Below are 55,086 nucleotides of genomic sequence, written 5' to 3'. Positions count from 1 at the left end.
AGCTGGCGCAGGACCTGCTCGTAATGGGCAAGCTCCTCGCGCGCTTCGAGTTGCTGGTGCTGATCGTACTCGACAGGCCGGTCCAGTCCTTCGACCAGGGGGACCGAAATCTGCGCAAGGCGGGTCGATCCGTGCTGGGCCCGGTCGATGAGCAGATTGCTGGCGATCCGGCGCAGATAGGCCTGCGGCGTTGCCATGTGCGTCGAAGGGGCTGCGCGCAGGAACCGGGTGATGGCTTCCTGCGCGAGATCGTCCGCCTCATCGGGGCTAGCGAACCTTGCCTGCCTGCGGAAGAACCGGACGAGCCTTGGGCGTTCCGTGCAAAGCAGGTCGGTCAGTTGCCGTTCCCGCTCCACCGGGTTGATGGTGCCAGCATGGGAACCGCCGGTATCGACGTAACCGGACGCTTCGTCCAGGGCAGCGGACGAACGCGGTGACAGGTGCGGAGAGCGCATGGGCAACACAGCCTGCGCCGGCCAAATACGAAGCGTTCCCGGCAAGCGGGACATTCGAAGCTAAGGTGTGCCGTGAGCCGAAGTGCTCCAGCCGACCGGCCATTGCGGACGGGCGTGTTGATGCCTGGCAGGATGATCCTGAGGACGGTCGCCAGCATTTCCGTCTCATCACCGGAATATGGAACAAACCATGGACTCCGGCAAGCCCTGGCGTGAATGAGGGGAGGGAGGGGTGATTAAATTGTTGCAAGAAGGCGTAATTATTGTGTGCCGTCGCATGCAATTGGCGCTGGGCAATCTTGCGGTGTTGCGTTTAGGGTGACGGTCCATGCGTACGGGAATTGATCATCTTCCACCGGCCAGGCAGCGCGAGCTGGAGCGCGTCGTCGGCGTCATCTTCGAGGAATTTCGCGAGGCGACCGAGCATGCGACCGGTCCGCGTGCCCGTGCGCAAATCCTGAAGATCGTCCTGTTCGGCTCATACAGCCGTGGCGATTGGGTCGATGCGCCGCTCTCGGCCAACCAGTACAAGAGCGACTACGACATCCTCATTATCGTCAGCCAGAAGGAGCTGGCCGATCGGGCCAAGTACTGGGCCAAGTGCGAGGAGCGGCTGATCCGCGAGTACATGATCGAGAAGGCGCTGCGCACGCCGGTGAACTTCATTGTCCACTCGCTCCAGGAAGTGAACGACGGACTGGCCCACGGCCGCATTTTCTTCCTGGAAATGGCCAAGGAAGGCATCGCCCTTTACGAATCCGACGAGCGCGAACTTCATCAACCCAAGCCGAAGACGCCCAAGGAGGCGTTAGCTATGGCGAGGGAGTATTTCGAGGAGTGGTATCCCAGCGCCGGGGAGTTCTTCGACGATTTCCAATCAAATTGTGAGCGGGGACGCTTCAAGAAGGCCGCCTTTGAGCTGCACCAAGCAACCGAGCGGCTCTATTCCTGTATGCTGCTCGTCGTGCAGAACTATACGCCCTACAATCACAACATCGCATTCCTTCGCACCCAGGCGGAGCGCCTTGACGGGCGGATGGTCGGCATCTGGCCGGAAGGCTCACGCCGCGAGCGGGCGATGTTCCAGAAATTGAAGGAAGCCTACACCAAGGCCCGCTACTCCAGGCACTACCGGATCAGCGAGGAAGAGCTGACCTGGCTCGGTGAGCGCGTCGAGGAACTTGGGCGGGTGGTCCACCTGATTTGCAGCGACAAGATTGCCGAATTGGAAAAGGCCGCTGCGCCGGTCTGAACGGTGTTGCTGCTTGCACCAATGTACATGAACGATTAGATTTTAATCAAACTGATTGAAAGCAAATCGTATGGTGGCTGTTACCCGCGTTATCACCGCCCATGTGTCCGCCGACCTGGCGGACAAGGTCGATGTCCTGGCGGAACGGATGGACCGGTCGCGTGGCTGGATCATGAAGCAGGCCTTGACCGCATGGATCGACCAGGAAGAGGAGCGGCACCGGCTTACGCTTGAAGCGCTGCATGATGTCGATGCCGGCAATGTGATCGACCATCAGAGCATCGTCGCCTGGGCCGAGAGCCTTTCCACGAAAGATCCGCTGGCACCGCCCTTGGCATGAAAATCCAGTGGACCAGCAAGGCTTCTTCGGACCTTGTTCGCCTTCATGAACATCTGAAACCATTCGCGCCCGATGCCGCGGCGCGCGTTGTCCAGGAATTGGCCCGTGCGCCGGGTAGGTTGCTGGACTACCCTCGCCTCGGCGAGAGGCTGGATGCCTTCGATCCTCGCGAGGTACGGCGAATCATCGTTGGCAATTACGAAATACGCTACGAAATTTCGCAGGCTACGATTTTCATTCTGCGTCTCTGGCATTGCCGGGAAAATCGGGGCGCTGGTCCCGATAACTGAGTATCCTCGATCAGGCGGCGCTTAATCGCTGCTGGAATGCGCTCTGCCGCCCGAACCGCACTGGCAGCACGATGTCATGAGTATGCGCGTCAGCGTATCGAATAATTGATCCATCATTTCGCGAAACGGCGATGCCAACTGGATGCCGACGCGCCGCAGGTCACTTTCATCGATGGTGCGCTCCACGAAGCCCTTGTGCACCATGATGTCGATCTTGCGGTGCGCGCTGGAAATGGGAATGTTGGCCGAAACGCTGAGCTGCCAGATGCAGAGCAGTACGCCTTCCCGGTCGGCGACATAAAGTTCGAGCAACATGTCCCAGATCGGATTGGCGCACAGGCCGGCCCCGAGCAGCTCCTTTGCGAGCTTGCGCTCAAGGATCAACGTCCGGCACAGCGCGAGGCGCTTTCCGCCAGCGGGGCCGCTATCCATGGGATGCCTGCCCACCTGGGGACACGGTTGCGGCAAGCGTGGACTGGCCGGACCTGGCAACGGTGCGCTTGGGATCAATCATACCACTTCGCCATGCCCTGATAAGCTCTTCCTGTTCGGGCAGCAGCGCGTCCACTGCGCCGGGCGTGTCGAGCGTGCCGTCGAGCAGGAGGGACGGGCAGCGCCCCTCGTAAGTACCCAGGTTCGGACGATGCACCTGGTATCCGGCAAGGCGGGCAAGGCTTTTCGGAAATTGCCGCGCGACTTCTGGCGGGTAGGCAAGCCAGGGAAGCTCGTAGGGTTTTAGCCAACCAAGGCAGTAGCTGATGATAATGCCGCGCCGGGGAAGGGCGGTATGGTTCGCGCCGGCTGCGTGCAGGGTCGAGCCCAGGAATACGAGTGCCGAGCCCTGCGCCATTTCTGCAATGACCGCTTCCTCGGGGGCGATGAGCAATTCATCCTGCTGCCGGTGGCTCCCGGGCCAGACGAGCGTGGCACCGTTGTCCTGCGTAAAGTCCGACAGCGGCCACATCACATTAATCAGGAACTCGACACCGCGCTCCTGCGCAACCAGGCCGCTGCAGGGCCACATGTCCTGATCGCGATGGGGCACCTGTGAGGCTGCGCCCGGCGCGAGTTCGATCGCCTGGGTGAGATTGAGCGAGATATGATCGCACCATGGTCCCAGCATGTCTTCGCCAATCTTGAGGATTAACTCGTGCTCGACCAGGCTCGCCGCATGCGAAGATCGCTTGAGCAGGCCGGCAAAGCGCCGCGTCTCGGCACCGGAAAAGCTGCCTTCGGAAAATCCGGTGTTAGCAAATTGCGGGGCGAGATCGGCGCCCAGTGCCGTGATCAGATCGGCCGAGACCAGGTCCGTGATGATGGCGTAACCCTGTTCATGTAGATCGGCCATGCACCGGGCGTGCGGTGAGATAGCGGTCATGGTTTCGCCCATCATCACTGGCTCAGCGCCACAAGGGGTGCGAGTTTTTCAGACCAGATCCCGGCCGCTTCCAGTCGCCCGGGCGTTTCGTCGTCGATGTGGATCATCAGGGCGGCGATCATGCCGCAGGAAAGATCCTGCGGCAGGCCAAGAGGCTCGCAGCGCCATCCGAACGAGAGGATCTGGTTGTACCAGGGCATGTCGGCCACGCAGCAGTAAGCGCGAATGCCATTGTCCTGAGCAAAGCGGGTCAGGGCGGTCGCGAGTTGATTGCGAACATACAGCCGCTCGGCCGCCCGGATGCTGCGGGACAGGCATAGCCGCGAAATCTCCCACACGTCCGGTGCGCTCGGAGCCCCCCGATCGCACAGGCCCGGGAAGATATCTCCCAGTACATGGGGCTGGGTGGTCGGCAAGAGCCGCAGCGAGCCCAGATGCTTGCCGTCGGTGCCCGCGATGATGAGATAGATCGTCGAGGGCGTGTCGAACTGGTCGATTTCATAGCGCCCATCGAGCGCGGGCAGGTCCCAGCGCAGGAGGTCGATGAATACGTGTTTGCGTTCCTGGTACATCTGGGCAAGCAGCGCGCCTTGCGCTGCCGCCCATCCGCCTTGAATGATGTGGGCCATGTTCGCCATCTCCTGTTGTGATGACGACAGGATCAGTGAAACGGACCTTCGCGAAAATTCCTCTATTTAGAGGATGTCCGGCGCAGACTGTGAAAGCAGATGTGTCCATCGAACAAGGACCGGAATACCAGCGCAGTCCGCTTGAAAACGCCGCATTTGCGCATGGCGCCGGTGATGTGCTGATGGACTGTGGCTTCGGAGAGCCCAAGGGCGTGCGCGATCTGGGTATCTCCCATGCCGGATGCGACAAGGCCCACGCAGTCTACCTCGCGCGGGCTGAGCCGGGGCAGGGTAGGCATCGTCCGCTCAAGGCCTAGCCGCATGCGAACCAGTTTGCGCGCAGTCTCGAAACCAAAGCCTGCGACGATATGCGTAGCCCCCTGAATATGCGGGGTCATGGAAACAGGCTGCGAGGTCGCGAAGGAGCAGGTCCCACGGTATTCCCCCGGCGAATGGACCGGCACGGTGACGCCGTCCTGGAGCCCGAAACTGGCACCTTCCTTGAGGATGGTTCGTTGACGTCTGCTCTGAATCATCTCCGCGCCGATGGCATGCCAGGCGTAGGGCGTGTTGCGACCGATGCTGGCGGCATGTACCGGATCGTCGAGATAATAGCGCTCGGTCAGGATCCGCTCGACCCAGCCGTCAGGGTAGTTTGATATTGCGACCGCCTCGTGGGCCGCAGCAACAAGATCGACATGGCTGACGAAAGCAAATTGCTCGAAGCCCAGCCTGCGGGTCGTTTCCAGCATGAGGTCAAAGAAGTCCGCATCCGAGCGCACCTGGCCGAGGCAGAGAAAAAACTCGATAAGCTCTGAACCGATAAACATGCAGCACTTCCCCTGTTGAAGCGCAGGCATTCGGTTTGGCTGGCGACCAGTCTATTCTCGCTACTTCGAAGCGTTTCCATTCAGCCAGGCTGATCGCCTGCAGGTTGTAGATGTGGCCATGGACAACCAACGTGCGCGCGCCCTGACCAATATGACCGCAACCAGTCCCGATTTCGGACTCGCGATCAACGGCATGAATATACTACTGGCCGCAAATTGGATCATGACATTTTTGTTACGCAATCGAGGCGGTCTATTTCAACGGCTCATGTGCTTATAGCGGTGACGATCAGCGGGCTCGATTTGCTCATTCCATTGGCATCGAAATTCGTATAACATTTTAGATGCTTCATGACACCGCGCCGGGCAATCCGTGAGGAACCCGCGACTTGGATGTCATCCACTTCCAAGACACTGCTGGCCCTTGCAGCCGTCGACGTCATCGTTGGCGCAACGGTCATGCGCTGCGGTGTGTAGGGGGCACTGCCGCACCAGCGGGACCATTTCCTTTTAGAGATACGCTCGTCGCAACCAGTTCATCAGAAACGGTCCGGTTGGCAGGCGCGGCGTTCGCGAAATGCCAGGCGCGCTTTGCCAAACGCTTACGCTTGTCGCGCATCAAGCCCACGCGAAGCACTTGGTTCGATGTCGGCCATAAGAGCGAAGTTGGAAGGGGAGGGAGTGGCAGAGGTCTGAGCGGATGGAACGTGCCATTCGAACTGAGACCGGTTCGGCAATGACGCAACCATCCCGTTTCAAACAGTCAGACCTTACTCGCGCCATCAAGGCAGCCGAGGCCGCCGGCATGCATGTCGGCCGGATCGAAATTGATCCCAACGGGCGAATCATCCTTCATGCAGTTTCTGCCCCCGGCGCGGCGATGCCTCAGCGTGAGAACAGCTGGGACGATCTTTTGCGATGAGACGCCGATTTCTGCCCAAATACGTGACGGCGTTTATCGACCGCCACGGCAAGGAGCGCTTGCGTTTTCGGCGCACCGGATTCGAAAGCCACTATTTCAAATCCAAGTTGGGAACCGAGGAGTTTCGACAAGAATATCGGGCATGCCTCGATGGTCGGGAAGTCGCCGCACCAGTCAAAGTTAAGCGCAGTGCTCCGGGGACTATTGATGACCTCGTGGCACGCTATTGTTCTTTGCCGACACGGCTAGGTCCGACTGAAACGACACAGCGAAAAATTCGCGGCATCCTGGAGAAATTCAGGAAGGAGCATGGCCATCGCACAGTTGCTGATCTGGAATTCGAGCATGTTGAGGCCATCTTGCAGCGAAAAATGGAACGGCGGAAGGTCGGCTCGCGAATGGAAGGCGGCGTTGAGGCCGCCCGCAAGCTCCGCAAGGAATTGGTCCGCCTTTTCGATTTCGCCGTCAAATCCCGGATGATAGATCGCAACCCTGCAACTCTGGCCGATCGCATCAAGATCGCTCCCGGCGAACGTTCCAAAGGCTTTTACAGTTGGACCGAGGGCGACATTGAACAGTATCGCGAATGCCATCCTCTAGGATCTCGCGCTCGGCTTGCGATGGAATTGATGTTGTGGACTGGGCAGCGCCGGATCGATGCTATTCATCTTGGCCCCAGGCATGTGGCGACCGGGCGAATTGAACTCAGCCAATCCAAGGGCGGGAAGGTCCTGGGATTACCCGTCGCACCTCAGCTACTCGAAGCAATCGTCGCCATGCCCCCATTGCCCGAAGGAGCAGACTGCTTCCTTCTGAATGAACTCGGGCGTCCTTTCACCAATGCAGGATTTGGAAACTGGTTTCGAGATCGATGTGACGAGGCCGGATTGCATCAGTGCACGGCGCACGGCCTGCGAAAGGCGATGATGCGGCGTCTGGCTGACGTTGAGACGAGCCAGCAAGGCCTTAAGTCCGTATCTGGCCACAGCCGCGATGAAGAGGTGGCAATCTATGTCCGTGGCGCTGAGCAAAGACGTCTTGCAGCGGCCGCTATCGCCCGAGTCTCGGATTGGGAGAAACTGCCTGAAACCAAAAAGGAAGATGCACTGGCGGAGGCCGCAAAATCGGCTCTGTCGGCGTGGCAAATGTCTAACCTTGGAAAAAGTTAGACATCGGGTTAGACATTTTTCCTCGTAACTAATTCAAATTAAAAAGAAAAATGAAAGGGATGGAGGCCCGAGCCGGAATCGAACCGGCGTATACGGATTTGCAGTCCGCTGCGTCACCACTCCGCCATCGGGCCATCCGTGTGGAGGAATGCGCGCCTAGCAACGGATCGGGCGGGGTGCAACTCAGATTCGCGCGTTCTGCCGGAAATCGCGCGGGGGCGTTCGCGGATTGCGGGTGTGCTGCCCCAATGATGCAACCGGCTGATGGCTCGGGCCTTTCTTCCGGGGCCCTCCCGTGCGTATGATGCCGGGCATCTTTCCCTCAGACTGCGGAGCAATTTCCATGATCCTAGGAGCCGTTCTCGCCGGGGGAATGTCCAGCCGTTTCGGCAGCGACAAGGCGCTTGCCGAACTGGGGGGGCATACGCTGCTGGCGCTTGCCGTCGATTCCCTGTCCGGCTGGTGCGAGCATGTGATCGTGGTCGGTCGCGAACTGGCGCCGGCACCGACCCACCCCGACTGGCCTGGTCCGGGCATGGGGCCGCTCGGCGGGCTGGCGGCGGCGCTGCGCCATGCTGTCGATGAAGGCTACGAGACGGTGCTGACCTGCGGCGTGGACGCAGGAACCTTGCCGGATGACCTGCTGCAGCGACTGTCCCCGGCGCCGGCCTGTCTTGCGGCGCAGCCGGTGATCGGCCACTGGCTGGCGTCTGCCGCTTCCGTTCTGGAAGACCTGCTCCACAGCGCAGAGCGGCATTCGATGCTGAACTTTGCGGGCAAGATCGGCGCGCGCAGGGTCGAGATTCCGATGGACATTCCCAACATCAACACGCCCGCCGATCTCGCAGCGCTTTCAAAGCCGGGCTGACATCCGCTCTTCGTCGGCATCCGCAATGTCGTCCGATCGGAAATTGTTCGGCAGACCGAATTCATCTGCGATGCGCAGGCTGTAGCCGCCTTCCGAGGCAGTCTCGATCACGCCGGTAAGCCCGGCAAAGCCCAGCTTGCGGCGAAGGCGAGACATGTGCACCGCGATGCTGTTCGTTTCCGGAACGAAACCCATGCGCCACACGTCCTGGATCAGCGCCTGCTTGCTGACGGTTCGGTTCGGACTGTCGGTCAGACGCCAGAGCAGCGCGAATTCGCGAGGGTTTAGGTTGAGCGGGCGGCCATTGCCGTATCCCTCGCGCGCCAGCAGGTCGAGCTGGAGCGTCCCGATCCGGCGCATGCGCGGCAACCAGTTCATCGCATCGGCAACCCGTCCGGCCCGCGCGTCGAGTTCCTCGATAGCGAGAACCTCGGGCAGGGCGTCGCCGAAGCCGAGCTGCAACAGCGTGGCACGCTCGTGTGCCCGCTTGACCCCGGTCACAACGATGAACCGCCGGTCACGCGCCGAGTAGGACGAAAGCACGCCCATCCATGAAATGCTGTCGAGATCCCCGGCGTTTATCAGGCCGAGGCATCCGCACCTTGCGGTGCGGTCCAGATCCTGTGTCCACCCGCGGCGTCGCAGGTCGAGGGCTGAGGGAAGAGGGCCTTCCCCCAGCCAGCAAAATTGAAAGGGCGTCCTTCCAAAAGGTTCCGTCGAGCCCATTAATCCCCCACTTTTCAATCACGGTGTGGGAAAAAGGATCGGGCGCGCAGGCGCTTTGGACAACTCCTATTGTCTTACAGGTCGTGCATGTGGTTTTTCCACATTATATGGTAGTTTACCTCAGGAAACCGGGGCATTTACGCCCATGGAGGTCAAATACCGCTTCACGTTGCGGGCGGCTTGTCGCAGGCGCTGTTCGTTCTCGACCATGGCGATGCGGACATAGCCTTCTCCGTCCTCGCCGTATCCGACTCCGGGTGCGACAGCGACTTCGGCATGGGTCAGAAGCTGCTTGGAAAATTCCAGGCTGCCCATTTCCTTCAGCGCCGGGGGCAGCGGAGCCCATGCGAACATCGAGGCCTTGGGGCTGGGGATTTCCCACCCGGCTCGGCCGAAGGCTTCCACCATCACGTCGCGCCGCTTCTGGTAGAGCTGGCGGTTGCGCTCGACGATGTCCTGCGGTCCGTTGAGCGCGGCACAGGCTGCCGCCTGGATCGGGGTGAAAGCGCCATAGTCGAGGTAGGACTTCACGCGGGTCATCGCCGCGATCAGGCGCTGGTTACCCACCGCAAAGCCCATGCGCCAGCCGGCCATCGAATAGGTCTTGCTCATCGAGGTGAACTCGACCGCAACGTCCTTCGCGCCCGGCACCTCGAGGATCGAGCGGGTCGGATTGCCGTCGTAGTAGAGTTCGGAATAGGCGAGGTCGGACAGGATCCAGACCTTGTTCTCTTTCGCCCATGCGACGAGACGCTCGTAGAAGGCGAGATCCACGGTCTCGGCCGTCGGGTTCGACGGATAGTTGACCACGAGGATCGAGGGACGCGGCACAGTGAACGCCATCGCCCGGTCGAGAGAGTGCCAGTAGCGTTCGTCCGGCGTGGTCGGGACCGAGCGGATCGTCGCGCCGGCGATGATGAAGCCGAACGTGTGGATCGGGTAGCTGGGGTTGGGGGCCAGCACCACGTCGCCCGGCGCTGTGATTGCGGTTGCGAGGCTGGCGAGCCCTTCCTTCGAGCCCATCGTGACGACCACTTCGCTTTCGGGGTCGAGTTCGACGCCGAACCTGTTGGCGTAATAGTTCGCCTGGGCGCGGCGCAGGCCGGGGATGCCCTTGGACTGCGAATAGCCATGGGCGTCGGGCTTGCGCGCGACTTCGCAAAGCTTGTCGATCACGTGATCGGGCGGCGGCAGGTCGGGATTGCCCATGCCGAGGTCGATGATGTCCCTGCCCGCCTGGCGTGCCGCGTGACGCATCGCGTTGACTTCGGCGATGACATAGGGCGGCAGGCGCTTGATGCGGTAGAACTCGTCTTCCATGGCCTCTTTAAATCCATAAATAGCGCGGCATGAGCGCCGCCCCGCCCCTGTAGGGGATTACGCTCGTTGCGCAAATGCCCGATCGTTGCAAAGATTGTAACACGAAGTGCTGTCAAAGGTGCCTGTTAGGGACTCGACACGAGCGTTCCCAGCGGCCACATCGGCAAGGCACAGCAAGGAGTTCGATTGCCCATGGCGAGCGATGCCAGCGACCTTTTGAATAACGTCCTGAGCACCCAGACCGAAAGCCTCGCGACCCTGTTCGGAGCCATGGTTCCCGCCGAGGGGACGCAGGAAGCCGAAACCGCGGTGCAATGGGCCCAGATTGCCGCCCGCATGCAGTCGATCTGGACCGAGTTCCAGGTCGAACAGCTGGAAAAGGCCAAGGACAGTCCGCCGCACTATGTCGATCCGGTGAAATGGGTCGCCACGGCGGAGGCGGTGTTCCGGCAATTGCCGCTGGCCAATCCCGAGGTGCAGCAGAACCTCTGGGAAGAAGGCCTTGCGCTCACCAACGCGGTACTCGGACAGTATGGGCTCGGTCCGCAAGCGGCCGGAAACGCGGAGGAAGCACCCGAACTGCCGCGCAAGGACCGGCGTTTTGCCGATCCGGAATGGCGCAATCAGCCGTTCTTTGCGGTCCTTCACCAGCTCTATCTGCTTCTGAGCGACAACATCAAGGACATGGCCGCATCGGTTGAAGGGCTCGATCCCGCACGGAAGGCGCAGCTCGAGTTCGCGACGAATGCCATCGTCGATGCGCTGAGCCCCGCCAACTTTCCCTTCACCAACCCGGTCGCGCTGGGCAAGGCCAGCGAGACGAAGGGCGAAAGCCTGGTGCGCGGCCTGCAGAACATGCTCGACGACATGCGCAAGGGGCAGCTGACACACAGCCGTCCCGGCGCCTTCGTGCTAGGCGAGAACATTGCCGTCACGCCGGGCAAGGTCGTGTACGAAACGCCGCTGTTTCAGCTCATCCAGTACACCCCTACGACTGATAAGGTGCTCAAGACGCCGCTGGTGATCTTCCCGCCGTGGATCAATCGGTTCTACATCCTCGATCTCAACGCCAAGAAGAGCTTCGTGCGCTGGGCGGTGGAGCAGGGCGTAACCGTGTTCATGGTGTCGTGGAAGTCGGCCGATGCGTCGATGGCGGACATGGTCTGGGACGATTACATCAAGGCCCAGATCGAGGCGATCGACGTGGTGCGCGAGCGGCTCAAGGTGCCTGCGGTCCATACCGTCGGCTACTGCGTGGCGGGGACGACGCTGGCGGCGACGCTGGCCGTACTGGCGCGCAAGGGCGAAGCCGACAAGGTTGCCTGCGCGACGTTCTTCACCGCGCAGGTCGATTTCGAGGAGGCGGGCGACCTCAAGCATTTCGTGGATGACCAGCAGATCGAGACGGTCGGCAAGCTCTCGCCCGAGGGCTATCTCGACGGGCGCTATCTGGCCGCGACGTTCAATGCGCTGCGCGGGAACGACCTGATCTGGAGCTACGTCGAGAAGAACTACCTCAAGGGCGAGGAGCATCCGGCGTTCGACCTGCTGCACTGGAACGGCGACGTCACCAACCTGCCTGCACGCTGGCACCGCGACTACCTGCGCGATCTCTATCGCGACAACCGGCTCGTTGTGGCGGACTCGCTTCAGGCTTGCGGGGTTCCGGTCGATCTTCACCGCATTGCAACACCCGTCTATATCCAGGCCGGGCGCGAGGATCATATCGCGCCGCCGCAAAGCGTCTGGAAACTGACGCACTATCTGTCCGGCCCGTGGACTTTCCTGCTCGCCGGGTCGGGACACATCGCGGGGGTGGTCAACCCGCCGTCATCGGGCAAGTACCAGTACTGGACCAACGATGGATCGCCCGAAACCCTCGAAGACTTCGTCGCCGGGGCCAGCGAGCATCCGGGAAGCTGGTGGCCGCACTGGCGCGAGTGGATCGGCAAGCTGGATTCGACAGAGGTTTCGGCCCGAGGAAAACGCAGGCCAGGCGGCCGCGGCGATCGCGTTATCGAGGATGCGCCCGGTCGCTACGTTGCCGAGCGTTGAGAAAGCATAGGCCTGTCCGGCGAATTCGGAGCGCACTGTCGGAACTTTTGAAGGCCCGAAGTGTCATGACGTCGACGGCTTGCCCGACTGCATCGAGCCCGATTGCCGGCGCCAGCGCGCGCGGTCTTTTGTTGCACTGCAGCATTTGCGCTGCAGTGCAACAAAATTTAATTTGACTTCGCGCCCGCACAAACCTATTTTGCATTGCAGCAACGATGAGACGAATCGCTTTGGTTCGTACCGGCGCTGATGTGCGTCGAATTATGTTTTATGCCACTCGATTGCTGGGATTGTCTAATGGCCGACAATGAAGACCCGAAAGACGTAGCTTCAGCCGACAAGGCCTATCAGGCCGCTGTCGAGGCAACGCCTATCAAGTCGAAGGATGGCGCAGACGAGGCCAAGGCTAAGACAGAGCCTGAGTCCAAAGCTGCACCTGTCGAGGCGGCAGAGCCCAAGGCAGCAGAGGCCACGCCGGCCCCTGCGGCTGCGAAGGCAAAGCCCGCGGCGCGCAAGCCTGCGGCCAAGCCGAAGCCTGCGGCAAAGACTGCATCGAAGCCTGCCGCCAAATCGGCGGCAAAGGTCAAGCCGGCCGCGACGGCGAAGCCGGCAAAGAAAAGTGTTCCGGTGAAGGCTGCGGCGCCCACACCGGCTGTCAAGGTTGCCGGGACGAAGGGGAAGGCGGACACGTCTGTCAAAGGTCCCAAGGCAGCCACCCCAAAGGCGGCAAAGACCGCCTCCAAGCCCGCGTTCGCAGATTTTTTCACCAATTTCATGCTCGAGGATACGACAATGGACATGAGCGCTAATTTCACCGGTTTCCAGGATGCGATGACTGAAGCCCAGGCCAAGGCCAAGGACGTTTTTGAAAAGAGCACCAAGGCGTTCGGCGAAGCCGGCGATTTCGCCAAGGGCAACGTCGAGGCGGCAATGGAATCGAGCAAGATTCTCGCCGAAGGCATGCAGTCGCTCGGCTCGGAAATCGTCACCGAAAGCCGCAGCGCTTTCGAAACCATGAGCGGCGACATCAAGGAACTCGCTTCGGCCAAGTCGCCGACCGATTTCTTCAAGATCCAGGGCGACATGATGCGCAAGAGCTTCGACAGCGCCGTGGCCTACGGTTCGAAGAACAGCGAAGCCATGCTCAAGCTCGCCAGCGACGTGATGGCGCCGATTTCGGGCCGCGTCAGCATTGCCATGGAAAAGGCGCGTTCGGCCTCGCTTTGAGGTCGAAAGCCTGACCGGCCGGGCTCGAATGCCTGACCGAACCTGCTGCAAATCGATATTCTCGTCCGGGGCATCTTGAAGAAAGGTGCCCCGGTACGATATTCTGAACCCTATGATTTCCTCTATCGCCGATTCCGAGCGCTCGCGCCCATGGCCCGTGCATGCCGGGGATGACAACGATTCGGACAAGGACACGGGCGGCGACGAGCAGGTCGGTATCGCCACGAAGACGCGTGCGAAGCCGAAGAAACCCAGCCAGTTCAAAGTCCTGATGCTGAACGACGACTACACTCCGATGGAATTCGTGGTGCTGGTCCTCAAGCGCTTTTTTCACATGGACATGGAACAGGCGACCCGCGTGATGCTTCATGTTCATCAGAAGGGCGTCGGCGTCTGCGGTATTTTTCCTTATGAAATCGCGGAGACCAAGGTGAACCAGGTGATGGATTTCGCCCGGCAGAACCAGCATCCGCTGCAGTGCACCCTCGAAAAGGCCTGATTTCCGCAGGCATCTGACGCTTGTTTGCCGTGGCTTCGGAGCTGCGGGCTTTGTCGGTTCAGGATAAGGGGAACGGTGCCATGTCTCAGGAAATTCTCGTCTTGGCGTGGGGCGCTGTCCTCCTGATCGTCCAGATATTTCTGGCCGGTCACCTCAAGACCAAGCAGTACGGGGCGGACTGGAACATCGGCGCGCGCGACGAGCCGATGCCGCCGCTGGAGCCCGTGCCCGCACGCGCAAAGCGGGCGCAGGACAACATGATGGAGACCTTTCCGGTCGCCATCGTTGCCATGCTCGGCGTCGCGGTGGCCGGACGATCGAGCGACACCACCGTTGTCGGTGCCTGGCTGTGGCTGGCGATGCGTGTCGCCTACGTCCCGGTCTACCTGCTCGGAATCAAGGGTTTGCGCACGATCATCTTTCTGGTGAGCCTGATCGGGCTGCTCATGGTGCTGGTGCCGATGCTGGGGGGCTGAGACCCCTTTCGCAGGTGCCGGGATGCGGTTAAGGCAGACTTTGCCCAGTTCCAGAGTAGTCGCCGAGACACGTGAAATTCTTCACCGCCCTTGATCGTTATATCTTCCGGCTCGTGCTGATGCCGATGCTCGCGATCTTTCTGCTCGCCGCGTCGCTGCTGGTTCTGGACAAGATGTTGCGCCTGTTCGACTTCGTGGCGACCGAAGGCGGGCCGGTCGGCGTCGTCTTCAAGATGCTCGGCAACATGCTGCCCGAATATGCCAGCCTCGCCATTCCGCTGGGGCTGATGCTCGGTATCCTGCTGGCCTTCCGCAAGCTGGCCACGAGCAGTGAGCTCGACGTAATGCGCGCTGTCGGGCTGAGTTATACCCGCATGCTGCGCGTGCCCTACCTGATCACGCTGGTGATGGTGGCGATCAATTTCGCCAATGTCGGTTATCTGCAGCCGCTTGCGCGCTACGCCTACGAACAGCTCAATTACGAACTGAAGTCCGGCGCGCTGGGTGCATCGATCAAGGTCGGTGAGTTCACCTCGCTCAAGGACCGCATCGCGCTGCGCATCGATGAAAGCCAGGACGATGGCCGGCGGCTGATGGGCATTTTCGCCCGTGTCGCCAACAGCAAGGGGCAGGTGCTCTCGATCTCGGCCCGCGAAGGCCGTTTCCTTGCGTTGAAGGGATCGCCCGACACCATCATCCTGCGGCTGGAGCAGGGCCAGATCATCCAGGACGAACCTGGGCAGGATTCGCGTGTGCTGGCCTTTACCCGGCACGACCTGCCCATCGACCTTCCCGAGATCGAGAAGTTCCGCCAGCGCGGCGGCGCGGCGCGCGAGTATCTGCTGCCCGAACTCATGAAACTTGGCTGGAACGACAACCAGCCCCAGGAAGGCCGCGTGTCGAGCCAGGCGAATTTCAGCTATCGCATGGTCGAAGTGGTGATGATGCTGCTGCTGCCGTTGCTGGCAGTGGCGCTGGCTATCCCGCCCAAACGGTCGACGTCGGCGCTGGGCCTGTTCGTTTCGATCGTGATGATTGTCGCCTACCACAAGGTCAATCAGTACGCGAACGACGTGGCCTCGCTTGGCCGCATCAATCCGATCCTGGGGCTTTGGGGGCCCTTCATCGTGTTCGCGGCGATCATCCTGTGGATGTACTGGCGGGTGGCCTATGTGCCGGGCGGGCAGGCGATCGGATGGCTGGAGAAGGCGGCAGACAGTATTTCCAAGCGGTTCAAGTCGCTGCTGCGCCGCCAGCGCCGTGGCCCCATGCTGCCCAAACCGGCGGACCATTCCTGACATGCAGCTCGAATTCTTTCCCTCGCGCACCCTGACGTTCTATCTCGCGCGCCTGTTCATCACCCGCATTCTGGCCGTGCTGCTGATGCTGGTGATGGTGCTGCAGGTGCTCGACCTGCTGGGTGAGAGTGGCGACATCCTTGCCTATTCGGGCAACGGGCAGATGCAGCTGCTCTATTACGTTTCACTGCGCGTGCCGCAACTCGTCGCCCGCTTCCTGCCCTATTCGGTGCTGCTGGCGACGATCATCACGCTCGCCACGCTCAATCAGAACAGCGAAGTCATCTCGATGAAGGCCGCGGGACTTTCGGCGCATCAGGTGCTGGCGCCGCTGATGCTCGCGGCCTTCGCGATCTCCTCCATCAGTTTCGCTTTCAACGAGCGGGTGGTCACGCGCGCCACAGCGGCGCTCGATGCCTGGCATGCCGTCGACTATGGCCCGCTTCCCAGGGATTCCGGCGTACGAAGTAATCTCTACCTGTCCGACGGGCGCGACCTGATGATGGCCAAGACGCTGACAGGTACGGGCGCGGACATGGTGATGACGGGCGTCACCTTCTATCGGCGCGATGCCAACGACATGATCGTCGAGCAGCTGCGCAGCCCGCGGGCGACTTACGCCAATCCCGGCTGGACGCTGGAAAACCCGGTCCGGTTCGAAGTGGAGGGCACGAGGACGACTGAGATACCCTCGGCCACGGTTGCTCCGGGCATCACGCCGAGCAAGGTCACGCTGTCAAAGGTCGATGCGGATTCGGAGAACATCTTCAAGCTGGCCGGGTCGATCAAGGCCATGAAGGTGGCCGGGCAACGCACCAGCACGCTCGAAGCGGCCTGGTGGCACAAGATTTCCGGCCCGCTGTCCTCAACGCTGATGCCGCTGCTCGGAGCGGTCGCCGCTTTCGGTCTCGCGCGTTCGGGGCAGCTGCTCATCCGTGCCGTGATCGGCATGGCGCTGGGCTTTGCCTACTTCGTGTTCGACAATGCGGCGCTGGCGATGGGCAACTTCGGCGGCTACCCGCCGCTCGTTGCGGCATGGGCACCCTTCGTGCTGTTCGCCCTGATCGGCGAGACGGTGCTGGTCAGGACCGAGGAATAGCCCCTCAGCGCGCGCGCATCGTGCTGCCCGCCAATCGCCGGAGAAGCGGCGCAAGGCCCTTGTAGCTGGCGCGGGCGTAAGTCGTGTCTTCGCCGAGATGGGCCGAGAGACGCCGGTGGCACTCGTTGAGCGAGTGATAGGGCATCGACGGCAGCAGGTGGTGCAGTGCGTGATAACGCAGGCCCACAGGCGCCCACAGCGGTGAAAACAGCGCGGGCGGCGGGACGTTGACCGAATCGAGATACTGCGCGGTGACCGTCATCGCCTCACCGTCGTTTTCCCACAGGTGCGCGACGAGCGTCCGGACCTGATTGAGGAAAGCCGTGAACGAGACGACGCACAGCGCGATGAGCAACGGGCGCCAGCCATAGAGGTAGCTCGCGGTCAGCACGCTGATCGCCCAGACCGAACAGCCCAGTTCCTGCCAGAAGACCATACGGGCAAATTCACCCTCCGGCCGGCGGCGGCGGTATTGCGGGTTGATCGAAAGCGCCGAGGCACGCTCCCAGACGAGCTGGCGCAGCGGCGGGATCGCCACGCCGAGTGGCACCAACACGGCCGACCGGATGAGCAGGGCAATCGGCAAGAGGATCGCGGTGAGGGCGAAGACGGGCAGGCTCCACGGCTTCATCAGCGCGAGCGGCATGTACTCCGGGTCCTCGATCGTGCCGTAACGCGTACGGGCATGGTGCTGCGTATGCACGCCCTCGTACATGAACGAGGGGATCAGCATCGGAATGCCGACGAGCAGGTTCCAGGCGAACCGGAACCCGGGCAGCGCCTCCTTGTGGATGTGCGTCAGCTCATGGATGAACAGCAGCGCCCGATAGAGCGCGAGCGAGGCCAGCAGACCGCAGGCGACGGCAGCGAAGGTGTTGTCGAGCAGGATCGCGCCGGCCAGCGCAGCATAGCCCAGCGCAGCGGAAGCCAGCATGTCCGGCCAGTAGATTGCCGGGCGCGCCGTCGAGATGTCGCGCGTCAGCTCGACCGCCGCGCGCAGCATCTCCTTGTCGTCGGGGATCTGCGAGTGCCACGTTCCGGCCACCTTTCCAGAGGCGTCGGGCTTCGGGGAAGGCCGGGGCTCTTGCGCTAGGTCCTGGGCAATCATGCTTTCAAATTCCAAAAAACGTCCGGGTACGGCAACGCCCGGGGCAGGGGTGTGGAAATGGTACGTCCGCTCTTGCTTGACAAGATGCGGTATGGCGCCGCACTTCGCGTTTCCAAGCGCCCCATAATATCGAACAAAGGCAGCATCGTGGCCAACTCCGAACTAGTCATCACGCCCGTTTCCAGCAAGGCCGACCGCGCCGCTTTCGTGGACTGCGCATACCGGCTCAATGCGGCAGATCAAAACTGGGTGCCCAACCTGCGTTCGGAAGAGATCTCCAAGTTCACACCCGGTAAGAACCCCTTTTTCGAACATGCCCGCTGCCAGCTGTTTCTGGCCCGGCGGGGTGGTGGTCGGATCGTCGGCCGCATATCGGCGCATATCGATGAACTGGCGCTGAAACAGCCTGCCGAGCAGGGCATGGGGCCCGGTACCGGCAATTGGGGCGCTATCGAGGCGGAAGACGAGGAAACGGCCAAGGCGCTGATCAGCACGGCGGAAGCGTGGCTGCGCGAGCAGGGCATGACGCGCGTTCTGGCGCCGATGAACCTTTCCGTCTGGGAAGAGCCAGGTCTTCAAGTCTATGGCCACGATCATCCGCCGATGGTGATGATGGCGCATCACAACGCCGCCTATCAGGCCTGGATCGAAGGCGCAGGCTACGACCGCGTGAAGACGCTGCGGACCTACGATCTGGACGTGACCAGGGAATATCCGCCGCTTATCCAGCGTATCATCACGTCAGGCGAGAAGAACGCGAAGATCCGGATTCGCAACGCCGAGTTGAAGCATTTCGACCGTGATGCCGCGATCATCTGCGACATTCTCAACGATGCCTGGGCGGAAAACTGGGGCTTTGTACCTTTCACCGACGAGGAAATCGCGTACGTCGGCAAGGCCCTGAAGCCGCTGGTCCATCCCGAACTGATTCGCATTGCCGAATACGAAGGCGAGCCGGTCGCTTTCATGATGACGCTGCCCGATCTCAACAAGCCGCAAATGCGGCTCAACGGGCGGAACGGGAAGCCGTCGATCTTCGGGCTGCTCAAATTGTTGTTGTGGCTGCGCAAGCCGCGCAATGCCGACATGCGCGTGCCGTTGATGGGCGTGCGCAAGAAGCTGCAGTCGTCGCGGCTCGCCAGCCAGCTCGCTTTTATGATGATCGAGTACATCCGCCGTGCAGCGACGGCCAAGTTCGGCGCGAAGCGAGGCGAGATCGGCTGGGTGCTCGAGGACAATCAGGGCATGGTCGCGATTGCCGATGCCATTGAGAGCAAGGTGAACCGCGAATACGCGATCTACGACAAGGCGCTTTAGGAAATCCGGGAGCCCGGCCGATATCTCCAGACTTTCTTAACGTCCGGTCGCTAGCTTTCCGGCACGTAGTGAAGAAGGCAAGGCGGGCTGGCGATGAAATTCCGCTCCTGGCTGATCGTACCCGGTAATAACGAGGACGCACTTGGCTCTGCCTTCGGCAGCGGTGCCGATGCCGTGGTGGTCGATCTCGAAGATAGCGTTCCGTACGAGAGCAAGGCGCAGGCCCGGGCGCTCGGCGCCGAATGGCTGGCCGTGCACCGCACCAACCTTCTTGAACACCGGCAGATGAGCCGCTGGGTGCGTATCAATTCGCTCGATTCCGGTCATGCGCAAAGCGATCTCGCGGCGGTGATGCCCGCGGCGCCCGATGGGATCATCCTGCCCAAATCGGCCGGTCCGGAAGCCGTCCGGCACCTTGCCAGCGACATCTATGAACTGGAGCAGCGCCACCGCCTTCCTGCCAATTCGACGCGGATCATGCCTGTTGTCGGAGAAACCCCGATTTCCGCACTGCGGATCGCCGATTATCTCGGAACGGCGCACCAGCGCCTGTGCGCGCTGAGCTGGAACGCCAACGGTCTTGCCGCCGCGCTCGGCGCCATAGGTGCGACGCGCGAAGACGGATCGTGGACCGATAGCTGCGGGTTCGTGCGGGCGCAGACGCTGCTGACGGCACATGCCGCGACAATCGTCGCCATCGATGCGCCCTTGTCCGATCCGGAAGACATGGCCGGACTGGTCCGCGCCGCCAATCAGGCGCGCCGCGACGGGTTTGCCGGCATGTTCGCTACCGACGCATCACAAGTGGCGACCATCAAAGAGGCCTTCACGCCCAGCGATGACGAAGTGGAGGATGCACGGGCCATAATGGCGGCCTTCGAAAGCATGCCGCATGCCTCGTCCCTGCCGTTTGGAGGCCGAACGGTGGATCGTTCGCATCTGGCCATGGCAGAAAGGACGCTGGAACTGGCGGCCTATGAGACGGACGCCGGCCATGGGCGCACCGGCGGCGCTATTCTGCGTCCGGCGTAGCTGCTGCTTCGCTGTCTTCCTGCGGCTCGGGCGCGGCTTCTTCTGTAGCAGCCTCTTCCTCCTGCGCGGTGGCAGGCTTCGTCACGTCTCCGCTGCCGCCTTCCTCGGGATTTGCGAGCGGAGCTTGCGAACGCACGGTATCGTAGGGCGGCATGTCGTCGCTGACCGAACGCGGGAGGATCTCGCCCCCGGCGGCATCAGCCTGTTCCGGCGCCTTGTCCTTCTTGCAGCCCGCGAGCGCCAGAACGGCGGCCATCGCGACGGGAAGGGCGGTATGGGCTTTCATTCAGGCGGTCTCCGGAGGAGAGGGTTGAGGGCACGGACGTTCCAGCGAAGCGAGGAAGCCGTCCGCACGTGCGAGCAGCGCCTTGTCCCAGGTCGCGAAATCGATCTCGCGGCCCAGGCGATCGAGGCTTGTCACGCCGAACTCCTCGATACCGCAAGGAACGATGCCCGCAAAGTGCGACAGGTCCGGCCGGATGTTCACGGCGAAGCCGTGCATCGTCACCCACTTGCGGATGCGCACGCCGATGGCGCCGATCTTGGCTTCCTGTCCATCGACGTCGGTGGTCCAGATACCGATGCGGCCATCACGCCGGAAGCTCTCCACGCCGAAGTCGCGCAAGGTGTCGATCACCCAGCCTTCCAGGCCATGGACGAAACCACGCGCGTCGCGGGCGCGCTTCTTGAGGTCGAGCAGCACGTAGCACACCCGTTGACCGGGGCCGTGATAGGTATAGCGCCCGCCCCGCCCGGCTTCGACGACTTCGAAGCGCGGATCGAGCAGTTCGGCCGAAGCGGCGCTGGTGCCGGCGGTATAGACCGGCGGATGCTCGAGCAGCCAGATCAGTTCCCGCGCTTCGCCCGCGGCAATAGCGGCATTGCGTGCGACCATCTCATCCAGCGCCTCGCGATAGGGTACGGGGCTTGGCGAGATACGCAGTTCGATATCGCCGGGCAGCGTCTGCTCGCTGGCTTCCTGCAATTCACTGGATTGTTTCGCGGGAATCGTCATGGCGCGTTGCGTGGCGTCATTCCCTGCGGTTATCAAGTGCCTTTAGACAGCCTGCGCGTCAGGACGATCGGGAGTTTGTGATGAAGTTCGACAGTAACGGGGCCTGGCTCGATGCGATGGCAGCCGTTCGCGCCAACCGGCAGGTCCTGCTTGCGGTTGCCGGCGTGTTCTTCCTGCTGCCGACCCTGCTGTCGACGGTGTTCCTCACCGATGTGCAGACGCAGATCCTCGAAGCCATGAACAAGCCCGAGACGGTGGAAAGCATCTTTTCCGCCAATCTGGGGCTCTTCCTGATCTTCGGCCTTGGCGGCATGCTGGTTCAGGTGATCGGATACCTGACGGTCATGACGCTGCTCAGCGATCGCGGACGGCCCACGGTGGGCGAAGCGATCGTCGTCGCCCTGCGCGCACTGCCCACGATGATCGGCATATTCGTGCTGACAATGGCGGCAACGCTTCTGGCGTCGATGGTCTTCGGGTTGGTGCTGGGCGGCCTGTTCGGCATCATTCTGGGCACTAGCGTGGCATCGGCAATCGTCGCCGTGGCCCTGATCATCGCGGTGGTCTATGCCTCGATCAAGCTTTCGTTGGTCGTCCCCGTCGTCGTCAACGAAGGGCTAAGGAACCCTGTCGCGGCGATGGTCCGTTCATGGCAGCTGACGCGCCACAACAGCCTGCGGCTCTTCGGCTTCTTCGTGCTGCTGACGATCGGCTATATCGCTGTCGCCTTCATGACGACGGTCGTGCTGGTCGGGCCAGTGGCGCTGATTCTCGGGCAGGGAGACGCGTTGACGTTCTACACCGGCGTGATTTCAGGTGTGATCAGCGCGGTAACCAGCGTGATCTTCATCGCCGTACTGGCCTTCACGCATAGGCAGTTGGCCGGCCCGTCGCCGGAGACGATCTCGGAAACCTTCGAATAAGGGAGAGAGTTGAGGCGCCGCGCTGCTCAGGCAGCGGCGGCGTCTTCGTTCTCTTCGTCTTTCCAGCCCCACCACATGAAGCACGGCGGCACGTTCAGCGGCTCCAGACCGTTGTCGATGCGCTTGAAGTGCTTGGCCATGTAAGAGCGGGCCTTGGGGGTGAACTGGTAGACGAGGAAAGCGCCGCCCTTGCGGATCACCCGATGCGTGGCCGCGGCGATGGCCGGACCGACGCCATCGGGCAGCGTCGAAAACGGCAGGCCGGACAGCACGTAGTCGGCCTTTTCATGGCCGTGCGCGCGCACGATATCCTCGACGTCCGCAGCTGAACCGTGAACCGCCACGAAGCGGCTGTCCTTGATGGTGCGGCGCAGATACTCGATGAACTGCGGGTTCGTGTCGATCACCAGCAGCATGCCGTCACGGCGCATGCGGTTGAGCACGGGGCGGCAGAACGTGCCGACACCCGGGCCGTATTCGACGAAAAGCTTGCAGTTGTCCCAGTCCACGCGCGACAGCATGCGATTGATGGTGAAGCGCGAGGACGGTACGATCGAGCCAACCATCACCGGGTTGCGCAGGAAGCCCTCGAAGAAGACGCCCCAAGGTCCCAACCCTTGCTTAATCTTCCGCTTGATCCTCTGGGGCAGCGCCTCTCGGGCAAGCTCTGTACTATTCATGCTGGCGGAAGCTCTCGCACTGTTACCGGGTAACGAATGAGCAGTGCGGTGGCAGATTAGCTTCCGCATTGCAAGGTGGGTGGGACAGGCTGTCCGTATAAACTATCGGACTGTCACAGAATTTCCTGAACCTTATCTTGCGGCCGGCAGAGCCGCGCGCCCTTGTCGGTCTCCACGAGGGGGCGTTCGATGAGAATCGGTTCGGCGGCCATCGCGGCGAGAACGGTGGCGTCGTCTGCTTCCGGCAGCCCGCGATCGGCGGCATCGGTGCCCTTCATGCGCAGGCCCTGCTGCGGGGTGATGCCGGCATCCTTGTAGAGTTGCGCGAGCTTCTCGGCGCTCGGCGGCGTCTTGAGATACTCGACGACTTCCACGTCCACGCCGGGGGTTTCTTCGAGGATGGCCAGCGTCTTGCGCGAGGTGCCGCACTTCGGATTGTGCCAGATCGTGGCTTTCATGATCGTCTCCTTATTGTCCTGTGGGGGCGGGCTCTGGGGCCGGCGCCGGTGAAGGCTGCGTTGCCGGGGCAAGGGCCGGGACGGCTTTCGCCGCGTCCTCGCGGGTGATACCGGGGGCAGGGGCGGCGCTGATCGTGTCCTCGCGGCGCTGCACGGCGCCTGCGCGCTGGATCGCGCGGACCAGCCGGGGATAGACGCCGCAGCGGCAGAGGTTGGGAATGGCTTCGAGGATCTGCGTCTCGCCAGGATTGGAATTGCGCGCCAGCAAGGCGGCGGCACTGATGGCGATGCCCGGCGTACAGAAGCCGCACTGGATAGCTTGCTCGGCGACAAGCGCCTGCTGCACCGGATGCGAGCGGTCGCGCGAAAGCCCTTCGATTGTGACGACGAAGCGGCCTTCGCATTCGGCCAGGGTGATGAGGCAGGATCGCAGCGCGGTGCCGTCCACCATGACCATGCAGGCACCGCAGTCGCCGACGCCGCAGCCGAACTTCGTTCCCGTCAGATTGGCAGCGTCGCGCAGCGCCCAGAGCAGGGGCGTCTGCGGGTCCATATCGAATTCGACCGGGCGGTCGTTGACGGTAAGGCGCGACATTGCCCGGTTCTTAGGCCTTCGTTTCGCGAACTGCCAGAGGGCTTATAGACCGACCTGAATGCCGGCCCAGAGGGTGCGCGGCAGGCCGTAGTCCATCGAGCCGGCCTGATTGCGCGTCACAATAGTTTCGTCGGTCAGGTTCTCCCCGCGCAGGATCAGCGAGAAGGTGCCGCCGAGCGGTACAAGCGCATAGGCATCGAGCGTGGTTACTGCGGGCAGGACGTCGGTTTCCTGATCGTCTTCGTACTGCTTGCCGACATGACGCACCGTGGCGGCGAGCCGCCAGCCCGGACGCGGAGCCCAGGCGAGGGTCGCGCTGGCGGCGAGCTTGGGCACCTGCGGCGGGCGCTTGCCGTCGAGCGCGGCCTGCGTGCCGCTCGCGTCCATCTTCGAGTCGGTCCAGGCCAGCGAACCGTTGAAACTCACTTCCCCCAGCGAGGCATTGGCCGAGGCTTCCAGTCCGCGTGCGCGGATGGCATCGACATTCTGGCGCTGGCGCAGGTTCGTATCGAGCGTGACGTTGGCCACCGCGTCCTTCAGCTTGTTGTCGAAGGCGGTAAGCGAAAGCGAGACGGCGTCCGAAGGATGGACTTCGATCCCGGCCTCGTAGCCGCGCAGCCGCTCGGGTTTCAACGCGGCATTGGCCTGGGTCACCACAGGGAAGACCACGAAGGGGCGGTAGAGTTCATTGAGCGTCGGCAGGCGAATGCCGGTGTACGCGGCAGCGCGCAGCGACAGCAGATTGCTGGCATTCCAGACCACACCGCTCCTGGCGTTTACGCTCCAGTCCGAGCGGTCGGCGAAAGTCGTGTTTTCGGCCACGGCGCCGGTTGCGTCGAGTTCGCGATAGAAACCGTTGCGGATGGTCCAGCGGTCGGCGCGGACACCGGCAGTAAGGACGAACGATCCCATGGTCCAGTCGTCCTCGGCATAGAGACCGAAGTCGGACTGGTCGCCCCCGGCGCGGCGGAAGGCGGTCGGCTGGCCGCTCACCGTGGAGTAGGGCAATTCGACCAGATGTCCCTCGGTTACGCGCAGATCGGCGCCGAGCCGCAGGACGTGCGCATCCCCCACGGGTGGGCGCACTTCGGCCTTGCCTCCGACAGCCAGCGTCGGCGTCTTCGCCTGATCGAGCACCTTCTTGAAGCGGGACGAGCTTATGACGACGTTCGAGAAGTTCTGCGCCTGCGCATACCCCAGAATGTCGAACTGCCAATCGCCGCGCCCCACTAGGCGCAGGCTGGCCTGCTGGCCCGAACTAGAGGAGTCGGCGCCTTCGAAGCGCAGCGTGCGGTTATCGTCGTAGGCGAGGCCCGATGCCTGAACCTCGACGGTATCGGTTAGCGGCGCGACGGCGCGCAGGGCCGTCGACCAGCTATCGTACGCTGCCCGGGCTGAAGCCGGGACGCGCTCGTCGCGCGGCGTCGTCCAGAAGCCCTTGCCCCTGTCCCACTGCACGCTGGCCATCACGAACCCGTCACCGAGGCGCGGCGCGGTGGTGGCCGAAACCTGGGTCTCGCCGCGCTGGCCCACCAGTGCCGAGGCCTGCAGCGAGCCGATCTCGTCGGGGCCGGCGCTCGTAAGGTCGATGGTTCCGGAAACCGCGCCGGTCCCGAAAGCGCCCATGCCGCCGCCGCGCGTCACGCGGATGGATGACAGCCGCTGGGGATTGAGGGCCGAAAGCGGAATGTGGCCGAAGAAGGGGTTCCCCACCGGTACGCCGTCGAGCAGGACGAGGGCGCGGCTTGATGCATTGCCGCCTAGAGCGCGCAAGGTCACGCCTTGGGCCGTCGGGTTCGAGGAGCGGCTGTCGGAACGCCGGAATTGCTGGAAGCCCGCAACCGAAGTCAGGACATCCTCGATCCGGCCCGAAGCGCTCGAAGTGATCTGTTCGCGGTCGAGCACCGTCACGTCGTAGGCCGGCTCGGCCGGACCTTCTGCCAGCCCGTGCCCGGTAACGACAATCGCTTCCGCATCGGCGCTTTCGTCGGCCACAGCCGGCGAAGCGAGGAGGCAGGAAAGAAGGGCAAAGGTGGAGACGGGAAGGGCGGAAACCGAGCGCGACATTCTCATCGCGCCTCCATAAGCAACCGCTCAAACCATACAAGCGCCAGATTTTGTAACATCCGGGCGGATTGCGCCACTGAACATGATGAACATATGTTCAGTAAGAATGATACACGTGTTGATATTCGTGCGAAAGAAAATTAGAAAAGTCGCGGGAAGAGGATCAAAGACCAAAGAACCAGTGCATGGATGGGCATCCTCCTCCCGGCGCCACGTGAAGCTTTCCGCCTCGCGTGGGCCTGAGAAACATGGAGGAGGGAAGTGATGAAGGCATCGAAGGCATGGCTGTGCGCCTGCACCGCACTGGCAGTTGTACTGCCCGCGGCACCCGCGCTGGCGCAGAACGCATCGACAGATGAGAGGGCAGGGCAAAACGACGTCTACGGGGGCGACATCATCGTGACGGCGCGCCGCCGTGTGGAAACGGCGCAGGACACGCCGGTGCCCATGACCGTGCTCAGCGACACCCTGCTCGATCGCTACGGTGTGACCGGCATCGATTCGATTGCCCAGTTCACGCCGGGCCTGCTCACGGGCGAGTCCTCCGGCGCTATGGGCGGGTCGATCTCGCTGCGCGGCATCGGTTCGGGTGAATCGATGGCGTTCATCGACCAGGCCGTTTCGGTCAACGTCGACGGCGTGCCGATTTCGAGCGCGCAGATCCTGCGTGCCGCGCAGATGGATCTTCAGCAGATCGAGATCCTGCGCGGCCCGCAGTCGCTGTTCTTCGGCAAGAACAGCCCCGGCGGCATTATCTCGATCATTACGGCGGACCCGGGCGACACCTCCGAGTTGATGGTGCGCACCGGCTATGAGTTCAAGGCGCGCGACAAGTACGTCGACATCACCGCCTCCGCGCCGCTGACCGACAGTATCGGCGTACGCCTCGCCACGCACTGGTCAAAGCAGAAGGGCTATATCCGGCTGGTCACTCCCAATGCGCCGGGCACCAGTTCGCCGCCGCCCGGGGTAATTCCCACCGAGCTGCACCGCTTCCCCAAGCAGGACGAGATCTTCGTGCGCGGAACGGTGGCCATCGATCCGACCGAGAGGCTCAAGATCCGGCTCAAGGGGACGTACACCGACACCGAGATCGTTGGCGGCTCCTCGTTCTTCTCGGACATCGTGGCCTGCCCTTACGGCTCGGCGCAGCGCCCGTATGAGGATGCCAGCAACTGCGAAAACGACGGCACGGTCTATACTTCGCAGCTCGATCCATCGTTCCTGGCGCTCAGCCCCTTGTTCTACGGGCCCTACGGTGGCCGCGTGAACAAGCAGTATCTGGTCAGCGGCCAGATCGACTGGGACATGACCGATGCGCTGACGTTGACCAGTGTCTCGGGGTACTACGGCGTCCGGGAAGCGCTGACGTCCAACGGCGGCTATGGTCCGACGAGCAACAACGGCTTTGCCGTGCGCTTCACCAACGACCAGTATTCGCAGGAACTGCGGCTTGCCTCCGACTTCGGCGGCATGTTCGATTTCGTGCTCGGCGGCTTCTACGAGGATCGCAAGCTCTACACGCTGACCTTCATCGCGGTGCCGGTCATCAACTTCCCGCTGCCTACCGAATCCACCAACCAGAATCAGAAGTCGACCTCTGCCTTCGGTCAGCTCCTGTTCAATCCCACCGATCAAATTCAGATCACGGCGGGCGGGCGCTACACGCACGAAACAAAGAAGCTGCTCGATTTCACCGTCACACCCTATGGCGGCACGCCCTTCGATGTGACGACCGATCCGCGCTATCCATCGACGAAGCTGACCTTCAACGACTTCTCGCCCGAGCTGACGATCAACTACAAGCCGAGTGACGACGTCATGCTCTTCGCCTCCTACAAGGAGGGCTTCAAGTCGGGCGGCTTCGACGCCGGGTTCACCAATGGTGCCATCGCCGCCGATCCCACACGCGGGCAGAGCTTCGATCCCGAGGAAGTGAGCGGGTTCGAAGTGGGCCTGAAGTCGCGGTTTGCCGACCGGCAGGTTACGTTCAACCTCACCGGCTACTGGTACGATTATTCGGGCCTGCAGGTTTCGGTGTTCGATACGACCAGCCGCGCTTTCCGTCTGCAGAATGCGGCCAAGGCGCGGATCCGCGGCATCGAAATGGAAACGAGCTTCAGCCCCTTCGCCGTGCCCGGGCTGAGCCTGCATGCGGCGGCGGCTTTCAACGATTCCAAGTTCCGCGACTATCTGGCCGATTGCTACGCGGGCCAGACCGTCTCGCTCGGCTGCAACCAGCAGTACGACGCAGTGCTGATGCGCTATACGGCGCAGGACCTTTCGGGACGGCGTCTGCGCAAGGCGCCGGTCTTTACCGGACAGCTTGGCGGCTACTACGAGTTCGGCCTTGGCGAGTCGCTGATGATGAGCCTGTCGGCCGATGCCAGCTATTCGAGCAAGTACAACGTCGGCACGCAATTGCAGCCGCTCGCCGTTCAGGATGCCTTTGCCAAGCTCGATGCGACGTTCCGCCTGTTCACGCCGGACCGGAAGTGGGAGCTGGCGGTGATCGGGCGCAACCTCACCAACAAGCGTAACCTGATCAACGGCATCGACCGTACCGGCACAGGCGGTGCCAAGGGTACGGACGGAGTGAGTTGCACCTCCATCGGCACGCCTACAGGCTGCGTCCCGCTGGCGGATATCATCGGGACACCGGCAATGCCGCGCACAGTCGCGATCCAGTTGACCTACAACTACTGACCGGGACGGAATCCGGACCGTCCTCCGGCGGCTTCGGAGCACCGGCTCTCCCCCGCCAAGGAGGGCCGGTGTCTGTTCTGGGGCTCAGCCCGGCAGGCTGACGTGGACCTTGGTGTCCTCGTTCGGACCGCGCAATTCGGCCATCACTGCCGGCAGTGCGTCGAGGGGGACGGTGCGCGTCAGGATCGTGGCCGGATCGACGTGCCCCTTGTCGAATTCGTCGGCGATGTAGCGGAATTCCTCCGGCGTATAGCCGACGAGGAACTGCACGGTGACGCACTTGTACGAGGCCATCGCCGGCAGCACCGGGTCGGGATGCGTGCAGAAGCCCAGCGAGATGACCCGGCCATAGGGCCGTGCATGGAGCACGGCCTTGTCGAGCATGCCTTCCACGCCAACAGCCTCGATCACCACATCGGGAAGACCACCCAGCGCATCCATCGCTTCGGCCATTTCATCGTCGCCGAAGGTGACGAAAGCATCGGCGCCCATCTGCAGGCACAAGTCGCGGCGGCGGTTGGACCGGGAGGCGGCAACGATCCGGCGCGCGCCCATGCGCCGGGCCCAGTAGATGGCATAGAGCGCCACTGTCCCGCCACCGAGCACCAGCACGGTTTCGCCCTTTGCCAGTCCCGACCTGCGCATACTGTAGAGGCCGACAGCCAGCGGCTCGATCAGCGCGCCGTCGCTCACCGACAGGGTCTCCGGCAGCGGGAAGGCCACCGCTTCGGGAATGGCGACATATTCGGAAAATCCGCCTAGCGCGGCATGCGGGCTGGCGCAGATGATCGGATTGTCGCCGGCGTCGCAGGCGGGACAGTGTCCGCAGCCGAGGGCCGGTATCACCGCTGCACGGGCGCCCACTTTCAGTCGCTCCACGCCCTTGCCGAGCGCGACGACCTCTCCGGCATATTCGTGGCCGAACTGGCCGGGCGCGTAGTCCCAGGTCTGGCCTTTGGTCATCGAGACGTCGGTTCCGCAGATGCCGCAGCGTTCGACACGCAGCAGCACTTCGCCGGGGCCCGGTTCGGGATCGGCCAGCGTTTCGATGGTGATCGGTTTGCCGCCGCCCGGATAGATCGCTGCCCGCATCGTGGGGTTACTCCGCCGGGCCGATGGTCAGGCGAACCGGCTCCAGGCCTTCGACCGCACCTTCCAGTTCGTCACCGGGCGCGACTGCCCCAACGCCCGCTGGCGTACCCGTATAAATGAGATCGCCGGGCGTGAGGTGATACATGCGCGAGAGATCGGCGATCAGCTCGGGCAGCGACCAGATCAGTTCGGCCAGGGTCGCGTTCTGCTTGAGGGTGCCGTTCTGGGAGAGGGTGATGCGCTGTTTGGCAACGGTCCCGAAATCGGCCGCAGGCGTGATCGCCGCCATGACGGCGGCGTTTTCGAAGTCCTTGCCGGTATCCCAGGGGCAGCTCTTGTCCTTGGCGATGTTCTGGAGATCGCGCCGGGTCATATCGAGGCCGCTGGCATAGCCGAACACCAGCTCCATGGCGTCGTCCGTTGAGACGCGAAAGCCGGAAGCGCCGATCGCGACGACCAGTTCCATCTCGTAGTGGCAATTGCTGGTGCCGGGAGGATAAGGGATCGTCGCGCCGCTTGGACACACCGCAGCCGATGCCTTCGTGAACCAGATCGGTGCCTCGCGGTCGACCGCGCTGCCCATCTCGCGGGCGTGGGCCTCGTAATTGCGGCCCACGCAGAAGATGCGCCGTACCGGGAAGCGGGCCTCCGTGCCGAGGACAGGAATGCTGGGCGTTTCGGGAAGCTCGAAAAGCAGGCTCACGGGTCGGTCTCTCCTTTGGTCGCACCCTGCATAGGAGGCCCTGCCGCGTGGGAAAAGTGCCCTGTCCCGTTGAGCGGTAACATCGCCTTGTGCTTGCCGCGCGAGCGCCTACATTCGGTAGGGTGACAGCGGAGCAATACCTTTCCGGACGAATCCTGCTGGCCATGCCCGGCATGTTCGATCCGCGCTTCGAGCGCTCGGTCAATGTCATGTGCGTGCACGACGAGCATGGCGCGCTCGGCATTGGCATCGGCCATGTCCGCGAAGGCGTGACCTTCCACGAAGTCCTTGAAGAGCTGGAAATCGATCCTGGCGTCGCGCCCGATTGTCCGGTCATGCACGGCGGTCCGGTCGAGCCGGGGCGCGGTTTCATCCTGCATTCGACCGATTGGGGCGGGGCCGACACTGTCGAGGTGCAACCGCTCTGTGCGCTTTCCGCATCGATGGATGTGCTGCGCGCCATTGCCGAAGGACGAGGGCCGCGCCACTGGCTGATGGCGCTAGGCTATGCCGGTTGGGGCGCCGGGCAGCTCGAAGGCGAAATGCGCCATCACGGCTGGTATGCCGCCGAAGGGCATCCCGAGATCCTGTTCGACACGCCGGTGGAAGCCCGCTGGATGGCGACCTGGCGGGCTGAGGGTATCGATCCCGCGCTGCTTTCCACTGAAACCGGGCAGGCCTGAGCGATCAGGCCACCTTGTCGTGGATGCGGATGTCGATGTCCGCGATCATCGGCATGAGCCCAGCCAGCGATTGCTGCAGGCTTTCGCTGCCGATGTGCTGGTCCATGGCGTCCTGATCGGCATAGGCTTCGATCACCCGGTAGGTGTCCGCCTCATCGCGGCTCCTGGCGGCATGGTAGAAGAGAATGCCCGGGTTTGCCTCGCGCACCCGCGGCATGATCTCCGTCACTGCCGTTTCGTAATCGGCCGCGCGCCCCGGGTTCAGGCGCACGGTCGCCACTACCAGGATCACGCGATCAGTACGTGCGCTCGAGGATCTTGTTGTCGTTCGAGGCGCCCCCCTCGAAGTAGCCGAGACCGTAGTCGCCCTTGATCGTCGTGCGCTGCATCCGGCGCTGGTACTGCGGATGATGGCCGCTCACCGCGTGGAGCACTCGCCAGTTGTCCCAGATCAGCATGTCGGTCGGCTTCCAGTGATGCCAGTAGGACAGCTCCTTGGCGCGGTCGAAGATGTCATGGCTGACGGCATCGAGCAGGGCATTGCCTTCGGGAGTCTCGTCGTTCTCGATCCCCTCGGCCATCCATGGCGAGACGTGGAGCACCTTTTCGCCCGTGTCGCGGGTCCAGACTGCCGGATGGACCGAGCGGGGCACGTCCTTGGCCGCTTCCATCACCGAATCCGCCGTGGGGTTCTCGGCGATGCAGCGGTAGTCGTCGGGCGCGCCGAAGTGGAAGTCCTTCATGATCACGTTCATGCGATAGAGGATGTTGTGCCCCTCGATCTTCTCGCGCAGCTCGGGCGAGATCGCATCGTAGAGCTCGATTCCGTCGACGAAGCCCGTCAGCCCGTCCTCGGGCGGAATGTCGATGGCGCGCAGCACGCCGGCGCGGTTCAGCTCGTTGTTGTAGGCATGGTCGAAGTGCCAGGGCAGCCACTGCGTGACTTCTTGGCCGTCGACATGGATGCGACCTTCGGGCCAGGGCGGACAGGTCATGTCTATGACGCCGGGCATCGCGTCCTGATCGACGCGGGGGACCGCCTTGCTCGGGTGATCCTTGAGCGGGCCGAAGATATCGGAGAGGGCGATCTGCATCTTGCCCGAGGGCTCGACATCTTCGAACACGATCATGCCGTGACGTTCGAACAGGTCGTTGACCTGCTGGCGCACTTCGGGATCGTTGGTCTGTTCGCGCGTGATGCCGCTAATGCGGACGCCGAAATTACGTCCTTCGATCAGCGGGCGGACATTGAGCTTCGCCATGGTCTCTCTCCTCAAACTTGCGGGCCGGTTGGGGCCTCGTCAGGTCGTCACCAGCCTTGCACCTTCGGGATTGGCTTCCGGAGTGCCGTGCTGGGCATGCCAGTCGTCTGCCGCATCATAACATGCCTCGACAATTCCCGAATAGGTACGCCTGAACTCGGCGCGCTGCTCGGGATGATCGAAGACGAACTGTCGATTGTTCCGGACGGCATCGAGCACCATCGGCGCCACCGCGTCCGGGGAATAGAAGGCCATCGACTTCGCGTTGGTCGAGGCATCGCTGACGTGCAGTTCCGCTTCGCCCGGGCCGCCGAAACGCGCCGGGCGATAGCGGGCGTTGTTATCTTTCATACCCGTGGCAACGCCGCCCGGACAGTAGCTGGTGGTGAATATGTTGTGCTCGGCCAGTTCGAGGCCGAGGTTCATCATCAGTCCGATGATCCCGGCCTTGGCGGCGGAGTAGGGGGCGTGCACGGGAATCCAGCCCGGCAGCAGCCCGGCCATCGAAGCGGTGGCGCAGACATGGCCGCCCTTCGCCGCGATCATGTCGGGCAGGAAGGCGCGTGTGGTGTTCATCACGCCGTGCAGATTGACCTGCAGGATCCAGTCTACATCGTAGTCGCTCATTTCCATCAGCGGTTCAAACGACGTCGCGCCCGCATTGGCGAAGAGTAGGGTCACCGGTCCGAACGTCTCGTGTACGGCGTTCTTCATGGCGTCGATCGAGCCGCGTTCGCAGACGTCGCAGGTCACAGCCATGGCCTCGCCGCCGGCGTCGCGAATGGCGGCGGCGACCTTTTCCGCGTTCTCGGGAATGATGTCGGCCACGGCGACTTTCGCGCCCTGACGTGCCAGCTCCTTTGCCATTCCCATGCCGATGCCGTTGCCGCCTCCGGTAACGACGGCGGTGCGTCCTGTGATGTCAGTCATTCTCTACCCTTCTCCCGGTTCTTGCACATCGATCCCGGATGCGTGCGGCACCCGGGATCGTATCATGGCTTTGCCTTTTGCCCCGCAGGGCATGGCAAGCTTATGCCATGACAGGCTCCTCCTCCTTGAGTTTCGGCATGACCTTGTCGGCAAAGGTCTTCATCTGCTCGTACACATCCTCGTAAGGCATGCCGCCGAACGAGAAATTGGCGATAATCTCGTAGTCGCCCACCATCGCCTTGCGCTGCAGGTGCTTCTCGTAAAGCTCCTCGGGCGTGCCGATGAGGTTTCCGCCGATGTAGTCCTTGTAGGCGTTGTGCGCACCGCCGCGGGCCTCGGCTGCCTCGCCCATGTAGGCGTAGGTGGCATAGCTCGGCAGCGACTTGAAGTGGTCCGACATGAACTCATAGTGGTTCGCGACCTGCAGGAACTGCGCGGCGAAGTACTTGTCGGTATATTCGGTTACCTTGTCCTTGTCGTCGAAGCAGACCATGAAGTCCGAGATGACGAAGGGCGGTGCGGCCTTGCCGTGCTTCGCTTTGAAGGTGTCGCGGTAGTTGTTGATCTCCGGCAGCGCCTTGGACCAGTCGCCCTGGCTGAAGCGCAGGGCCTTCAGGCCGTAGTCCGCCGCCACTTCGGCGGAAGACGGCGACATGGAGACCATGACCGCGCGATCGCGGCTCCAGCCTTCGGGGCGCGGTCGGATTTCGGTTTCGGGAATCTGGAACCACTTGCCGTCTGCCTTGACGACCCCGGTCTCCAGACCGTCGAGGATGATCATCGCGGCTTCGTCGAAGATCTCGCGGCTGTCGGCCAGATCGCGTCCGAAGGACTTGAACTCGCGGCGGGCGGCGCCGCGGCCCATGCCCAGGACGGCGCGGCCTTCGCTCAGGCTGTCGAGCATGGCCATCTTCTCGACCACGCGCAGCGGATCGTTCCACGGCAGGATGATCGCGGCAGGCATCAGCTTGATGGTCTTGGTCTTCGCCGCTACGTAGCTCAGCGCCTGAACCGGGTCGGGGCAGGCCGCGTAGTCGGTGAAGTGATGCTCCACGCATGCCGCGAAATCGAAGCCCATGGCTTCCGCCTCGACCATCAATTGCGTTTCGCGCCGGAAGAACTCCATGTCGCTTTCGCCGCGAAGGTTCTGGTATCCCAGGTGTACGCCTACCTTCATCGATCTCTCTCCTTGAACTTCGGTTTGTCTCGTTGGGGCAGCTTCAGGCCGCTGCTTCCGCCATCTCGCCCGGTGCCGTCACCGGTTCCTCGCCGTTGAGTGTGCAGCGGTGGAATTCGCGTTTGCTGCCCGCCTCGAAGGGCATGGCGCGGTGCATGGCGCCGGTGTTGTCCCAGATCGCTAGGTCGCCCAGTTGCCACTTGTGGCGATAGACGTACTTTTCCTGCGTCGCGTGGATCATCAGCCGTTGCAGCAGGTCGTGGCTCTCGGCCGGGTGCATGCCTTCGACGTAGGCGCCCGAGGTGCTCAGGACGAGCGACTTGCGGCCCGACTTGTGCTGCCAGACGAGCGGATGCGAGCGTTGGGGGTAGCTGCACCAGAGGGCGAATTCCTCGGGCGTGCAGTCGCGCTTTGCGGGGAACAGCGCTGCCTGCATCGTGTGCACGACGCGCAGCGTTTCAAGCCAGGACTGCTCTTCGTCCGGCAGGTCTTCATAGGCCGCATACGTGCTGGTGAACATCGTGTCGCCGCCGTGTTCGGAAAGGCGATAGGGGGTGAACAGCGTCGCGAAGGGCGGCACTTCCTCGTAGGTGCCGTCCATGTGCCAGAGATGATTTCCGAACAGGAAGCGCGCGTAGTCCGGGTTCACTTTCGGATCGAGGCTGACCTTGAGGATGCCTTCGTCGCCTTCGTTGAGCGTCTTGCCGTCCGCGCCGCGCTTCACGCCGCCGATGCGCAGGTCTCCCAGGGTGCGCGCGACGGTCCGCAGTTCTGCATCGTTGAGGTGCAGGCTGCGCACGACGATCGCACCGCGATCAACCAGCAGCTTGCGGATTTCGCCGGAAAGATCGCCGCTCAGCAGTGCGGCCTTGTCCAGCTTGAGTTCCGATCCGATCCTGGGTGTCAAATCGACGGATGGTATCGCCATGTGTCTCCACTCCCGGGCAGGTGGCGGGATCTTCTGTCCGCTCTCACCTGATTGTTACCTATGACGTTTCAATAACACTGATTCGATGCGTCGTCACGAGGGTATTTTGCACTTTAAGCGTATTTTGAAACCTTATGCGTTTTATATTGATTTGCCGCAGGTGCGAGGACGCGATAGGGTGACACGACTGGGGGATGCCCGGCAAACAAGAAGGACGTGCGAGTGGCGGAAATCGAGCCGGCCGGAATGCCGAAGGTAAAGAGGAAGCCTGGGCGTCCGTCGCTTAGCAATGAGGAACTGCTCGACAAGGCGCTGGATCTGTTTCTCGAAAAGGGCTTCGCAGGGACGAGCATAGACGCCATCTGCGCGGCGGCCGGGATGGCCAAGCGGACCGTCTATTCGCGCTATGGCGACAAGGAGGCGCTGTTCAAGGCCGCGCTCAGCCGCGCGATCGACGAATGGATCGTGCCGATTGACCGTTTGCGCGAGCAGGAGGGCGAGGATTTCGAAGCCAGCCTGATGCGCATCGGCGAAATCCTCGTCAGCAATGTGTTGGGGCCCGCCGGTCTTCGGCTCTTGCGCCTCACGAATTCCGAGTCCGTCACGATGCCGGAAATCTCGCTCGAAAACGTGCGGCGCGGCACCGAGCCGACACTGCAGTATCTCGCGGACCTGTTCCGGCGCCGGCTCGGCAACAACAAGGGCGATTTCCCGGAGGCAGAGAATGCGGCGCAGGCTTTCCTCAGCATCGTCGTCGGCGGCACTGCAAGCAATGCTGCCTGGGGCATGCGCATGGAAATGGCATCCGTGGAACGCCATACGCGCTATTGCGTGCGGCTGTTTCTGCACGGCCTGCTGGCTGAAACCGCACAGCCGGCCGAGAGCGAGGCAGGGCAGCTCCACAGCCTCCTGCGCGACGCCGAAGACCGCCTCTGCGAGGCCCGCGCGCGCATCGAGGAGGCGACCCGCCTCGTACGCGACTGACAGCTATTCGGTAACGTGCGCCATCAATGCTTCGTCCAGCGCCTTGGGTGAAAACGGCTTGAGGGCGTCCATCCGGCCCGCCTGAACCAGTTTCGGCCAGTCGGGCTCGGCAATCATCGAGCGACCGACCGCGACGAGATCGAAATCGCCACGGTCGAAGCGGCGCATCAGGTCGTCCAGCCGGGGCAGGTCGAGCCCCGAGGTCTTGCCTTCGCCAAGGTTCGAGAAGAAGTCGCTGTCGAGACCGATGGAGCCAATCGTACAGGTGGGAACGCCTGTCACCTTCTTGACCCATCCGGCAAGGTTGAGATCCGAGCCATCATCGAAGGCCGGTTCCCAAAAACGGCGCTGCGAGCAATCGATCAGATCGACGCCTGCTTCCACCACGAGGCTCAGCAGTTCTTCCAGTTCCTGCGGCGTTTCAGCCAGCCGCGCGGTATAATCGACCATCTTCCATTGCGAGAGCCGCAGGATCAGCGGCATGCCGGGCTCCAGCTCGGCGCGGCATGCGCGGATCACTTCTGCCACGAATTGCCCGCGCGCGCGGGCGGAGCCGCCATAGCGGTCGGTCCGGCGGTTGAGGGCCTTCCACAGGAACTGGTCGATCAGATAGCCATGCGCGCCGTGCAGCTCGATCCCGTCGAAGCCAAGCTCCACGGCCTTGCGCGTACCGCGGGCATAGGCGGCGATGACATCGTCGATCTCGGCCTGTGTCATGCCCTCGCAGACCTTGCTTTCCGGATCGATGTAACCCGAGGGGCTCACCTGCCCGAGTTCGGGCCTGTAGGCCAGAGGGCCCCCGGTCAGGACGTCCGGGCCTTTGTAGATCAGCCCGACGTGCCACAGTTCCGGCACGCAGATGCCGCCTTTCGCATGCACCTTGGCTGCGACGTTGCGCCATCCTGCAAAGGCGTCCTCGCCATGGAAGCGACCGAGCAGCGGGTTGTCGCCGGACGAGGGGTGATCGATGTAGACGCCCTCGGTGATCACCAGGCTCGCGCCGCCTTGGGCGCGGCGGGCATAGTAATCGGCAGCTTCCTCGCCCGGTACGCCGCCTTCGCAGACCTGCAGGCCCATGGGCGGGAAGACGATGCGGTTGGGCAGGGTGAACTTGCCAAGCTCGAACGGCGTGAACAGGGGGCTGAAATCGGTCAAGGACGCTCTCCCAAGCGTTTGGCCGCGAGGTCCCTGGCGCGCGGCGTTTCAGTTCTTGTCGGCCCGGTCCCTGCTCGCCAGCCACCCGAGGTCTTCGGGACGGTCCACGTCGAAATGTATGGCCGGATCTGTACAGTCGTCAAATACTACATCATCGCGCGTGCGCAGAAGGCGCCCGGCGCCTTGGTCGCCGCTAAGGTCAGCGATGTCCGGAAAGGCGGCGGAAGAGAGCAGGACAGGGTGTCCGGGGCGCCCGTCGTGCCGGGGCATGGCGGCATAGGCGGGACCGATCACTGCCGCGAGCCGGGCTGCCTCTGCATGCGGAACGCACGGCATGTCGCCCAGGAAGATGAAGGCCCCGTCGGCATCCGCCGCTGCGGCTATCCCGGCTTTCAGCGAATCGGACATTGCATCGCTGTTAATACGCAGGATCTCGACCGTGGGCTCGCCCGTCCACGTGCCAGTGTCGAGGCCGGGGCGAGCGACGACGATCACACGCTCCACGGGCGCGGCTCGGGCGGCGCGGATGGCGTGGAACAGCAGCGGTTCACCGTGGAGGGTGGCGCTGAGCTTGTCACTGCCGAAGCGCGTGGCATGGCCTGCCGCCAGTACCACCGCGACATGGCTCATGCCCGTTCGTGCGCCGGATTGAGCGCCTGCATGATCTCGGCGACGATGCCGGTGGCGACTTCCCAGGGTGACTTGCCGAGGCCGGGAATGCCCGGGGACAGGTGCAGGCGGTCAAGCTCTTCCTTGGTCGCGCCGAGTGCTTCCAGTGCTTTCAGGCGACCCTGAGCGCGCGACTTGGCACCGATCATCCCGACATAGCCCGCGCCGCCGCGAAGCGCTGTGAGGCAGCCGCCGAGATCGTGTTCGTCTTCGTGCGTGGCGCCGAGGTAGCCGGTCCAGCGGTCGACGCCGAGGTCCTGCAGCGCAGAAGCGGGGGCGGACCGCAGATACTGCGCGACGGCAAAGGGCGGCGGGGCCTGGGGGCCTTGCGGGCGGACCAGAATGGTCTCGAACTGACCCAGCGCGCCGAGTTGGGCAGCGGCCAATGCGCCGGGGTCGCCGCCCGAGACGATGAGGCGGCGCGGCGGATCGTAGCGCCGGGCAATCTGGAGAGGGTCTTCCGAGTACGTCAGCAGCGGCCCTGAAGCATCGCGAACCGCGCGCGTCTTGCCATCGCTTTCCCAGATGCAGGGGCGCCGTTCGCGGGCATGGCGCAGCAGCTCCGCGACTGCCGCATCATCGGATTCTACGCGCTCGAGAAGAATGTAGAGCGCGCCGCCGCAGCGCAGGCGGATGTCGATCCACGGACTGCCCAGGCCGTAGTGCAACCGGCGCGGTTCCCCGTCGGCAACGACCTGCGCGGCGTGATGGGCAACATCGCCTTCGATGCAGTCTCCGGAGAAGTAGCCCGTTGCCCTTACGTCGCCATCGTCACGAAGCGTGAACAGCATCTGCGCGCCGGGACCGCGCGGGGCACTGCCTTCGACACGGTAGAGCGTGGCGAACGCGGCGGGTTTCCCGTTCGCGACGGCCTCGGCCAGCGCCGGACGGATGTCGTCGACCCAGCCGAAGGTCGGCCAGTCGCCGTTTTCGATTTCTCCGCTCACAGGCTTTCACCCGAATGCCGCGACCGCATCGTGAGGCTTTCCAGTCTTATCAATGATACAGGGTGTTTCGTGACTATTGTGCAGGCGCGCGCTTTTCAACCTTGTCGCCGATGAGCGGGGCGATGACCAGACGGTGCAGGATGGTTGCCACGTCCTTTGCGTCGAGGTCGTTTTCCTGCCCCAGCCACCAGGCGAGAATGTCGAAGGTCGAGCCGGTTCCGTGGACCACACCCAGATCGGAGGGGAGCCACTCCGGCGTCGTGCGGGCTTCCTCCACCAGCGCGCGGGCCTGGCGGATGAACTCCACGCGCACGATGGCGGCGGCGCCGCCGGTCAGCAGCGCCGACCACAGCCGCGAATGTTCGGCGACGTAACGGCACAGCGCCAGCGTCGATTCATAGCTGTTGGATTCGTAGAGTACCGGGACTGTCATCGCTAAAAGGTTGCCGATCTCGTCGGTGGCGATGTCGCTGAGCAGCGCTTCCTTGTCGGGATAGTGCCGGAAGAAGGTGGCATAGCCGGTGCCGGCCCGCGCGGTGATTTCGCGAATGGTGAGCTGGTCGAACGACCGTTCTTCCAGCAGCGCGAGCAAGGCCGAATTCAAGGCCTTGCGCGACCGGATCTGGCGCGCGTCGGTCGGCATGGCGCGCTTTGGCGATGTCAGGGTGCCCTCCATGGCAGTTTGGTAACACTGCGTTGCATGAGTGTCGATGCCCGTGCGGGCAGGGCGAAGCGCTGCGATCAGGCCTCGCCGATGCGGTCGGCGAAGAGCAGCCGGCCGCCGGACAAGTGCCAGAGCGCCTCGTTGAAGCTCTCGTTGCTCATGGCGAAGCAGCCTTCGCTACGGCCGAGCTTGCCCCATTTTTCGATCATCGCCTGATCGACGTACCACGCAGGGTGCATCACGATCGCGCGTTCGAGCGCGGTGGAATTGTCGGAGTCCAGTCCCACGAGGCGAATGGAGGTGCCGTACTTGCCCTTGTACCACTCGCAGGTGAGATAGGCACCGCGCGAGGTCGCCTCGGAGCCGGGGACTTTGGAGAATGACTGCAGCCAGCCGCTGTGCTGCGGATCGGAGCCCTTGCCGTGCGCCAGCAGGAAGGAGCGGACCGTGCCCGCCTCAAGATTGGCGAAGTGCAGCCGGGGCTTCCATGAGGGCTGGGCAAAGTCGGCGATACCGACCAGATCCGAACGCCAGACCTTGTCCCCCACTCGCTGCACCTGCGCGGCTGCGACATCGAGGACGCGCCGTTCGTAAGGCGTCAGCGGAGAGGCCGATGCACCGGTCGCTACGGCATCTTGCGCCAGCGCGCGAACTGGGAGCGTCAGGCCAAGGCCTGCTGCCAATCCACCCTTGAGAACTGTTCTGCGTGCAAACGCGCGATCCATGCGGGTGGAAATACCACAAGCCGAGATGGCACGCCAGCCGGCCCCGACCGAAGACGGTCGCAGGCCGGTGTCGTATTGGCGCAGATCAGGCGACGATTTTCAGGGGTTTTTTCTGGTGCCGTCGGATCCAGTCCTCGAGCACCGGTGCAATCAGATTGCGCCACTTGCTGCCGTTGAAAATGCCGTAGTGACCGACGCCTTCGGCCAGGAAGTACTTCTTCTGCTCGTCAGGCAGCTTGGGGGCGAGATGCAGGGCCGCCCTGGTTTGGCCGATGCCCGAGATGTCGTCCTTTTCACCCTCGACGGCGAGCAGGGCCGTGTCGCGGATGCCGGCAAGGTCGATCACTTCGCCGCGGTGGACGAATTCGCCCTTGGGAAGCGAGTGGCGCTGGAAGACATGCTCGACCGTCTGGAGATAGAATTCGGCAGTCAGGTCGCAGACCGAGCGATACTCGTCGTAGAACGCCTTGGTCGCTGCCGCACCGTCCTCGTCGCCTTCGACGAGGTGCTTGAACATGCCGTAGTGGCTGATCATGTGGTTGCCGAGGTTCATCGCCATGAAGCCGGCAAGCTGCAGGAAGCCCGGATAGACCCGGCGCCCGGCGCCGGGATAAGTGAGCGGCACGGTGGCGATGACGTTGTTTTCGAACCAGGACAACGGCTGGTTCATGGCCACGTCGTTCACGCTGGTCGGTGCCTCGCGCGTGTCGATCGGGCCGCCCATCATCGTCAGCGTGGCGGGACGGCACGGATCCTCGTGCTTGCCCATCACGGCGGCTGCGGCAAAGGCGGGAACCGAAGGCTGGCAGACCGCGAGCATGTGCGTGCCCGGGCCGATGTGCCGCAGGAAGTCGATAAGATAGTCGATGTAGTCGTCGAGATCGAAACGGCCCGAGGCGGTCGGCACGATCTTAGCATCGGCCCAGTCGGTGATGTAGACCTCGCACGACTGAAGCATGCGCGTAACCGTGCCGCGCAGCAGCGTCGCGAAGTGGCCGCTCATGGGGGCCACGATCAGCAGCTTGGGCGCATTGGCAGGCAGACCGTCATGGTCGAAACGCACCAGGTTGCCGAAGGGACGATGCAGGATGATCGATTCGGTAACGCTGTGCTTCTTGCCGTCGATCTCGATTTCCTCGATGTCGAAATCGGGCTTGCCGCGCGCCATCGTGGCATGGGCGAAGACATCCAGGGCCGAGGCCATGATAGGTCCAAATCCGAAATAACCCATTGGCATGGCGGGGTTTGTCAGCATTTCCGCGCCGACCGAGGCCCATGCTGCGGCGCCATTCAGCATGGTGCGCTGCAACTCATAAGCATTGTAAAGCAAGATACGTCTCCTGGCCGAACGGGCGGCCCTGTAATCGGAATATGCCATAATTTGGGCTCTGCCCACCTTTTGTGCAATGCGGCATTTCCGAATAATCCGGCCAGTTGACAGACCGGATCGGGGCATCGGCGCGAGTTGTGACGGTTTTCCGGGCAACCCTTTCCCTTGGCGGTTCGAGGCTGTAAGGGCCGCGCATGGACGCCAATTCGGGTACGGCCGCACCGTCATCGAGCGAAGCCACCGGTAACGAGGCTCCTGCGCCGCGCCGCAGGAGCCTGGGCCCTCTGCGTCTCGTGTGGGGGCAGTTGTTCAACTACCCGAGCCGGGCGCTTGTCGCGTTATGCGCGCTGGTCGTCACGGCCACTTCGACCCTTGCCATTCCCTGGGGTTTCCGCCGGATCGTGGATCGGGGCTTTGCACAGGGTGCGGATCCGTCCGCGATCGGCAAATGGTTCCTGATCCTGATTGCGATCGTCTTCGTTCTGGCAATCGGAACGGCCATACGCTTCTATACGGTCTCCTGGCTGGGCGAACGCATCGTTGCCGACATTCGTCTGCAGGTGCAGCGCCATCTGTTGACCCTTTCTCCGAGCTTTTTCGAGTCGAACAGCCCCAAGGAAATCTCCTCGCGAATGACTGCGGACACCGCAGTCATCGAGCAGATCGTGGGCACGAGCGTTTCCGTGGCCCTTCGCAATGCGATCATGGCGGTTGGCGGGACCATCTACCTCCTGATTCTGGCACCCTGGCTGACAGCCGGGTTGCTGGGAACGATTGTCATCGTGCTGCCGCCGATCATCCTGTTCAGCCGGCGCCTGCGTTCGGTATCGCGGAGTAGTCAGGACCGGATCGCCGATATTGGTGCGATGACCACCGAAGTCCTCGGCGCGTTGCGGGTGGTGCAGGCGTTCAATCAGGAAAAGCGCGAATACGAGCGCTTCAGTGGCGGCGTCGAGCGGACGTTCGAGACGGCCAAGCGGCGTATCACGATCCGGGCGATCATGACCGCCGTCATCATGGTGCTGATCTTCGGGTCGATCACGCTGCTGATGTGGCGCGGTGCCGTTGGTGTGGCCGAAGGCACGATCACGGGCGGGACCATTGCCGCATTCGTCATTACCGGGGGCCTCGTGGCCGGGGCATTCAGTTCGCTGTCTGAAGTCTATGGCGATCTGGTGCGCGGCGCCGGCGCGGCGAGCCGCCTGGCCGAGCTGCTGAACGAGCGGCCGCTGATTTCGCCGCCTGCGCGCCCGCAGGCGCTGCCCGAACCAGCGCGCGGCAAGCTCGCTTTCGAGCGTGTGACCTTCCGCTATCCCTCGCGGCCCGATGCCGCCGCGCTTGACGCGTTCAGCCTCACAGTAGAGCCGGGCGAGACGGTGGCAATCGTCGGTCCGTCGGGCGCGGGCAAGTCGACGCTGTTCCAGCTCGCAGAGCGCTTCTACGATCCGCAAAGCGGCGTCATCAAGGTCGATGGCGTGCCGCTGACTTCCGCCGATCCCGAAGCCGTCCGCAAGCGTATCGCCCTCGTCCCGCAGGAAGGCGTGCTCTTTGCCGCCAGCGCGCGGGACAACCTGCGCTACGGCAACTGGCAAGCCGACGACGAAGCGATTTGGGAAGCGGCACGAGCGGCCAATGCCGAACAGTTCCTGCGCGACCTGCCCGAGGGGCTGGATACTTTCCTGGGTGAAGACGGCGCGCGCCTGTCGGGTGGTCAGCGCCAGCGCATTGCCATTGCCCGCGCGCTGCTGCGCGATGCGCCTATCCTGCTGCTCGACGAGGCGACCAGCGCGCTCGACGCCGAAAGCGAGAGGCTGGTCCAGAACGCGCTCGAACATCTGATGGCGCATCGCACGACGCTGGTGATCGCCCACCGACTGGCGACAGTGCGCAAGGCGGACCGCATCGTCGTCATGGAAAATGGCCGGATCGTCGAGGATGGCACGCATGACAGCCTGACGGCAGCCGGCGGCCTTTATGCGCGTCTGGCCTCCCTGCAGTTCGACGAAGGGCTGATTCCCCTCGGCTAACGACATTTAGGGACTGGCGTTGCGCGCGCCGGCAATTATATTTCGTGATTGTGATCGGTTTCCGGGCCGGTACTTTTGCTTTCAATCCCGAAAGAGGGGTCGCTCATGAACAAGTTCCTCGGAGGCGCGCTTGCCGTATCGGCCAGCGTTTCCGCCATTGTCCTTTCGCTCTCCGCCGCGCCTGCGCTGGCAGATGAAACCAACACCCCCGAACTGTCGACCGACTGGGGTGATTTCGGCATCCAGACGAAGTGGATGGACACCAGTGTAAAGCCGGGCAACGATTTCGACGAATTCGTGAACGGCAAGTGGAAGGCCTCGGTCGAACTCCCTGCGGACCGCACGCGCTGGGGCTCGTTCATCGAACTCAACGAACTGTCGCAGCAGCGCTTGCATGCGATCATGGACGATCTGGTCGCGTCCAATCCTGCGCCGGGCACTGACGCGGCGCGCGTGGCCGCAGCCTACAATGCGTTCATGGATACGGATGCCATAGACAAGGCCGGGCTGGCACCCGCGCAGCCTTACCTGTCCAGTATCTTCGCGGCCAAGACGCCGACCGACATCGTGCGCCTGTTCGGCAAGCCGGGATATATCTCGCCGGTGAGCCTCTGGGTCGACGCCGATCCCAAGAAGAGCGACATCTACGCGCTGCGCGCCAATATCGGTGGCCTCGGTCTGCCCGATCGCGATTATTACCTGAAGCAGGATGAGCGCTCGAAGGAAATCCGCGCGAAATACGTCTCGTACCTGTCGTTCCTGCTGGGCAAGGCGGGCTATGCCGATCCCGATGCGGCGGCCAAGGCCGTGCTTTCGCTGGAAACGCAGATCGCGCAGGCGGACTGGGATCGTGCCGGCGCGCGCAACCGCGACCTGACCTACAACAAGCTCTCGGTTTCGGAGTTCGAAGACCTCGGCGCCCCCGGCCTGCTGAAGACCTTCCTCGACACGGTCGGCGCTGAAAAGGCGAGCTATGTGATCGTCGGCGAAATGCCGCCGACGCCGGAAGAGCTGAAGGAAGCCGGCATCGACGCGGCGCAGGCCGGAGCGCTGTTTGGCGGCGGCATGCCGGCGCTGGCGAAGATGCTCGACACGGTGCCGGTTTCCACATGGCAGGCCTATCTCGCTGCCCACTTCCTCAGCAGCCATGCCTCGGTGCTTCCCACCGACATCGACGAAGCGAACTTCGACTTCTACGGCAAGACTCTGTCCGGCCAGCCCGAGCAGCGCCCCCGCTGGAAGCGCGGCATCAGCGCCGTCGAGAGCCAGGCCGGCGAACTGCTCGGCAAGATCTACGCCGAAAAGTTCTACCCGCCCGAACGCAAGGCGGCGATGACAAGGCTCGTTGCCAACCTGCGCGAGGCCATGGCCGAAAACCTGAAGGACCTGAAGTGGATGGGCTCCGACACGCGCAAGGAGGCGAAGGAAAAGCTCGACGCTTTCACGCCGAAGATCGGCGCGCCGGACACGTTCAAGGAATATGAAGGCCTGACCTTCTCTGCCACTGATCCGCTCGGCAACATGGTCGGCGCCGGTGAATGGCAGACGAACTTCGACATGAACCGCATTGGCAAGGAAGTCGATCGGAGTGAGTGGGGCATGCTGCCGGAGACGGTGAATGCCTACTACAACTCGACGATGAACGAGATCGTCTTCCCGGCTGCGATCCTCCAGCCGCCGTTCTTCAACATCGATGCCGACCCCGCGGTCAACTACGGCGCCATCGGCGCGGTCATCGGCCACGAGATGAGCCACGGCTTCGACGATCAGGGCTCCAAGTCCGACGGTAGCGGCAACCTGCGCAACTGGTGGACCGCCGCCGACAAGGCCGCCTTCCGCAAGCTGCAGGACAAGCTGGGCGCCCAGTACGACCAGTTCTGCCCTTTCGACGAGGGCACGACCTGCGTTAACGGCAAGCTGACCATGGGCGAGAACATCGGAGACCTCGGTGGCCTGAGTCTCGCCTATCGTGCCTACAGGCTCTCGCTGAACGGCAAGGAAGCCCCGGTGATTGACGGCTACACTGGCGACCAGCGCTTCTTCATGGCCTGGGCGCAGGTCTGGCGCAGCAAGATCCGCGAACAGCAGGCGCGCAAATACCTGGTGATCGACCCCCACTCGCCGCCGGAGTACCGCATCAACGGCATCGTCCGGAACTTCGACGAGTGGTACAAGGCTTTCGACGTGAAGCCCGGTGACGAGCTCTACCTGCCGCCCGAACAGCGTGTGCGGATCTGGTGATCGGCTGACCTGGTTGGCCATGGTGAAGCGGCAAGCGTATTGCCGCTTCACCATGAAAACATGCGTTAAGTCCGCCGGCGGACATCAAAAATATTGCATCGCAGCAGCAGCCGGGTTGACTTGCGCAGCGCGTCGGGCATGACCTGCTGCCGATGGACCTTACCTTTACCGCGATCCTCCTCGGCATTGTCGAGGGCCTTACCGAGTTCCTGCCAGTCTCCTCGACCGGGCACCTCATTCTCGCCACTGAACTGTTCGGCTACGATGCCGCTCAGTGGTCCACGTTCAATATCGTGATCCAGCTGGGCGCGATTCTGGCGGTTATCGTGCAGTTCTGGCGCACCTTCTGGGCGGTTGGCACCGGCCTGCTCGAACTCAACCCCATCTCGATCCGTTTCGTGCGCAACGTGCTGGTGGCCTTCCTGCCGTCGGCCGTGATCGGCCTCGCGCTCAAGGACTATATCGACCAGATGCTTGGCCAGCCGAGCCTTGTCGCCTGGGCGCTGATCGTCGGCGGTATCGCCATTCTCGTGATCGAGAAGGTTTCCAAGCAGGGCCCGCTTACCGGCGTAGCCGAACTGCCGCTCAACAAGTGCATCGGCGTCGGCGTGGCGCAGTGTCTTGCCATGGTGCCCGGCGTCAGCCGCTCGGGCGCGACGATCATGGGCGCGCTGGCCATGGGCGTGGAGCGCCGCACAGCGGCCGAGTTCAGCTTCTTTCTCGCCGTGCCCACGATGATGGGGGCGACCACGCTCGAATTGTGGGGCGCGCGTGAAAAGCTGATGGCCGGTGCCGGACCGGTGGGCTGGAACGAGATCGCCATCGGTTTCGTAGTTTCCTTCATCGTCGCGCTGGTTGTGATCAAGGCGTTCATGGCCTTCGTCAGCCGCTCGGGCTTTGCGCCCTTCGCATGGTATCGCATCGTCGCCGGTGCACTAGCGCTGTTCCTGCTGTCGAAGGTCTGACGGGAATGGGCGACGGGCTGGGACGCAAGGACTACGAAGCCCTGCTCGAGCCGATGCAGGAGGAGCTGGCCGGCATGGCCCGCTGGGTCAAGACGACTGGCGCGCGCATCGTCGTCCTGTTTGAAGGGCGCGACACGGCGGGCAAGGGTGGTACGATCCGCGCCATCTCCGAGCATCTCAACACCCGCCAGTACCGCATCGTCGCGCTTCCCGCGCCCAGCGAGCGTGAGCAGGGGCAGTGGTATTTCCAGCGCTACGTGCCGCATCTGCCCGCGGCGGGCGAAATCGTCCTGTTCGACCGGTCGTGGTACAACCGCGCCGGTGTCGAGAAGGTGATGGGCTATGCCACCGACACGCAGGTCGAGGCGTTCCTTCGCCATACGCCCACCTTCGAGAAGCTGCTGACCGACGATGGCATCCTGCTGTTCAAGTACTGGCTGACCTGCGATCAGGAAAAACAGGAGGAGCGGCTGTTCGAGCGGCTCGAGGATCCGCTCAAGCGCTGGAAGCTCTCTCCCGTCGATCTGGCGGCGCGTGAGAAGTACACGGACTACACCAAGGCGCGAGAGAAGATGCTGGAGGCGACCCATACCCGGCATGCCCCATGGACGCTGGTGGACTTCAACGATCAGAAGCATGGCCGCCTGACCCTGATTCGCGACCTGCTGGATCGGCTCCCGGATACGCGGTGCGATCCGCCCGAACTGGACGTGCCTCCACTCCCCAAAAAGCCCAAGAAAGAGAAATTCGACGTTCTTGAGCCGATCAAGCCCTTTCCGCTGCCCTGAACCGGCCGCTTCGGCTTGACTTTCCACCCTCTGTAACGCATGGGCCGCAACCTTGAAGGGCGGCGCATTGTAGCCGCCCGATGTTTTTCAATGGAACAGGCCGACCTGCCAGGGCGGCTGAAACGAGAGATTACAGGAACCCGCCATGGCGAAGCCCGCAACTGTAAAGATCCGTCTGGTCTCGACTGCTGACACTGGATTTTTCTATGTCACCAAGAAGAACCCCCGGAACACGACCGAGAAAATGAGCTTTCGCAAGTACGATCCCGTCGCGCGCAAGCACGTCGAGTTCAAGGAAGCCAAGATCAAGTAAGGTTCACGGTCGGTTAAAGGCTGTGTACCTAGGGACATAGCCATGAAAACCGTGACCAAGACCTTTCGCAAATGTGCAAGCGCGGCCGCTCTGGCCGCGCTTTCCGTTCCGGCCGTTCTCCCGTCTGCTCCGGCGCTGGCCGCGCAGACCGCTTCTGCCGACAAGAAGCAGCTCGCACAGGCGGTTGCCGCCCTGCGCGACATCTCGACGATGAAGGCCGACTTCGTCCAGACCGACCGCAAGGGGCAGCGGGTGAGCGGGACGCTGATTCTCCAGCGCCCCGGCAAGATCCGCTTTCAGTACGAAGACAGCGCGCAGATGCTGATCGTGGGCGACGGCAAGGCGCTGACGCTCGTCGACTATGCGGTCAACCAGGTCCAGCGCTGGCCGATCAGCAACAGCCCGCTCGGCGCTTTGCTCGATCCCAAGCGCGACGTGGCGAAGTTCGGCAAGGTGATCCCCACCGGCAATCCGAACGTGATCAGTGTAGAGGTGCGCGACACCGAACATCCCGAATACGGGATCATCACCCTGATCTTCGTTCGCAAGGCCTCGGCACCCGGTGGTCTGGAACTGAGCTACTGGGTGGCGCTCGACTCGCAGAATCAGCGAACCACCATTGCCCTGTCTAATCAGCGCTACGGCGTGTCGATCGACAAGAACGCCTTTCGCTGGAACGACCCGCGCAAGCGCAAACGTCGCTGAGGAAGCTCGTTCCGTCGCAGCCTGTGCCGAACCAGCGACAAATTGCGACAGTTTCCTGAATTTTGTTCACTTGCCAGCAAGGCATTCGCTCCTAAATTGAACTGGTCAGTACGGCTTGAGGCGGGTTTTCCCCCCTGTTGCCCACGCCTCCTGAACCGGCCGTACTGAACTAGCGTGACGAACGCTTATGGAACCCTCGAGCCTCTGCCCCCGGCTCGAGGGTTTTCCTTTGTGTATCGCTGATTGGCCCAGGTCGGGCTGCGAACGGCACTGGTCTGCGCTTCCGGTGCTCACGGCTCATAAGGCCGCCGCGCGCCGGTTCTCGACCAGCACCTCTTTCGCTCCGCCCGGACGAAAAACTCAGCACCGAAAATCTGCCTCGTCCGGCTGCGCTCTGTCGATCCATCGCCAAGCGGGCTCTGGCAATTCGTGGGCGCGGTGCCTAAAGCCTGCGCCATGAAGATTGCCACCTGGAACATCAATTCCGTTCGCCTGCGCATCGATCAGGTCGAGCGCTTCCTGACCGAGCACGAGCCCGACGTGCTGTGCCTGCAGGAAATCAAGGTCGCCGAGCACCTCTTCCCGCACGAGATGTTCGAGCGCCTGGGCTATACCCACCGCGCCATTCACGGGCAGAAGGGCTACCACGGCGTCGCCACGGTATCGAAAGTGCCATTCACCGAGTTCAGCCGCCACGACTGGCAGGACAACGGCGAGGCCCGCCACGTCGGTGTGGAGCTGCAGGGCAAGGGGCAGGGCCTGATCCTCGAAAATGTCTATATTCCCGCCGGCGGCGACATTGCCGACCGCGAGGTGAACCCCAAGTTCGGCCAGAAGCTCGACTTCCTTGGCCGCATGACCGAATGGGCGGACAAGATCGACCGGCCCACGCTGATCGTCGGTGACTTCAACATCGCCCCGCTCGACTGCGACGTCTATGACCACAAGGCGCTGCTCAAGGTCGTGAGCCACACGCCGATCGAGGTCGAGACGCTCGACCGCTTCAAGGACGCCCACGGCTGGGTCGATCTCGGCCGCGAGTTCATCCCTGCGCCCGAGCGCAATTATTCCTGGTGGTCCTATCGCAGCTACTGGCGCCAGAAGGATCAGGGGCGCCGGCTCGACCACATGTGGGCCTCTCCCGACCTTGCCAAACAGGCGACGGCGCACCGCTTCGTCGAGGAAACCCGCAAGTGGGAAAAGCCCAGCGACCACGTGCCGCTGATCACGGAGTTCGACCTCTGAGCGCAGGCCTGCCTTCTCCCGGTGCGCGCCGAGTGGCGCTGGCGCTCGATGCGCTGCGCCACGGTTGGCCGGTGCGCGTGGGCGACGGTGCCGTCTTGCTGCCCGCGGAAACGGGCTTTGCTGGCGGAGCGACGGCGCCGCGCATGCTCATTTCTGCAGCGCGGGCGGTTACGCTCAAGCTGGCCAACCAGCGCGAGGCGGCCGTGCCCGAAGCCCCGGTGCTGATCCGTGCGGCCGAGCCGTTCGATCTGGAGACCGCCCGGGCTGTCGCCGACCCGGCGCTGGACCTGATCCACCCGATGAAAGGGCCCTTCGCCGCCGAGCCCATCGGCGATCTAGAGACTGCCCGCACGGCGATGGAACTGGCGCGGCTCGCCGGTATCCTTCCGGCCTTCCTTGTGGCACCGACGCTCGATGGCGAGGTGCAGGATGTATCGACCGCGGACCTTGCCGAATGGAAGGACGCCAGCCGTATCTCCATCGCCTCGCGGGCGCGCCTGCCGGTGGCCGCTGCGGAGGATGCCGAGATCGTTGCCTTCCGGGCGCTCGATGACCTGCGTGAGCATGTCGCGCTGGTGATCGGCAGGCAGAATGGCGACCGGGCGCCGCTCGTCCGTCTGCACTCCGAATGCCTGACCGGAGACATCCTGGGCAGTCTCAAGTGCGACTGCGGGCCGCAGCTCGACGCCGCGCTGCATGCGATGGCGGACGAGGCCAGGGACGGCGGCTGGGGCGTGCTGCTCTACCTGCGGCAGGAAGGGCGCGGCATCGGCCTCATCAACAAGCTGCGCGCCTACCGGCTGCAGGATCAGGGCTTCGACACGGTCGACGCCAACAACCGGCTCGGCCTCCCGACCGAGGCGCGCGATTTCCCGGTGGCGGCGCGGATGCTGGAGCTGCTCGGCGTCCATGCGATCCGGTTGATGACCAACAACCCGGCCAAGGTCGCGGCGCTGCAGGAGGTCGGCGTCGACGTGATCGAGCGCGTCCCGCACCAGCTGCCGCCCAACCCGCACAATGCGCGCTACCTCGAAACCAAGCGCGACCGTACCGGGCATTTGCTCTGACGGCCGCGCAGGTGGCCCCTGTTCAGGACAGGGCCTCGCCCCGCGTCTATCGCTTCTCGTAGCGCACCAGACCGGGCCCCAGTGTGTTCGCGCCCAGTTCGACCGCATCGCCCGACCAGTCGGCGACGAAGGCGCTGCGGCGGTCGATGCCGGGGGCGAAGCGGGCGTTGTTGCTTTCGACCACGAGCCCACCGGAGGGGTGGTTGCGGTGTTCGGCGGCGACGGCGATGAAGGCCGAGTAGTTCTCCTTGTCGCGGCCCTGCACGAACCAGTTGCCTGAGATGCTTCCGGTGGCGCCGTCGGACAGGTCGATCATGTAGTTGGTGCCGCGCCCGCGGCTGTCGTCGAAGCTGGAATTGAGCACCGCCACGCGCGCGGCGCGGGTCTTGACGTAGTGCCCGCCGGTCCCGGCTTCGAAACGGCTGCGGGTCACCGTCAGCGCGCCGTAGTTGCCGACGTAGAGCGAGTGCGCGCAGCCCGAGCCTTCGCAGGTGCCCAGCCGGGTGAAGGTGGACTTGTCGATCGTGAGCGTGCCCGCCGGATCGTCGCCGGTGAGGATGCCCTGTTCGCTGTCGCGGAACCACGATTGCGACACGGCCAAGTTGCCATGCTCCAGCCGGATGCCCGCGCCGTTCTTGTCTGAGACGCGGATGTTGGCAAAGACGAGGCCCGAGACCGTGGCGCTGCGCCCGCGCAGCACCAGCGCGGCCTTGCCTTCGCACACGGCGCCGTCGAGCACCGACTGGCCGGGCACGGCGGCTTCGTAGGTCACGTCGCCCGCCGTCTGGATCGCGCAGTCGCCGAAGCGCAGCGAGGCGAAACGGATCGTGCCGCTGCCATTGCCGATGGCGTCCACCGCGTCCTGCAGCCGGGTATAGCTGCGGCCGGTTTCCACCACCGAGTAGGGCGCCGCGTTCTGCGCGGACGACAGGGTGGCCGGAAAGGCCGAGAATAGCAGCGCCGAGGCGGCGAGGGCGAGTCGATGGGTCCGGGTCATGCCCGGACCTTACCGCGCCCGTATCGCCAAGGTGTAAACGCCTTCGGCGCCGTCCCGCGGCGGGACGGGAGAGGGGCGAAACCTTGCAGCGGCGCTATCTTCAAACTTTGCCCACCTGGCGCATGGAGAGTTTCCGGAAAAGCCTTGTGGTTCAGATGGATGCAGGCACGCAAACTTCACACGCGCCGGCATGCGGAGAAGGGGAGGGAATGGACGGTTCAAGGAGCAGGGCAAACGAATGCCGCACGCAGTGTGGCAAGGTTTGCGGATGTAGGAAAATGCGGGGTGTGACGCAGCGAAGCGTGTGCGAGCCCACCCCCAACCCCTCCCGCCTGCGGGAGGGGAGTGCCAGCGCCCCATCGAGACCACATGCGAGTCTGCCCTCCCGCAAGCGGGAGGGCCGCGAGACTTGGCGAACCGTCAGGTGCGCCTAGTCGCAGCGGGGTGGGCTTTTAGCGAAGCTGGTGATTTGTTCGTCGCTCCACAGGATGTGAAACCGGAAGCTGTCTCCGTCGCGTGCGATCAGAGACGCTTCCTTGTTGTACCGGATATGAGCCAATGCGTGTTTGCGGCACTGTTGATTGGAATTGATAGCTTTCTCCACCCATCGGCGTCGATGGCGGTTGCTCAAGGCAAGCCGTTCTGCGTGACCCGCAGTTCCTTGATAAGCAAAAGCCAGCGTCCATACCCGCTGCGCTCTTTTCGGCGCAGGTCGCGGAAGGTTTGAATCTGTTCCGAAGGCGCTTTCATGAGCCGAAATTCAATCCCGCTCCCCCCAGCGCCATTTCCAGCGGCCGCGGGTGCGTTTGGCGGCGATGGCGATCAGCAGCACTGTCAGAACCAGAATCAGCACCCAGGCGACAGCCTGCTCGGCGGGATCACCGGTCTGTGCCAGCATGAGGGCACCGGCGATGCCTGCGCAGTAGGCGGCGAGCAGGGCCCAGCCTTGCCAGGCGATGGGCAGGCCGGCGCCGTAGCCGTAGCGTTTTGGGGCGAACCAATCGCCTTTTTTCAGGAACATGTGCAGCATTGGACGTCGTCCTCATGGCCTCGGCCTGCGGGGAATACCCGATCAAGCCGGGGTGAGACTATCGGTTCTCGGGGCCGCTCAAAAGCGGCGTGTCGAAGAAACTTGAAAAAAGAGCGATTCGGTCTTAAAAGGGGCGTGCGGGCCGGGCCCCTCTGGCGCGCCGTATGATCTGGCCGGGATCCCGGCAGTATCTGTGGCGCGTGATGTCGGACCGCATCGGGTTGACCGATGCAGGATCCGGTGGCGCTATCCAAGGATCCCCCCGAAACTCCGGCTCGCCGGTGTCTTGCGTCGGTTCCTCCCGATCGAACCCAACTTGTTCGACAGGGAATGAAGATGACCGAACGTATGTTCCAATTGCTCGAGCGTTATCAGAAGCTCGATGCCTTGCTCGCAACCGCCAGGGCGAGGCGCTTTGTCGATCCGATCGAGATCGCGAGGCTCAGGGAGCGGAAATCACACCTCAGGGGCAGGCTGGCGCGGCTGTTATCCCCCCCGACCGCCAGCGCAACGGGCCTGTAACCCACGCGCCGGCGCGCCCTCCCCATGGGTGCGTCGGCGCAACCCGTTTCTCCATCGCGAGTTACACCTGAATGGATTTTCTGTTTCTCGACTGGCTGGGAACCCCGGCCTGGTTCTGGCTGGCCTTTGCCGGCCTCGTCCTGCTTCTCACCGCCTTCGACCTCGGCGTCCTCCACAAGGACGACCGGGAAATGGGCATTTCCGAATCGCTCAGGCTGTCCGTCTTCTACATCGCCATCGCCATGCTGTTCGGCGGCTGGATCTGGTGGGCGAAAGGCAGCGGGCCGGGCATCGAGTATTTCACCGGATACTTCATCGAGAAGGCGCTCTCGATCGACAACGTCTTCGTGATCTCGATGATCTTCGGCTTCTTCGCGATTGCCCCGAAATACCAGTACCGCGCGCTGCTGTGGGGCATTCTCGCGGTGATCGTGCTGCGCGGGCTGATGATCGCGGGCGGCGCGGCGCTGATCGCGCAGGCCTATTGGGTGATGTACCTGTTCGCCGCCTTCCTGATCTTCACCGGCGTGAAGATGCTGCTGTCGCGCGATCCCGATCCCGACATCGGCAACAACTTCGTGATCCGCTGGATCTCGCGCCACATGCGGGTGACCAAGCAGCATCACGGGCAGCACTTCTTCGTGCGCGAGCGGGATGGCGCGGGCAAGCTGGTCTGGGCCGCGACGCCGCTGTTTCTGGCGCTGGTGGTGATCAACCTCGCCGACCTTGTCTTCGCGGTGGACTCGGTGCCGGCGATCTTCTCGATCACGACGGACACCTTCATCGTCTATACCTCAAACATCATGGCGATCCTCGGCCTGCGCGCGCTCTACTTCGCGCTGGCGGCGATGGTGCACCGCTTCCACTATCTGAAGTATGCGCTGGCGCTGGTGCTGGTGTTCATCGGCGGCAAGATCCTCATCGCCGACTTCGCGCTGGGCGGGGCCAAGTTCCCGCCGCTGATCAGCCTGGGCGTAACCCTGGCACTGATCGCGGGCGGTGTCGGCTGGTCCTTGTGGAAGACCCGTGCACAGGTCTCCTAGGCGGCGTGGGTGAATTCGAACGTCCGGTTTCGCTCCGTTGCGGACATTCAGTAAAGCGGATCAACGCCGGTAACGGGTGCGCTCTTCCGCCCATGGGCCTGTCAGTAATTTTGTGCGCGAGGTCATATAGATGGAATGGAAAGGACCATCGATATGGCGA

General features: G+C 63.1%; 58 protein-coding genes and 1 tRNA gene (1 of these 59 only partly in view). 28 read left to right on the top strand and 31 right to left on the bottom strand.

The window, feature by feature from the left end:
• Positions 1-455, bottom strand: the 5' portion of a protein-coding gene (locus tag IEX64_RS17945) for an RNA polymerase sigma factor (protein ID WP_188821793.1). The gene continues 154 nt to the left of window position 1, outside the view; only the first 455 of its 609 coding nucleotides appear in the window; it begins with the start codon at positions 453-455; the stop codon falls past the left edge of the window.
• Between the two features lie 328 nt (positions 456-783).
• Here IEX64_RS17945 and IEX64_RS17940 point away from each other — a divergent pair, with 328 nt between their 5' ends.
• The 3 genes from IEX64_RS17940 to IEX64_RS17930 all read left to right on the top strand — a co-directional run bounded on the left by IEX64_RS17940 (position 784) and on the right by IEX64_RS17930 (position 2,337).
• Positions 784-1,707: a HEPN domain-containing protein gene (locus IEX64_RS17940; protein ID WP_188821791.1), complete on the top strand. Its 924-nt coding sequence runs from the start codon at positions 784-786 to the stop codon at positions 1,705-1,707.
• 70 nt (positions 1,708-1,777) lie between these two features.
• Complete coding sequence (locus tag IEX64_RS17935) at positions 1,778-2,047, top strand: CopG family ribbon-helix-helix protein (protein WP_188821789.1); 270 nt, start codon at positions 1,778-1,780, stop codon at positions 2,045-2,047.
• Positions 2,044-2,337 (top strand): type II toxin-antitoxin system RelE/ParE family toxin, encoded by a 294-nt coding sequence (locus tag IEX64_RS17930; protein ID WP_188821787.1) that lies wholly within the window; start codon positions 2,044-2,046, stop codon positions 2,335-2,337. The genes IEX64_RS17935 and IEX64_RS17930 overlap by 4 nt, the downstream gene beginning before the upstream one ends.
• Before the next feature lie 21 nt (positions 2,338-2,358).
• Here IEX64_RS17930 and IEX64_RS17925 read toward each other — a convergent pair whose 3' ends face one another.
• The 4 genes from IEX64_RS17925 to IEX64_RS17910 form a co-directional block, all read right to left on the bottom strand.
• Positions 2,359-2,769, bottom strand: a complete 411-nt coding sequence (locus tag IEX64_RS17925) for a helix-turn-helix domain-containing protein (protein ID WP_188821786.1) — start codon at positions 2,767-2,769, stop codon at positions 2,359-2,361.
• Entirely contained in the window at positions 2,762-3,715 is a 954-nt protein-coding gene (locus IEX64_RS17920) for a phytanoyl-CoA dioxygenase family protein (RefSeq protein WP_229710549.1), read from the bottom strand. Before IEX64_RS17920 ends, IEX64_RS17925 begins: the two co-directional genes overlap by 8 nt.
• Before the next feature lie 14 nt (positions 3,716-3,729).
• Positions 3,730-4,344 (bottom strand): acyl-homoserine-lactone synthase, encoded by a 615-nt coding sequence (locus tag IEX64_RS17915; protein ID WP_188821784.1) that lies wholly within the window; start codon positions 4,342-4,344, stop codon positions 3,730-3,732.
• 62 nt (positions 4,345-4,406) lie between these two features.
• Complete coding sequence (locus IEX64_RS17910; protein ID WP_188821782.1) at positions 4,407-5,174, bottom strand: helix-turn-helix transcriptional regulator; 768 nt, start codon at positions 5,172-5,174, stop codon at positions 4,407-4,409.
• 700 nt (positions 5,175-5,874) lie between these two features.
• Between IEX64_RS17910 and IEX64_RS17905 the strand changes: the two genes are divergently transcribed.
• A complete protein-coding gene (locus IEX64_RS17905) occupies positions 5,875-6,096 on the top strand; it encodes a hypothetical protein (RefSeq protein ID WP_188821780.1) in 222 nt (73 codons plus the stop codon).
• The gene (locus IEX64_RS17900; protein ID WP_188821778.1) at positions 6,093-7,265 is read left to right on the top strand and encodes a tyrosine-type recombinase/integrase; all 1,173 of its coding nucleotides are present in this window, start codon (positions 6,093-6,095) and stop codon (positions 7,263-7,265) included. Before IEX64_RS17905 ends, IEX64_RS17900 begins: the two co-directional genes overlap by 4 nt.
• A gap of 60 nt (positions 7,266-7,325) precedes the next feature.
• On the opposite strand, the gene IEX64_RS17895 is transcribed toward IEX64_RS17900, so the two are convergent.
• A tRNA-Cys gene (locus IEX64_RS17895) sits at positions 7,326-7,399 on the bottom strand.
• A 209-nt stretch (positions 7,400-7,608) separates the two neighbouring features.
• Here IEX64_RS17895 and IEX64_RS17890 point away from each other — a divergent pair.
• Positions 7,609-8,133, top strand: a complete 525-nt coding sequence (locus IEX64_RS17890; protein ID WP_188821776.1) for a molybdenum cofactor guanylyltransferase — start codon at positions 7,609-7,611, stop codon at positions 8,131-8,133.
• Here the strand turns inward: IEX64_RS17890 and IEX64_RS17885 are convergent.
• The gene (locus IEX64_RS17885) at positions 8,119-8,682 is read right to left on the bottom strand and encodes a winged helix-turn-helix domain-containing protein (RefSeq protein WP_229710548.1); all 564 of its coding nucleotides are present in this window, start codon (positions 8,680-8,682) and stop codon (positions 8,119-8,121) included. The two genes, IEX64_RS17890 and IEX64_RS17885, sit on opposite strands and share 15 nt — an antisense overlap.
• A gap of 297 nt (positions 8,683-8,979) precedes the next feature.
• On the bottom strand, positions 8,980-10,179 hold the full coding sequence (locus IEX64_RS17880; protein WP_188821772.1) for an LL-diaminopimelate aminotransferase: 1,200 nt from the start codon (positions 10,177-10,179) through the stop codon (positions 8,980-8,982).
• A gap of 192 nt (positions 10,180-10,371) precedes the next feature.
• Between IEX64_RS17880 and IEX64_RS17875 the strand changes: the two genes are divergently transcribed.
• The 6 genes from IEX64_RS17875 to lptG all read left to right on the top strand — a co-directional run bounded on the left by IEX64_RS17875 (position 10,372) and on the right by lptG (position 16,833).
• Positions 10,372-12,234, top strand: a complete 1,863-nt coding sequence (locus IEX64_RS17875) for a PHA/PHB synthase family protein (protein WP_188821770.1) — start codon at positions 10,372-10,374, stop codon at positions 12,232-12,234.
• 297 nt (positions 12,235-12,531) lie between these two features.
• Positions 12,532-13,461 (top strand): phasin family protein, encoded by a 930-nt coding sequence (locus IEX64_RS17870; RefSeq protein ID WP_188821768.1) that lies wholly within the window; start codon positions 12,532-12,534, stop codon positions 13,459-13,461.
• Positions 13,462-13,573: 112 nt separating this feature from the next.
• Positions 13,574-13,960, top strand: a complete 387-nt coding sequence (clpS, locus tag IEX64_RS17865; protein WP_229710547.1) for an ATP-dependent Clp protease adapter ClpS — start codon at positions 13,574-13,576, stop codon at positions 13,958-13,960.
• 80 nt (positions 13,961-14,040) lie between these two features.
• A complete protein-coding gene (locus IEX64_RS17860) occupies positions 14,041-14,436 on the top strand; it encodes an MAPEG family protein (protein ID WP_188821766.1) in 396 nt (131 codons plus the stop codon).
• 71 nt (positions 14,437-14,507) lie between these two features.
• On the top strand, positions 14,508-15,734 hold the full coding sequence (lptF, locus tag IEX64_RS17855; protein WP_188821764.1) for an LPS export ABC transporter permease LptF: 1,227 nt from the start codon (positions 14,508-14,510) through the stop codon (positions 15,732-15,734).
• Position 15,735: 1 nt separating this feature from the next.
• Positions 15,736-16,833 (top strand): LPS export ABC transporter permease LptG, encoded by a 1,098-nt coding sequence (gene lptG, locus IEX64_RS17850; RefSeq protein ID WP_188821762.1) that lies wholly within the window; start codon positions 15,736-15,738, stop codon positions 16,831-16,833.
• 4 nt (positions 16,834-16,837) lie between these two features.
• On the opposite strand, the gene IEX64_RS17845 is transcribed toward lptG, so the two are convergent.
• Positions 16,838-17,941 (bottom strand): fatty acid desaturase family protein, encoded by a 1,104-nt coding sequence (locus tag IEX64_RS17845; RefSeq protein WP_188821760.1) that lies wholly within the window; start codon positions 17,939-17,941, stop codon positions 16,838-16,840.
• A 147-nt stretch (positions 17,942-18,088) separates the two neighbouring features.
• On the opposite strand from IEX64_RS17845, the gene IEX64_RS17840 reads away from it, so the two are divergent.
• Both IEX64_RS17840 and IEX64_RS17835 read left to right on the top strand, forming a co-directional pair.
• Positions 18,089-19,258 carry an N-acetyltransferase gene (locus tag IEX64_RS17840; RefSeq protein WP_188821758.1) on the top strand — a complete coding sequence of 390 codons (1,170 nt, stop codon included), beginning with the start codon at positions 18,089-18,091 and terminating at the stop codon, positions 19,256-19,258.
• Between the two features lie 93 nt (positions 19,259-19,351).
• The gene (locus IEX64_RS17835) at positions 19,352-20,290 is read left to right on the top strand and encodes an HpcH/HpaI aldolase/citrate lyase family protein (protein WP_188821756.1); all 939 of its coding nucleotides are present in this window, start codon (positions 19,352-19,354) and stop codon (positions 20,288-20,290) included.
• Here the strand turns inward: IEX64_RS17835 and IEX64_RS17830 are convergent.
• Together IEX64_RS17830 and lipB are read right to left on the bottom strand one after the other, a co-directional pair.
• Positions 20,271-20,576, bottom strand: coding sequence for a hypothetical protein (locus tag IEX64_RS17830; RefSeq protein ID WP_188821754.1), 306 nt, complete (start codon positions 20,574-20,576; stop codon positions 20,271-20,273). The genes IEX64_RS17835 and IEX64_RS17830 overlap by 20 nt on opposite strands.
• Entirely contained in the window at positions 20,577-21,305 is a 729-nt protein-coding gene (gene lipB, locus IEX64_RS17825) for a lipoyl(octanoyl) transferase LipB (protein ID WP_188821752.1), read from the bottom strand. It lies immediately after the preceding gene.
• Between the two features lie 80 nt (positions 21,306-21,385).
• Between lipB and IEX64_RS17820 the strand changes: the two genes are divergently transcribed.
• On the top strand, positions 21,386-22,228 hold the full coding sequence (locus IEX64_RS17820; RefSeq protein ID WP_188821750.1) for a lipoyltransferase: 843 nt from the start codon (positions 21,386-21,388) through the stop codon (positions 22,226-22,228).
• A 26-nt stretch (positions 22,229-22,254) separates the two neighbouring features.
• Here the strand turns inward: IEX64_RS17820 and IEX64_RS17815 are convergent, their stop codons facing one another.
• From IEX64_RS17815 to IEX64_RS17800, 4 genes are all read right to left on the bottom strand, one after another.
• On the bottom strand, positions 22,255-22,908 hold the full coding sequence (locus IEX64_RS17815) for a class I SAM-dependent methyltransferase (RefSeq protein WP_188821748.1): 654 nt from the start codon (positions 22,906-22,908) through the stop codon (positions 22,255-22,257).
• A 113-nt stretch (positions 22,909-23,021) separates the two neighbouring features.
• Entirely contained in the window at positions 23,022-23,366 is a 345-nt protein-coding gene (gene arsC / locus IEX64_RS17810) for an arsenate reductase (glutaredoxin) (RefSeq protein WP_188821746.1), read from the bottom strand.
• Between the two features lie 10 nt (positions 23,367-23,376).
• Positions 23,377-23,961 (bottom strand): (2Fe-2S)-binding protein, encoded by a 585-nt coding sequence (locus IEX64_RS17805; protein WP_188821744.1) that lies wholly within the window; start codon positions 23,959-23,961, stop codon positions 23,377-23,379.
• A 42-nt stretch (positions 23,962-24,003) separates the two neighbouring features.
• Entirely contained in the window at positions 24,004-26,028 is a 2,025-nt protein-coding gene (locus IEX64_RS17800) for a TonB-dependent receptor (RefSeq protein WP_229710546.1), read from the bottom strand.
• Between the two features lie 264 nt (positions 26,029-26,292).
• Between IEX64_RS17800 and IEX64_RS17795 the strand changes: the two genes are divergently transcribed.
• On the top strand, positions 26,293-28,734 hold the full coding sequence (locus IEX64_RS17795; RefSeq protein ID WP_188821740.1) for a TonB-dependent receptor: 2,442 nt from the start codon (positions 26,293-26,295) through the stop codon (positions 28,732-28,734).
• Between the two features lie 84 nt (positions 28,735-28,818).
• Here IEX64_RS17795 and IEX64_RS17790 read toward each other — a convergent pair whose 3' ends face one another.
• Together IEX64_RS17790 and IEX64_RS17785 are read right to left on the bottom strand one after the other, a co-directional pair.
• Positions 28,819-29,826: an alcohol dehydrogenase catalytic domain-containing protein gene (locus tag IEX64_RS17790; RefSeq protein ID WP_188821738.1), complete on the bottom strand. Its 1,008-nt coding sequence runs from the start codon at positions 29,824-29,826 to the stop codon at positions 28,819-28,821.
• 7 nt (positions 29,827-29,833) lie between these two features.
• The gene (locus IEX64_RS17785; RefSeq protein WP_188821736.1) at positions 29,834-30,529 is read right to left on the bottom strand and encodes a fumarylacetoacetate hydrolase family protein; all 696 of its coding nucleotides are present in this window, start codon (positions 30,527-30,529) and stop codon (positions 29,834-29,836) included.
• A gap of 122 nt (positions 30,530-30,651) precedes the next feature.
• Here IEX64_RS17785 and IEX64_RS17780 point away from each other — a divergent pair, with 122 nt between their 5' ends.
• Positions 30,652-31,212, top strand: coding sequence for a YqgE/AlgH family protein (locus tag IEX64_RS17780; protein WP_373290164.1), 561 nt, complete (start codon positions 30,652-30,654; stop codon positions 31,210-31,212).
• Between the two features lie 4 nt (positions 31,213-31,216).
• Here the strand turns inward: IEX64_RS17780 and IEX64_RS17775 are convergent, their stop codons facing one another.
• From IEX64_RS17775 to IEX64_RS17755, 5 genes are all read right to left on the bottom strand, one after another.
• Complete coding sequence (locus tag IEX64_RS17775) at positions 31,217-31,504, bottom strand: putative quinol monooxygenase (protein ID WP_188821734.1); 288 nt, start codon at positions 31,502-31,504, stop codon at positions 31,217-31,219.
• Positions 31,505-31,508: 4 nt separating this feature from the next.
• Positions 31,509-32,474 (bottom strand): TauD/TfdA dioxygenase family protein, encoded by a 966-nt coding sequence (locus IEX64_RS17770; protein ID WP_188821732.1) that lies wholly within the window; start codon positions 32,472-32,474, stop codon positions 31,509-31,511.
• A gap of 39 nt (positions 32,475-32,513) precedes the next feature.
• Entirely contained in the window at positions 32,514-33,404 is an 891-nt protein-coding gene (locus IEX64_RS17765) for an SDR family NAD(P)-dependent oxidoreductase (RefSeq protein WP_188821729.1), read from the bottom strand.
• Positions 33,405-33,504: 100 nt separating this feature from the next.
• Positions 33,505-34,581, bottom strand: coding sequence for an LLM class flavin-dependent oxidoreductase (locus tag IEX64_RS17760; RefSeq protein ID WP_188821727.1), 1,077 nt, complete (start codon positions 34,579-34,581; stop codon positions 33,505-33,507).
• A gap of 43 nt (positions 34,582-34,624) precedes the next feature.
• Positions 34,625-35,509 carry a TauD/TfdA dioxygenase family protein gene (locus IEX64_RS17755; RefSeq protein WP_188821725.1) on the bottom strand — a complete coding sequence of 295 codons (885 nt, stop codon included), beginning with the start codon at positions 35,507-35,509 and terminating at the stop codon, positions 34,625-34,627.
• Positions 35,510-35,731: 222 nt separating this feature from the next.
• Between IEX64_RS17755 and IEX64_RS17750 the strand changes: the two genes are divergently transcribed.
• Positions 35,732-36,493, top strand: coding sequence for a TetR/AcrR family transcriptional regulator (locus IEX64_RS17750; RefSeq protein WP_229710545.1), 762 nt, complete (start codon positions 35,732-35,734; stop codon positions 36,491-36,493).
• A gap of 3 nt (positions 36,494-36,496) precedes the next feature.
• Here IEX64_RS17750 and IEX64_RS17745 read toward each other — a convergent pair whose 3' ends face one another.
• The 6 genes from IEX64_RS17745 to IEX64_RS17720 form a co-directional block, all read right to left on the bottom strand.
• Positions 36,497-37,648, bottom strand: a complete 1,152-nt coding sequence (locus IEX64_RS17745) for an NADH:flavin oxidoreductase (RefSeq protein WP_188821723.1) — start codon at positions 37,646-37,648, stop codon at positions 36,497-36,499.
• A 48-nt stretch (positions 37,649-37,696) separates the two neighbouring features.
• The gene (locus tag IEX64_RS17740; protein ID WP_188821721.1) at positions 37,697-38,278 is read right to left on the bottom strand and encodes a nucleotidyltransferase family protein; all 582 of its coding nucleotides are present in this window, start codon (positions 38,276-38,278) and stop codon (positions 37,697-37,699) included.
• Entirely contained in the window at positions 38,275-39,264 is a 990-nt protein-coding gene (locus tag IEX64_RS17735; RefSeq protein ID WP_188821720.1) for an XdhC family protein, read from the bottom strand. The genes IEX64_RS17740 and IEX64_RS17735 overlap by 4 nt, the downstream gene beginning before the upstream one ends.
• 73 nt (positions 39,265-39,337) lie before the next feature.
• Positions 39,338-39,940 carry a TetR/AcrR family transcriptional regulator gene (locus IEX64_RS17730; protein ID WP_188821718.1) on the bottom strand — a complete coding sequence of 201 codons (603 nt, stop codon included), beginning with the start codon at positions 39,938-39,940 and terminating at the stop codon, positions 39,338-39,340.
• Between the two features lie 65 nt (positions 39,941-40,005).
• On the bottom strand, positions 40,006-40,611 hold the full coding sequence (locus tag IEX64_RS17725; protein ID WP_229710544.1) for a murein L,D-transpeptidase catalytic domain-containing protein: 606 nt from the start codon (positions 40,609-40,611) through the stop codon (positions 40,006-40,008).
• Between the two features lie 127 nt (positions 40,612-40,738).
• Positions 40,739-41,983, bottom strand: coding sequence for a polyhydroxyalkanoate depolymerase (locus IEX64_RS17720; RefSeq protein WP_188821713.1), 1,245 nt, complete (start codon positions 41,981-41,983; stop codon positions 40,739-40,741).
• A 194-nt stretch (positions 41,984-42,177) separates the two neighbouring features.
• Here IEX64_RS17720 and IEX64_RS17715 point away from each other — a divergent pair, with 194 nt between their 5' ends.
• The 8 genes from IEX64_RS17715 (at position 42,178) to ribA (ending at position 51,334) form a co-directional block, all read left to right on the top strand.
• Complete coding sequence (locus tag IEX64_RS17715) at positions 42,178-44,010, top strand: ABC transporter transmembrane domain-containing protein (protein ID WP_188821711.1); 1,833 nt, start codon at positions 42,178-42,180, stop codon at positions 44,008-44,010.
• Positions 44,011-44,115: 105 nt separating this feature from the next.
• Positions 44,116-46,251 carry a M13 family metallopeptidase gene (locus IEX64_RS17710; RefSeq protein ID WP_188821709.1) on the top strand — a complete coding sequence of 712 codons (2,136 nt, stop codon included), beginning with the start codon at positions 44,116-44,118 and terminating at the stop codon, positions 46,249-46,251.
• Between the two features lie 152 nt (positions 46,252-46,403).
• Complete coding sequence (locus IEX64_RS17705) at positions 46,404-47,216, top strand: undecaprenyl-diphosphate phosphatase (RefSeq protein WP_188821707.1); 813 nt, start codon at positions 46,404-46,406, stop codon at positions 47,214-47,216.
• Positions 47,217-47,221: 5 nt separating this feature from the next.
• Positions 47,222-48,004: a polyphosphate kinase 2 gene (ppk2, locus tag IEX64_RS17700; RefSeq protein WP_188821705.1), complete on the top strand. Its 783-nt coding sequence runs from the start codon at positions 47,222-47,224 to the stop codon at positions 48,002-48,004.
• 145 nt (positions 48,005-48,149) lie between these two features.
• Positions 48,150-48,317 (top strand): 50S ribosomal protein L33, encoded by a 168-nt coding sequence (gene rpmG, locus IEX64_RS17695; protein WP_013832249.1) that lies wholly within the window; start codon positions 48,150-48,152, stop codon positions 48,315-48,317.
• A 42-nt stretch (positions 48,318-48,359) separates the two neighbouring features.
• Positions 48,360-49,022 (top strand): LolA family protein, encoded by a 663-nt coding sequence (locus IEX64_RS17690; RefSeq protein ID WP_188821702.1) that lies wholly within the window; start codon positions 48,360-48,362, stop codon positions 49,020-49,022.
• Between the two features lie 456 nt (positions 49,023-49,478).
• A complete protein-coding gene (xth, locus tag IEX64_RS17685; RefSeq protein ID WP_188821700.1) occupies positions 49,479-50,267 on the top strand; it encodes an exodeoxyribonuclease III in 789 nt (262 codons plus the stop codon).
• An 8-nt stretch (positions 50,268-50,275) separates the two neighbouring features.
• Positions 50,276-51,334: a GTP cyclohydrolase II gene (gene ribA / locus IEX64_RS17680; protein ID WP_373290168.1), complete on the top strand. Its 1,059-nt coding sequence runs from the start codon at positions 50,276-50,278 to the stop codon at positions 51,332-51,334.
• Between the two features lie 46 nt (positions 51,335-51,380).
• On the opposite strand, the gene IEX64_RS17675 is transcribed toward ribA, so the two are convergent.
• The 3 genes from IEX64_RS17675 to IEX64_RS17670 form a co-directional block, all read right to left on the bottom strand.
• Positions 51,381-52,331: a right-handed parallel beta-helix repeat-containing protein gene (locus IEX64_RS17675; RefSeq protein WP_188821696.1), complete on the bottom strand. Its 951-nt coding sequence runs from the start codon at positions 52,329-52,331 to the stop codon at positions 51,381-51,383.
• A 627-nt stretch (positions 52,332-52,958) separates the two neighbouring features.
• The gene (locus tag IEX64_RS24645) at positions 52,959-53,081 is read right to left on the bottom strand and encodes a hypothetical protein (RefSeq protein WP_268238466.1); all 123 of its coding nucleotides are present in this window, start codon (positions 53,079-53,081) and stop codon (positions 52,959-52,961) included.
• 10 nt (positions 53,082-53,091) lie between these two features.
• A complete protein-coding gene (locus IEX64_RS17670) occupies positions 53,092-53,361 on the bottom strand; it encodes a hypothetical protein (RefSeq protein ID WP_188821694.1) in 270 nt (89 codons plus the stop codon).
• 336 nt (positions 53,362-53,697) lie between these two features.
• On the opposite strand from IEX64_RS17670, the gene IEX64_RS17665 reads away from it, so the two are divergent.
• The gene (locus IEX64_RS17665; protein WP_039281077.1) at positions 53,698-53,883 is read left to right on the top strand and encodes a DUF465 domain-containing protein; all 186 of its coding nucleotides are present in this window, start codon (positions 53,698-53,700) and stop codon (positions 53,881-53,883) included.
• A 71-nt stretch (positions 53,884-53,954) separates the two neighbouring features.
• A complete protein-coding gene (locus IEX64_RS17660) occupies positions 53,955-54,926 on the top strand; it encodes a TerC family protein (RefSeq protein ID WP_188821691.1) in 972 nt (323 codons plus the stop codon).
• Positions 54,927-55,086 lie beyond the last annotated feature (160 nt).

Origin of the sequence: Novosphingobium indicum (assembly GCF_014645195.1) — a bacterium.
GTDB classification, from domain to species: domain Bacteria; phylum Pseudomonadota; class Alphaproteobacteria; order Sphingomonadales; family Sphingomonadaceae; genus Novosphingobium; species Novosphingobium indicum.
The sequence above is the reverse complement of the archived record's forward strand: the minus strand, read 5'-3'. Positions and strand labels throughout refer to the sequence as shown.

Bases quoted from the DNA above. Each gene is read 5' to 3' on its own strand.
- IEX64_RS17830 (WP_188821754.1), bottom strand. From the start codon at position 20,576: ATGAAAGCCCATACCGCCCTTCCCGTCGCGATGGCCGCCGTTCTGGCG.
- IEX64_RS17790 (WP_188821738.1), bottom strand. From the start codon at position 29,826: ATGCGGGCAGCGATCTATCCGGGCGGCGGCAAACCGATCACCATCGAA.
- IEX64_RS17660 (WP_188821691.1), top strand. From the start codon at position 53,955: ATGGATTTTCTGTTTCTCGACTGGCTGGGAACCCCGGCCTGGTTCTGG.
- IEX64_RS17815 (WP_188821748.1), bottom strand. From the start codon at position 22,908: ATGAATAGTACAGAGCTTGCCCGAGAGGCGCTGCCCCAGAGGATCAAG.
- IEX64_RS17870 (WP_188821768.1), top strand. From the start codon at position 12,532: ATGGCCGACAATGAAGACCCGAAAGACGTAGCTTCAGCCGACAAGGCC.
- IEX64_RS17770 (WP_188821732.1), bottom strand. From the start codon at position 32,474: ATGGCGAAGCTCAATGTCCGCCCGCTGATCGAAGGACGTAATTTCGGC.
- rpmG (WP_013832249.1), top strand. From the start codon at position 48,150: ATGGCGAAGCCCGCAACTGTAAAGATCCGTCTGGTCTCGACTGCTGAC.
- IEX64_RS17715 (WP_188821711.1), top strand. From the start codon at position 42,178: ATGGACGCCAATTCGGGTACGGCCGCACCGTCATCGAGCGAAGCCACC.
- clpS (WP_229710547.1), top strand. From the start codon at position 13,574: ATGATTTCCTCTATCGCCGATTCCGAGCGCTCGCGCCCATGGCCCGTG.
- IEX64_RS17910 (WP_188821782.1), bottom strand. From the start codon at position 5,174: ATGTTTATCGGTTCAGAGCTTATCGAGTTTTTTCTCTGCCTCGGCCAG.
- IEX64_RS17820 (WP_188821750.1), top strand. From the start codon at position 21,386: ATGAAGTTCGACAGTAACGGGGCCTGGCTCGATGCGATGGCAGCCGTT.
- IEX64_RS17795 (WP_188821740.1), top strand. From the start codon at position 26,293: ATGAAGGCATCGAAGGCATGGCTGTGCGCCTGCACCGCACTGGCAGTT.
- IEX64_RS17930 (WP_188821787.1), top strand. From the start codon at position 2,044: ATGAAAATCCAGTGGACCAGCAAGGCTTCTTCGGACCTTGTTCGCCTT.
- IEX64_RS17675 (WP_188821696.1), bottom strand. From the start codon at position 52,331: ATGACCCGGACCCATCGACTCGCCCTCGCCGCCTCGGCGCTGCTATTC.
- IEX64_RS17935 (WP_188821789.1), top strand. From the start codon at position 1,778: ATGGTGGCTGTTACCCGCGTTATCACCGCCCATGTGTCCGCCGACCTG.
- IEX64_RS17920 (WP_229710549.1), bottom strand. From the start codon at position 3,715: ATGACCGCTATCTCACCGCACGCCCGGTGCATGGCCGATCTACATGAA.
- IEX64_RS17925 (WP_188821786.1), bottom strand. From the start codon at position 2,769: ATGGATAGCGGCCCCGCTGGCGGAAAGCGCCTCGCGCTGTGCCGGACG.
- lptG (WP_188821762.1), top strand. From the start codon at position 15,736: ATGCAGCTCGAATTCTTTCCCTCGCGCACCCTGACGTTCTATCTCGCG.
- IEX64_RS17885 (WP_229710548.1), bottom strand. From the start codon at position 8,682: ATGGGCGTGCTTTCGTCCTACTCGGCGCGTGACCGGCGGTTCATCGTT.
- IEX64_RS17710 (WP_188821709.1), top strand. From the start codon at position 44,116: ATGAACAAGTTCCTCGGAGGCGCGCTTGCCGTATCGGCCAGCGTTTCC.
- IEX64_RS17765 (WP_188821729.1), bottom strand. From the start codon at position 33,404: ATGACTGACATCACAGGACGCACCGCCGTCGTTACCGGAGGCGGCAAC.
- ppk2 (WP_188821705.1), top strand. From the start codon at position 47,222: ATGGGCGACGGGCTGGGACGCAAGGACTACGAAGCCCTGCTCGAGCCG.
- IEX64_RS17845 (WP_188821760.1), bottom strand. From the start codon at position 17,941: ATGATTGCCCAGGACCTAGCGCAAGAGCCCCGGCCTTCCCCGAAGCCC.
- IEX64_RS17665 (WP_039281077.1), top strand. From the start codon at position 53,698: ATGACCGAACGTATGTTCCAATTGCTCGAGCGTTATCAGAAGCTCGAT.
- IEX64_RS17760 (WP_188821727.1), bottom strand. From the start codon at position 34,581: ATGAAGGTAGGCGTACACCTGGGATACCAGAACCTTCGCGGCGAAAGC.
- IEX64_RS17835 (WP_188821756.1), top strand. From the start codon at position 19,352: ATGAAATTCCGCTCCTGGCTGATCGTACCCGGTAATAACGAGGACGCA.
- IEX64_RS17740 (WP_188821721.1), bottom strand. From the start codon at position 38,278: ATGAGCCATGTCGCGGTGGTACTGGCGGCAGGCCATGCCACGCGCTTC.
- IEX64_RS17670 (WP_188821694.1), bottom strand. From the start codon at position 53,361: ATGCTGCACATGTTCCTGAAAAAAGGCGATTGGTTCGCCCCAAAACGC.
- IEX64_RS17690 (WP_188821702.1), top strand. From the start codon at position 48,360: ATGAAAACCGTGACCAAGACCTTTCGCAAATGTGCAAGCGCGGCCGCT.
- IEX64_RS17730 (WP_188821718.1), bottom strand. From the start codon at position 39,940: ATGGAGGGCACCCTGACATCGCCAAAGCGCGCCATGCCGACCGACGCG.
- IEX64_RS17875 (WP_188821770.1), top strand. From the start codon at position 10,372: ATGGCGAGCGATGCCAGCGACCTTTTGAATAACGTCCTGAGCACCCAG.
- IEX64_RS17860 (WP_188821766.1), top strand. From the start codon at position 14,041: ATGTCTCAGGAAATTCTCGTCTTGGCGTGGGGCGCTGTCCTCCTGATC.
- IEX64_RS17900 (WP_188821778.1), top strand. From the start codon at position 6,093: ATGAGACGCCGATTTCTGCCCAAATACGTGACGGCGTTTATCGACCGC.
- IEX64_RS17805 (WP_188821744.1), bottom strand. From the start codon at position 23,961: ATGTCGCGCCTTACCGTCAACGACCGCCCGGTCGAATTCGATATGGAC.
- IEX64_RS17915 (WP_188821784.1), bottom strand. From the start codon at position 4,344: ATGGCCCACATCATTCAAGGCGGATGGGCGGCAGCGCAAGGCGCGCTG.
- IEX64_RS17905 (WP_188821780.1), top strand. From the start codon at position 5,875: ATGGAACGTGCCATTCGAACTGAGACCGGTTCGGCAATGACGCAACCA.
- xth (WP_188821700.1), top strand. From the start codon at position 49,479: ATGAAGATTGCCACCTGGAACATCAATTCCGTTCGCCTGCGCATCGAT.
- IEX64_RS17705 (WP_188821707.1), top strand. From the start codon at position 46,404: ATGGACCTTACCTTTACCGCGATCCTCCTCGGCATTGTCGAGGGCCTT.
- IEX64_RS17755 (WP_188821725.1), bottom strand. From the start codon at position 35,509: ATGGCGATACCATCCGTCGATTTGACACCCAGGATCGGATCGGAACTC.
- IEX64_RS17890 (WP_188821776.1), top strand. From the start codon at position 7,609: ATGATCCTAGGAGCCGTTCTCGCCGGGGGAATGTCCAGCCGTTTCGGC.
- IEX64_RS17880 (WP_188821772.1), bottom strand. From the start codon at position 10,179: ATGGAAGACGAGTTCTACCGCATCAAGCGCCTGCCGCCCTATGTCATC.
- lipB (WP_188821752.1), bottom strand. From the start codon at position 21,305: ATGACGATTCCCGCGAAACAATCCAGTGAATTGCAGGAAGCCAGCGAG.
- arsC (WP_188821746.1), bottom strand. From the start codon at position 23,366: ATGAAAGCCACGATCTGGCACAATCCGAAGTGCGGCACCTCGCGCAAG.
- IEX64_RS17940 (WP_188821791.1), top strand. From the start codon at position 784: ATGCGTACGGGAATTGATCATCTTCCACCGGCCAGGCAGCGCGAGCTG.
- IEX64_RS17800 (WP_229710546.1), bottom strand. From the start codon at position 26,028: ATGTCGCGCTCGGTTTCCGCCCTTCCCGTCTCCACCTTTGCCCTTCTT.
- IEX64_RS24645 (WP_268238466.1), bottom strand. From the start codon at position 53,081: ATGAAAGCGCCTTCGGAACAGATTCAAACCTTCCGCGACCTGCGCCGA.